This is a genomic window from Streptomyces sp. NPDC005485, from assembly GCF_040606085.1.
GTDB lineage: Bacteria > Actinomycetota > Actinomycetes > Streptomycetales > Streptomycetaceae > Streptomyces.
Genome location: NZ_JBEXDZ010000071.1, coordinates 1 through 43632 on the forward strand (window position 1 = coordinate 1; position 43632 = coordinate 43632).

The following is a 43632-nucleotide window of genomic DNA, read 5'->3' on the forward strand; positions in this document are numbered from 1 at the left end:
TGCGCCTGGGACAGCGGCGCACCGCGGACCTTCGTCATGTCCGGGCACCGGGCGGCTGCCCGCGGACCCCGCCGTACCGGGAGACCGGGATACCGGACGGCCGCCCACCGAACGGACCACAGGTCCACTCCACTGACGCATCGCAGGCGGCACCACTGCCGCCACGAAACTCCTTCGGCCCCTCACTGACATGCGAAATCACCTGCCTCTGGGCATGATTGACGGATCGTCGGAGAGCCGGTACCACTGACGCACGTTCGGCTCCCGCACGCCCCGCCGCGCACGACCGCCCCAGGAGGCTGCATTGCGACGCTCTGCCACCGACCCCCACGCCCCCGCCGGGCACAGACGCGCGCGCAGGACCGCGGGCGCCGTCGCCTCCGCGACCCTGCTGCTGCCGCTGCTCGGCGCGGCTCCGTACGCCAGTACGCAGGAGGCGTCCTCCACCGGACTGCAGGGTGCCTTCGCGTCCGCGGCCGCCGACTACCACGTACCGCAGAGCGTGCTCCTCGGCGTCTCCTATCTGCAGTCCCGCTGGGACACGCACGACGGAGCACCGAGCGTCACCGGCGGCTACGGTCCGATGCACCTCACCGACGCACGCACCGCACTCGCCGACACCGCGGCCCTGCACCACAGCGAGGGAACGGAGGACGCCCGCGGCGACTCCTCGCGTGCGGCCCTGCTGCCGGAGACGAAGGTGCCGGAGAGCGCCGAACTCCCGGCCCGGCTCAAGACATTGACCAAGGCGGCCGAACTGACCGGCCTGTCCGCCGAGCAGCTGCGCAGCGACGCGGCGGCCAACGTGGAGGGCGGCGCCGCCCTGCTCGCGGCCGCGCAGAAGGACCTCGGCGAGCCGCTGAGCGACGACCCGGCCGACTGGTACGGGGCGGTGGCGCGCTTCTCCGGTGCGGACGACAGCGCGACCGCGGCGACGTATGCCAACGATGTCTACGACGTGATCCGCGACGGTGAACAGCGCACCACGGACACCGGGCAGCAGGTGGCGCTCGCCGCCCGCCCCGGGCTGGCTCCCGACACGGCGCAGCTGCGGCGCGCGGGGCTGCGTACGGTGTCCGCGGACGGCACGGAGTGCCCGGCGACGGTGTCGTGCGAGTGGATCCCCGCGCCCTACGAGGAGTTCGGCGACGGCGACTACGGAAACCACGACCTCGGGGACCGGCCCGCGTCGCAGTCCATCAAGTACATCGTCATCCACGACACCGAGGGCAGATGGGAGGGGGTCCTCAACCTGATCAAGGACCCGACCTATGTGTCGTGGAACTACACCCTGCGTTCGACCGACGGTCACATCGCCCAGCACGTGAAGGCCAAGGACGTGGCCTGGCACGCGGGCAACTGGTACGTCAACGCCAAGTCGATCGGCCTGGAGCACGAGGGGTTCCTCGCCGCGCCGGACGCCTGGTACACGGAGGAGATGTACCGGGCCTCGGCGCGCCTGGTGACGTACCTCTCCAAGAAGTACGCCATTCCGCTGGACCGGCAGCACATCCTTGGACACGACAACGTGCCCGGCCCCACGACGTCCACGATTCCGGGCATGCACACCGACCCGGGCCCGTACTGGGACTGGCAGCACTACTTCACGCTGCTGGGGCACCCCTTCCACGGCACGGCCAAGGGCAAGGGCCACGGCAAGGGCGGCGGCCTGGTGACCGTGCTGCCGGACTTCGCCGAGAACCAGCCGGTGTACACGGGCTGCGTCACCAAGGACGTGCCCTGCGCCGCCCACGGATCCAGTGAGGTGCGGCTGTACAGCCTGCCGGACGAGACCTCACCGCTGATCAAGGACATCGGGCTGCGGCCCTCGGGCGCCGACTCCACGATCGACGTCAACGACGTGGGCTCGCGGGTCTCCACCGGTCAGCGCTACGCCGTCGCCGGCACTGACGGCGACTGGACGGCGATCTGGTACCTGGGCCAGAAGGCCTGGTTCAAGAACCCGAAGGAGCAGCCGACCGCGGTGAGCTCGTTCGGCCTGGTCGTCACGCCCAAGCCCGGCCTCACCGAGGTCCCCGTGTACGGGCGCGCCTACCCGGAGAAGGAGGCCTACCCGGCGGGCGTGCCCGTCCAGGCGGTCTCGCCGCTGCCCTACAAGCTGCTCGCGGGGCAGAAGTACGCGGCCGGGGACAAGGTGGCGGGCGAGTACTTCTACGCGCCGACCTTCGACACGGCCCCGCACCGGGTGGTGATCGGCAAGGACATGTACTACGAGATCCAGTTCGGTCACCGGGTGGAGTTCGTACGGGCGGCGGACGTGGACCTGGTTCCCTCGACGTCGTAAGAGCCTTACCCGCAAAGACAGTTGGGGCCGGGTCCACTGGTGGCGGACCCGGCCCCCGGTCGTGTGCGGGCGTGTGTCACTCGGGCCAGTCGAGCTGGTGCTCGGGGACGCCGAACGTCAGGCCCATCTCGCGGGCCTGCGCGCGGCCCGCCCCGTCACCTCGCGGAAACCGCAGGACCCGGCCGGGGAACACCACGAACGTCTCCTCGGCGGTGCGCAGATCGACGTACCAGCCGGGCTGGTCCAGGGCGCCCGAGAGCATCTCGGCGACCTCCTCGACCAGGGACTTCGCCACGCTGAACTCGATCACCGTCCAGGTGTCCGGCTGCCCCGGTCCTGCGTTGTCCAGGCGGAACCGGTGGATCTCCCTGACCTCGATGCGCAGGTCCTTGAGATGGGTGCCGACCTTCAGACTCTCCGCGATGAGGCAGCCGTCGACCATCAGGTCTCCCTACGAGGGCGGGCGTGGGCGGCGGGCTCAGCCCTGCTGGAACAGCTCCGCGGGCAGTGGCTTCAGCAGCGCGTACAGGTCGTCCGTGATGGGGCGGTCCCAGGCTGCGATCGTCACCAGCACGTTGTCACTGCGGTCGAACTGGACGCAGGAGATGCGGGTTTCGGAGAGCTTGAGGCGGCGCACGATCAGGAGGTTGTCGCCCTGCATCACCGGCATGTCCTCGGTGCCCACGACGGTCACCTCCTCGTCGTTCTCCAGCGCGAGCAGCAGCTGCGCCACCTCGAAGGGGACCTCGCCTTCGGGGACGTCGCGGGCCGGGGAGCCCTCCGGCAGATTGCCGATGATCATCGCCGGGCCGCGGCCGCCGAACAGGTCGTAGCGCAGGAAGACGCCCTGGCAGCTGCCGTCGGGGGCGGGCAGCAAGCCCGCACCGAGGTTGCCCGGCCAGTCGCCCGGGTCCATGGCCAGGACATCGAAGTCGGGCCCGGCGGGAGTGGCGCTGCGGCGGCGGAGGAAGGACATGCCGCAATGGTACGTGCACGGGCGCGAACCGGGTTCCGGGGGCGCTTCGCGCCGACCCTTACGGAGACGACTGTTCGCCCAGCGCGGCCCCGAGTCCCGTACGGTCCGTGCCGACCTTCCGGAAGACCGCAGACAGCAGACGGACGACGGCCGCCTCGTCGCTGTGCAGCTCCTCGGCGATCTGCGCCGTGGTACGGCCCCGGACGGTGAGTCCGGCGGCCGTGCGTTCGCGGGCGGTGAGGGTGTCCGTCTCGGTGCTGTGCAGACGGCGCGGCCGCAGACCGGAGGCGGCGAGTTCGTCACGGGCGTCCTCGACCAGCCCGTCGGCCCCGCACTGCACAGCCGCGTCCAGTCCTCTGTACAGGTGTTCGGCGGCTTCCCTGGAACGGCCGGCGCGGCGCAGTTCGGTGCCGAGGGCGACCAGAGCGCAGGCCAGTTCGTACGCGGCCGGGGAGCGCTCCAGGTGGCTGACGGACTCCTCGAGAAGCTTGAGGCGGGTCGAGCCGGAGGAGACCTCGGCAGCGGCCCGCAGTGCCTGGCCGATGGCCGACGGGGCGCCGAACTGGCGGGCACGACTGACCGCGTCGAGGGCGGTGGCGACGGCGCGTTCGGGGGTGTCGTGACGCTCGGCGCGCGCGAGGTGGAGCTGCCAGGGGCACCAGGCGGGGTTGCGCATCCCGCGTGGGTCGAGGCGGCGCCCGGCCGCCGCCAGCTCGGCGGCGGCGTCCTTGGTGAGGCCGCAGGCGAGCAGCAGCTCGCCGTGCACCGCCTGGGCGTCGGGGAAGACCACGGCCGCCGGGAAGGGCGCTCCGAACGCGTACTCCTCGGCGATCTGCGCGGCCTCGGTGATCCGGCCCCGGGCGATGAGGACCTCGATGAGGACGCCCACCGCGTACCAGAGGGCGGGAACGCCGCGTCCGACGCGTTCGGCGAGCCTGAGGCCCGCGCGCACGAAGTCCTCGGCCTCGGCGAGACGACCGCGGCGGAATCGTACGTACCCGAGCAGCGTGTAACCGAAGGAGAGGTGCGCCCCGTGCCAGCCCTGGCGCTCGAAGTCGGCGATCCCGGCGGCGAACAGTTCCTCGGTGCGGCCGGGCCGGTCCGCGTACATGAAGGTGAGGGCGACCAGGACGGGCACCTCGAAGCCGCGGTCGGCCTCGGCCCAGCCGAGTCCGCCGGCGAGGGCGCGTTCGGCGTGGCCGAGCGCGATGTGGGCGGGTTCGCCCCGCAGGGTGGCGTCCCAGGCGCGCAGCCCGATGATGTAGCGCTCGGTGAGGTCGCGGCCGGTGAGCCGGTCGGCGAGCCGGGCCAGGCGGCGGGAGCGGGCGGGCGAGTCCGGTTCGTCGGCGCGGAAGGCGTCCCACATGAACTGCTCGGACTGCATGCGCAGGCGCACTCGCGCGTCGCCGGTGACGGGGATCTCGCGGGCCAGGGTGTCGGATGCCTCGCCGAGCCGGTCGCTGTGGGCGAGCACCTGGGAGAGCCGGTAGACGATGTGCTGACGCAACTCCGGGTCGGGGATGGGCTCTTCGAGGGCGGCCCGCAGATGGTTGACCGTGGTCGCCGGTTCGGTGAGCAGGGAGGCGCAGCCCAGTTCGTACAGCACCCCGGCTCGCTGCTCGATCGGCGGTGGTTCGCGCAGGGCACGGGCGAGGTAGCGGCGGGCGGCGTCGGGGGCTCCGGCGCGCAGGGTCTCGCCGGCGGCGGCGCGCAGTTGCTGCACGACCCAGTTGTCGCCGTCGGGGTGGGTTTCCAGCAGGTGGCGGGCGGCGGCGGACGGGCCGAGCCCGGCGTCGATGAGGCACCAGGCGGCCTGGCCGTGCAGGGCGACGCGGACACCGGCGGGGATGGCACGGTAGACGGCGGTGGCGATCAGCGGATGGACGAATTCGAGAGTCTCGGCGCCGGTGAGGATCCGGGCGCCGCGCAGGGCGTCCGCCGCGTCGGCGGCCTCTTCGGAGCCGAGGCCCGCGACTGCGGCTGCGAGGGGCGGCGGGATCTCCGTGCCGAGGACCGCGCAGGCCCAGGCGAAGCGGACGGTCGAGGTGCCCAGGCGTTCCAGCCGTGCGATCAGTCCGCTGCCCTTGACGGCTGCCGCCAGGTCGCGCAGGAGGTGGGCGCCGGCCTCGGTCGGGCTGAGGCCGCGGTCTCGGACCTTCGCGGTGAGTTCCACCGCCTCGAACGGGTTGCCCGCCGTGACCGCCCAGCATTCGCGGCAGAACGCGTCGTCGGCCTGTGTGCCCAGTGACTCCCGCACCAGGCGGGCCACGGCGGCGGCGCTGAGCGGTTCCAGGTCGAGGGGGCGCTGGCCGGCGCGTCCGGGTAGCCGCCTCAACGCCTCGGCGTGGTCGGGGAGTTCGTCGGGCCGGTAGCCGACCACGAGCAGCAGCGGGAGTTCCTCGGCGCGGGGCGCGAACGCGGAGAGCCAGCTCAGCGACTCGGGGTCGGCCCAGTGCGCGTCGTCGAGGACGAGGACCATCGGGGCGCGTTGCACCGCGAGGTGGGTGAGCACCCAGTCGAGCCCGTCGCGCAGGCCCTGCTGGTCGGGCGGTGCGCCCTCGGCCGCGGCGCACAGACCGAGGGCGGGGCCGACGATGGCGTACCAACTGCCCAGCCGTGCCCGGAGTTCGGTCTCCGAGACCCCGGCGAGCTGGGGCTGCAGGAGCTGGCGGGCGACGTGGAATGCGACGCCCTGTTCCTGGTCGCCGCCACGGGCGGACAGCACGGTGCAACCCTTGAGGGCGGCGCGCCGCCGTACCTCGGCGAGGAGCGTCGTCTTGCCTATTCCGGCACGTCCCGCGAAGGCGAGGAGCGCGCCGCGGGGGCGCTCCGGTGATTCGGCGCCGTCCCTGCGCAGACCGGTGAGCTCACCCAACGCCTCGTCGACGGCGGCGAGTTCACTTTCACGCTCGAAGAGAGTCCGTCGGCTCCGCACGATGCGCTGTCCCATCCAGCACCCCCTGTCACGGCCGGGCGACCGGCGCGGGGAGCAGGTGCGCACCGTGACCTACAGGCACCTCAGCGTACGCCTTCGGGGGTGCGGGGGCGCCTGGAAGGCGCACTTCGCCTTCTCGGCGAAGCCGTGGTGACACTGCCGGAATCCGGTCGGACACGGGGAGTTCAGGCTTGGTGGCCGGCCGGGAGAACTGATGCACGCGATGCCGAAGGTGCGGGCGCGGATGGCCGTCCCAGGAACGCCGCGATAGTGGCGGCGAACCGATCGGCGTCGTCGAGCCACGGGAAGTGTCCGGCGCCGGGCTGGACCACGAGTTCGGCGTTCGGGAACAGCTCGGCGAACTCGGCCACCGCCGGCGGAGGGGCGCCCGGATCGACCTGCCCGGCGACCAGGAGCACCGGTTGCGTGAAGCGGGAGAGCGCCGCGCGCGTGGCGTCCGCGGCGAATGCGCCTTCGGCTCCGAAGGCCGCCACGACCTCCGGGTTCGCCCGCTCGTCCTCGGCGGCCTTGTGTGCCTGAGCCGCCTCGTCCCAGCGGCCGTAGGAGAACGGCGCGATGGCCTTCACATTCTCGGGGGTCACCTGGCCGGCCCCCATCGCCTCCAGCGCCGCGAACGCCGCCGGGAACCACGGCTCATCCCGGCGGGGCCGCACCGTCTCGCGCCGGAGTTCGCCGCTGATCGTGATGCCGACGGCCCTGACGCTCGGCGTGATCAGCGCGAGCCTGCCGACGCGCTGCGGATGACGGCCGGCGTACTGCACGGCGATATTCGCCCCGGCGCTGTGTGCGAGCAGATCCATGCGCGTCAGGCCGAGGTGCTCGCGCAGTGCCTCCACGTCGTCGACGAGCCGGTCGCACCGGCAGGAGGTGAGGTCCTCCGGCACCGCCGACCGCCCGGTCCCCCGGATGTCCAGCCTGATCAGCCGCCGTCGCGCGGACAGGCCTCCCAGGTCGCCCAGGTAATCGGAGGCCGTCGGACCCCCGGGCAGACAGACGAGCACGGGGCCCTGTCCGGACACGTGGTAGGCGAGCTCTGTGCCGTCGTACGAGGTGAAGAATTCCATGGCGGACAGCGTGGGCGCCGGCCAGGGGCCACGGCTATCGTTCAGCCACAGCTACACGATGGGACGGCACGGATGGCGGTCGAGATCAGGTTCACCGCGGCGTCGATCGCCAGGGTGCGGTTCGCCCTCTCCCCGCTGGGCGAGACCGTGCTGGCCCTGCGGATCCTGCTGGGCACCGGCGGGCATGCGGTGCACCAGCCGTGGGTGCGCAGGGCGCGGCCGCTGCCGGCCGACGACCCCGAGCTGCCGCTGCTGCGGGCACTGATCGCCGGGCCGATGCCGTCGTTCCTGTTCCCGGTGCCACAGGAGCGGCTGCCCTCGATGGCGGCGGAGCTGGACGTTCTCCGGGCAACCGAAGAGACTTTCTTCCGGCAGGAGTACGGCGCCGTCCTGGGCGTACCGGTCGAGGACACCCCTGATCCGGCGACGGTACTGCCCCGGCTCGCCGAGGCCCTGCACCGCTGCCACGAGTTGCTGATCGCTCCGCACTGGGGCCGGATGCGCGCCGTACTGGAGGCCGACGTCGGCAGGCGGGCACTCACCTTGGTGGACGGCGGGGTTCAGGCGCTGTTCGACGAGTTGCACCGGGATATCGCCTGGGACGACGGCCAGTTGGTGGTGCACGGTCGGCGCACGCCGCATGCCGTCTGCACGGTGGACACCGGCGGGCACGGCCTGGTCCTGCTGCCCAGCGTCTTCAACTGGCCGAACGTCGGCGTCGACAAGTCCCCGATCGCAGCCGCGTCGATCCGCTACCCGGCGGTGGGCGTCGGCCTGCTCTGGGAGCAGCCGGCGCCGGTGCAGTCCGGACTGGCCCCGGTGCTGGGCCACACCCGGACGGCGCTGCTCGCGGCCCTGGCCGAACCCCTGAGCACAGCGGCCCTGGCCGACCGCCTGGGCGTCACCCCGAGCGCGGTCTCCCAACACCTGGGAGCCTTGCGCGGCGCGGACCTGGTGTCGACCCGACGCAAGGGCCGCACAGCCCTGCACCTGCGCACGGAACGAGCTACGCACTTGTTCGACACCCCATCCCCGTAAGGCTGTTCGGCACGGCGGCCGGTTCCCCGGCAGCCCCGCGCGACGCCGGCAGTACAAGCGGTTTTCGCCGACACATCCTGCCCGCCGAAGCCGAACCGCGCACCGGGGCCGGGTGCCGGTCGGGGCTACGGAAGGGCGCCGTGGGCCAGTCGGGCGGGGTGGAGGAGTGCGTCGATGGTGTGGTTGTCGAGCAGGCCGCGACGGGCGTCGTCGTCGGGAAGCATCCCGGTCGGCACGGCCGCCGCGCGATCCGCCGCCTCCCGGCCGGGCTGCCAGTACGGATCCGTCGGAATGAGCGTCAGGTAGTTGTCACTCATCGCGGGCCTTCGCTAGACGGCCTTTTTGTGGCGCTCATGATGGCGGGCAACCCTGGCGCGGTTACCGCAGGACGGCCGGCACCACTCCTGACGTGGATGTTCCTTGATGAAGTACCGCACACAGCGCGGCCCGTGACAGGCGCGCAGCCGCTGCCGGTCGGGGCTCGCGAGGAAGGCGATCGCGGCGCGGGCGAGGGTGGCGGTGAGCGGGGCCTCGATGGACACCGCCTTCTGCCGTACGGCGGGGCCGGCGCCGTCGCGCCAGGTGAGGACGGGCACCGTCGGGGCCAGGGCAGCGGCCGCATTCAGGCGCTCCAGCGCCTCGTCGGTCGGCATCAGGCGGCCCGCGTCGGCCGGGCTGGGCTCGCCGGGGCGTACGGCGCGGGCGAACAGGGCACGTACGGCGGTGCGCAGGTCAGCGACCTCGGCGAGCACGCCCTCGTCGGCGGCGGACCCGTCGGACACCGGCAGCGCGTCGCGGTGCTGGTGAACCCAGGCGGTCAGCCCGGCGCCGTCGGCCAGGTCATCGGCGACTCCGCCGTGGCCGTCGTGGCGGATGGTCAGAGCGAGGTCCAGCGTGAGCCGTGCGTCCGTGCCGAGAAGGTCCTCCATGACGCTAACGATAAGACGAGCGCTATCCATTAGCGCCGGGAAGGAGTCCGGCAGGGCCGGGGTGGGCCGCCGGGCGAGGGGACGGTATGCGCTGCGCGCTCGCTCCGGTCCTGGATGCCGGGCGCGCAGCCCCTGTCATTCCTGGTCGACAGCGGGCGGCACCACGGCCACCGGGCTCGCCGCGTGCAGCAGCACGGCCTGGGTGACCGAGCCCAGCATGCGCGCGGGCGCCAGCAGCCGCCGTCGATGGCGGCCCACGACGACGAGATCGGCGCCCTTGGACGCGGCCACGAGGTGTCCGGCCGCATCCCCCGCGGCCACGCTCAGATCGATGTGGACGTCTGGGTACCGTGCGCGGAGCGAGGCGGCGAAGCCGTCGGCGAGTGTGCGCGTCTCGCTCTCGACGGCGTCCTGGTCGAAGTCGGCCACCGCGAAGCCGCCGGGCGCTGCCCAGGTCTGCACCGGCCACGGGTAGGCGGCGACCACGTGGAGGCGGGCGCCGCGGCGGGCGGCCTCGCCGAAGGCGAAGTCGAGCGTGGTCTCGTCAGGGCAGTCGACGCGCAGGCCGGCCACCACACGCGGCCCGGGTTCGACGGCGGGCGCGTCGTGCACCTCGCGCCCCGGTCGCGGTACGACGACCACGGGGCACTCGGCGTCGCGCGCGGCGGCCATGCTGTTGGAGCCGAGCAGCAGACTGGCGAAGCCCCCGCGACCGCGGGAGCCGAGCACCATCAGCTGGGCGGTGGTACCGAGTTCGGGCAGCAGGGCGCCCGGCGCGCCATCAAGACCGAGGTACTCCATCTCCGGCCGGTCGGCCCGGCCCTCCAGGTACGTGCGCACCTCGTCGAGGACCGGGTCGTCCACCGGATCGGGTGGCCCGGCGACCAGGACGTCGGGCTGCGCCCAGACCGCGTACTGCCGCACATGGACCACGCGCAGCGGTGTCCGGCGCGTCCTGGCTGCCGTGACGGCCCATTCGAGCGCGCGCAGACTGTCGTTCGAACCGTCCACGGCCGCGACGACCGGCAGGGTGCTCATCGAATCCTCGCCTCCGGTACACACTTCGGTCTTCCTGGGACCAGCCTGACGCAGGCGGCGGCCCCAGGACGGGCCCGAAGGTCATGTGTCCGGAAAAAGGGAGGATTCACCTCCGGTCAACATCTCAGGTGAGATCGAACTCGCCCTCGCGTGCCCCCGACACGAACGCGCCCCACTCCGCGGGTGTGAAGATCAGGGAAGGGCTCTCGGGGCGGCCGCTGTTGCGCATCGCGATGAACCCCTCGACAAAGGCGATCTGGACATCTCCCCGTCCTCGGCTGCTGGATTGCCAATCAGCGGTGCTCAGATCCAGCTCAGGCTTGTCCCAGCCCGCCAGTGGGTGCTCCTGGATGGTGCTCTCGGCCACGTCCGTGCTCCTCCCGGTTCGTCGTCCGCCGCCAGCCTAGCGACCGGTCACGGCGGCGGACAGGCCACGTGAGGGGGACGGTTTCAGGAGGTGGGCGGCTCGGCGCCGACCAGCCACATCGAGAAGAACTGGGACCCGCCGCCGTAGGCATGCCCGAGCACCCGTCGAGCCCCTTCCACCTGGTGTTCTCCCGCCTGGCCGCGCACCTGAAGTGCCGCTTCGGCGAACCGGATCATGCCGGAGGCGCCGATCGGATTGGTGGAGAGAACGCCGCCGGACATGTTGACGGGGAGGTCTCCGTCGAGTTCCGTGACGCCGGACTCGGTGAGTTTCCATCCCTCGCCCGGTTCGGCGAAGCCCAGGTTCTCCAGCCACATGGGCTCGTACCAGGAGAACGGCACGTACATCTCCACGGCGTCGATGTCGCGCCGCGGGTCCGCGATGCCCGCCTGCCGGTACACGTCGGCCGCGCAGTCCTTGCCCGCCTGCGGCGACACGAAGTCCTTGCCCGCGAAGAGCGTGGGTTCGCTGCGCATCGCCCCGCCGTGCATCCACGCGGGCGGCCGGGGCGAACGGGCCGCGCCCGCACGGTCGGTGAGGATCATCGCGACGGCGCCGTCCGAGGACGGGCAGGTCTCCGAGTAGCGGATCGGGTCCCACAGCATGGGCGAGGCCTGGACCTTCTCCAGGGTGATGTCGTGCTCGTGCAGATGCGCGTACGGGTTCTTCAGCGCGTTGCGCCGGTCCTTGTACGCCACCAGGGAGCCGACCGTGTCGGGGGCGCCGCTGCGCCGCATGTACGCGCGGACGTGCGGGGCGAAGAAGCCGCCGGCCCCGGCCAGCAGCGGCTGCTGGAAGGGGATCGGCAGGGACAGGCCCCACATGGCGTTGGACTCGGACTGCTTCTCGTAGGCCAGGGTCAGGACGGTGCCATGGACGCGGCCGGCGATGAGGTTGGTGGCGACGAGCGTGGTGGAGCCGCCGACCGAGCCCGCGGTGTGCACCCGCAGCATCGGCTTGCCCACCGCGCCGAGTGCGTCGGCGAGATACAGCTCGGGCATCATGACGCCCTCGAAGAAGTCGGGCGCCTTGCCGATGACGACCGCGTCGATGTCCGACCAGCTCAACTCGGCGTCCTGAAGCGCCCGTTGGGCCGCTTCGCGGACCAGTCCCGCCTGGGAGACGTCCCGGCGGGCCGCGACGTGCTTGGTCTGGCCGATGCCGACGACGGCCACGGGCTCCTTGCTCATCGGGCATCCCCTTCGAGTACGGCGACCAGGTTCTGTTGCAGACAGGGCCCGGAGGTGGCGTGGGCGAGTGCGCGGTCGGACTGCCCGCGGTGGATGCGGGCGGCGGCCTCGCCGATGCGGATGAGCCCGGCCGCCATGACCGGGTTGGCGGCGAGGGCGCCTCCGGAGGGGTTCACGTCCACGTCGTCGCCGAGCCGCAGCGCCTTGCGCAGAACCACTTCCTGGGAGGTGAACGGCGCGTGCAACTCGGCGGTGTCCACGGGCCGTTCGAAGGCGCCGGCCTTCTCGGCGGCCAGGCGGGTGGACGGCGAGTCGGTGAGGTCCCGCACCCCGAGACCGTGTGCTTCGATGCGGTGGTCGAGGCCGCGGATCCAGGCCGGCCGTTCGCACAGGTCACGGGCCCGCTCCCCGGCCGCGAGGATCACCGCGGCGGCTCCGTCACCGATGGGCGGGCAGTCTCCGGTGCGCAGGGGACGGACGACATAGTCGCCCTGAGGCACCGAACCGCGCAGCTGTGCGCGGGAGTTGGACGATGCCGCCGTACGGCTGCGGGAGGCCACGCCGGCGAGCGCGGGCTCGTCGGCCTCCCCCGCGTCGATGAGCGCCTGCGCCTGGAGTGCGGCCAGCGCGACGGAGTCGGGCCACAGGGGGGCCACGTAGTACGGGTCGAGCTGCCGGGTCAGGACGTCCCGCACGGAGCCGGGCGAGGACTTCCCGTAGGCGTACACGAGGGCGGTGTCGGCGTCCCCCGTGAGCAGTTTCGTCCACGCCTCGTACAGTGCCCAGGCGCCGTCCATCTCCACGTGCGACTCGGAGATCGGCGGCCAGGCGCCCACCCCGTCGAGCGCCATGGTGAAGGAGAAGGCGCGGCCCGCGAGATAGTCGCTGGAGCCGGAGCAGGTGAAGCCGATGTCGCTGGTCTTCATGCCCGTCCGGTCGAGGACGTCGTGCAGGACCGGCATGAGCATCTCCACCTCGGAGAACTCGTCGCTGGTGCGCCGGTGCCCGGTCTGCCCGAATGCGACGACGGCGATGTCCCTGACGGGCCGCATCTAGACCAGCTCCTTGTACACGTCGTAGTCCGCGTCGGGTTCACCGGTGGGCCGGTAGTGGTCGGGATGGCGGCCGTCCGCCGTCCACACGGGCTCCACGCGCAGACCCATGCGCACCTGGTCGTAGGGGATGCCGCCGATACGGCCGTGCAGGGCGAGGTCGGCGCCGTCGAGAGCGATGTGCGCGTAGACGTACGGCACTTCGATGTCGAGGTTCTTCGCCTTGATGTTGACGATGCAGTACGTGGTCACCGTGCCCCGCGGGCCCACTTCGACTGCTTCGAATGTGGCGACACCACATGTGGGACACGCGCCCCTCGGCGGGACGTACACCTTGCGGCAGGACGGGCAGCGTTCGCCGACGGTGCGCCGCTCGGAGAGGGCTTCCATGTAGGCGGACTGGGCGCGGCCGGGCGAGTAGACGTAGTCGAGGCGGGCGGGGGCGACGATGCCGGTCACGAGATCCTCGAAACGGCCGTCGTGACCGCTGGGTTCCGCCCTGCCTTCGTACGGCTCGAAGCAGGCGATGTCCGTGATGGCGCCGGTGCGCTCCTCGGCCCACCGGATGCGGACGCGCATGCCGGTGCGGACGGCGTCGGGGCCGGGTGCGTCGAGGGCGTGCAGCAGGGCGGTGTCGGCGCCGTCGAGTTTGACAAGGACCCAGGCGAAGGGGGTGTCGAGGGGCTGGGCGCGGCGGGGGGCGTGGTTCCAGGCCCAGGTGGTGACGGTGCCGGTGGGGGCGACCTCGACGAGATCGCGGATCTCCTCGGCGGTGACGGGGTCGTACTCGACGGGCGGGACGAGCGTGCGCCCGTCACCTGTCTTCACACCGAGTACGACACGCTCGCGCAGGCCGGTGAGGAAGGCACTCTGGACGGGGCCGAGGGAGCGGGTGAAGGGGAATTCGACGACGAGGGGGGCTTTGAGGACTTCGGGCACGGTGACTCCTCGATGGGGGCGGCTCAGGCGCGTTTGTAGGCGGCCGGACGCTTCTCCGCGAAGGCGCGTGCGCCCTCCTTGGCGTCGGCGGTGTCGAAGATCGGCCAGCCGCGCTTGAGTTCTGCGGCGAGTCCGTCGGTCTCCGTCATCTCGGCGGTCTCGTACACGGACGCCTTGACGGCCTCGACGGCGAGCGGGCCGCAGGCGTTGATCTGCTCGGCGATCGCGAGGGCCTTCTCCCGCGCCGTGCCGTCCGGTACGACGTGTCCGATCAGGCCGATGGCGGCGGCCTCCTGGGCCGTGTACGGGCGTCCGGTGAGCAGCATTTCGAGGGCGTGCGTGCGCGGGATCTGGCGCTGGAGGCGGACGGTGGAGCCGCCGATCGGGAACAGGCCGCGCCTGACCTCGAAGAGTCCGAAGGTGGCGGACTCGCCCGCGACCCGGATGTCGGTGCCCTGGAGGATCTCCGTGCCGCCCGCCACGCAGTGGCCCTCGACGGCGGCGATCACTGGTTTGCGGGGGCGGTGATGGCGCAGCATCGCCTTCCAGTGCAGGTCCGGGTCGGCTTTCATCCGGTCCCGGTACCCCTGGCCCTCCATCCCCTGTCCCGCCAGGGCCTTGAGGTCCATTCCGGCGCAGAAGGCGCTGCCCGCCCCGGTGAGCACGATCGAGCGGATCGTGTCGTCCTCGTCGGCCTCGATCCAGCCGTCGTACAGGCCGACCAGCATCGGCAGCGAGAGCGCGTTCCTGGCCTCGGGCCTGTTGAGCGTGAGTACCAGTGTGGCGCCTTCGCGCTGCACGGTGAGGTGTTCGGTGCCACCCATTGCCGTCCTCCCGTCGGTCAGGATCTCCGGAACGAGAACAGGTTGCAGGAGGCGCGAGGACAGGACAAGGGGTTTCTGACAGGTAGTCAGATTTCTTCTGCGCGGACCCTTCCCAGTTGCGCCCCCCTTTGCTCTGATGACCGTCGAAGCGATGGACGCCAGGGCAGCCCACGAGCAATGAACGGCCAGGAGGAGCGGTGGAGTACAACCTTGCCGACCTGTTCGAGTCGGTCGTCGACGTGGTCCCGGACCGCGAGGCACTCGTGTACATCGACCACCCCGGCACGGGCGCGGAGCGCCGGCTGACCTACGCGCAGCTGGACGCGGCGGCCAACCGCGTCGCCCACCACCTCATCGACACCGGCATCCGGCCCGGCGAGCACCTCGGGCTCCACCTCTACAACGGCATCGAGTACCTGCAGACCGTGCTCGCGTGCCTCAAGGCCCGGATCGTCCCCGTCAACGTCAACTACCGCTACGTGGAAGAGGAGTTGGTCTACCTCTACCAGGACGCGGACCTGGCGGCCCTGGTCTTCGACACGGAGTTCACCGAGCGGGTCGCGGCGACGCTGCCGCGAGCACCGAAACTGCGGCACCTGGTCCGGGTGGGGAACCCCGCGCCCGGTTCGCCCGCGCTGCCCGCCGTCGCCTTCGCCGACGCCGAGAGCGGCGGATCCGCCGGGCGGGGCTTCGGGCCGCGGTCGCCCGACGACCAGTTCATCATCTACACCGGCGGCACCACCGGCATGCCCAAGGGAGTGATGTGGCGCCAGGAGGACCTGTTCTTCTCGGGCCTCGGTGGTGGCGCGCCCACGGGTGAGCCGGTCACGAAGCCGGAGGAGCTGGCCGAACGCGTCGCGGCCGGTGGCGCGGGAATCACCTTCTTCCCCGCTCCCCCGCTCATGCACGGCACGTCGACGCTGACCGCGTTCATCGGCTTCAACTTCGGCCAACGCATCGTCATCCACCGCAAGTTCGTGCCCGAGGAAGTCCTGCGGACCATCGAGAAGGAGCAGGTCACCAGCATGTCGCTGGTCGGCGACGCGATGCTGCGGCCGCTCATCGACGCGCTGAACGGGCCCATGAAGGGGGCCGACTGCTCCTCGATGTTCAGCGTCTCCTCGTCGGGCGCGATCATGTCGGAGACGGTGCGCGAGCAGTTCCAGGCGCTCGTCCCGAACGTGATGCTGCTGAACAACTTCGGCTCCTCGGAGTCCGGCTTCAACGGCACGGCGACCGCCGACTCGGGGCCCGATCGGGGCTTCCGGATCCGCGTCAACTCCCGTACGCAGGTGGTGGATCCGGCCACGTACGAACCGGTCGCACCCGGCGAGATCGGACGTGTCGCGCAGTGCGGCCACGTGCCCCTCGGCTACTACAACGACCCGAAGAAGACCGCCGAGACCTTCTTCCGGAAGGGCGACGAGCGGTGGGTGCTGCTCGGCGACATGGCCACCGTCGACGAAGAGGGCATCGTCACCGTTCTCGGCCGCGGCTCCCAGTGCATCAACACCGGCGGCGAGAAGGTCTACCCCGAAGAGGTCGAGCAGGCCTTGAAGTCACATCCCGACGTGTACGACGCCCTGGTCGCCGGGGTCCCGGACGAGACGTGGGGCAACCACGTGGCGGCGGTGGTGCAGCTGCGCGAAGGTTCAGGTCCCCCGTCTTTGGCGGACATCCAGACTCACTGCCGTACCCACCTCGCGGGCTACAAGATCCCGCGCCAGCTGGTCATCACGGACACCATCCAACGCTCACCGAGCGGCAAGGCGGACTACCGCTGGGCCCGCGCGGTGGCGGCGGAGGCGAACGGCTGAGCGCCGAGCCCGGCCGCCTCGGTCCGGGTGACCGGCGCCGTCCGGTCCGCCTGGTAGTAGAACACGCGCCCGAGGGCGGGAGGCGTTCGTGTTCGCCCACAGCGGGATCACTTGCCGAGCGCCCGCGCGGCCGGAAGCGTACGGGCATGGTCTTCTCCGTGGCGCACCTCAGTGATCCGCATCTGACGACGGGACTTCCGGCCGGGGAGCGGCTGACCCGGTTCTCCCGGGCTCTGGGCAGCATCCTGGCCCTTGATCCCCGGCCCACCTGCGTGGTCGTCACCGGTGATCTGGTCGACCGGGGTCATGCCGACGAGTACGCGACGCTGCGGGAGCTGATCGCACGCTTCCCTGTGCCGCTGCACCTGGTGCCCGGCAACCACGACGATCCCGACACCCTGCTGAACGTCTTCGGCGGCGGCCCACATGTGGGCGGCACCCATGTCTTCCCGTATGCGGTGGAGTATCCCGACGCCACCCTCGTCGTCCTCAGTTCCAAGGTGCAGGGATCCCCGTCGGGACGCCTGGGCGCCGAGCAGCTGGAGCGGCTCGACGAGATCCTGTCCGCTCGCGCCGACGTGCCCGCCTTCGTATGTGTGCACCATCCGCCGGTCGACATCGGCATTCCGTATCTCGACGGCATGCGCATGGAGGATGCCGAAGCGTTCGGCAAGGTGATCGGACGGCATCCGCATGTCGTGCGGGTACTGGCGGGCCATGTGCACCGGGCGGTCACCGCGGAGTTCGCCGGCAGCACGGTGGTGACGGCGCCGAGCACTCACCTGCAGAGCAACTTCAACGTGCGCGCCGACGGGCCGGTGGGGTACGTCGACGAGCCCACGGCCTTCCTGCTGCATCTGCGGACGGACACCGGGTGTGTGACGCACAGTGTCGCGGTCAGCCATGCGGGGGCGCTGACCATGGGGTTCTGACCGGCGAGGTGGCCGTCAGGGGTCGGAGTCGGAGTCTCGTTCGTGGGATGGGGGAGCTATGGGCCCCATCAGGCGCGGTCGGGGGAGGTGCGGGCTCGGGGGCGGATGGGCCTCGGCATGCTTGAGGTACTGCCGGGTCGTATGGGCGACGACGGCGGGGAGCAGGTCCGTGAAGGCCTTCAGAGTCGGTACGCCGGTGACCGCCGCCCGGAAGTCGGTGCGCCGTTGGCGGTCGAGGATCGACGGCAGGGTGCGTTCCAGGTCGTCCGAGAGCCTGTGACCCTCCTCGCCCTGCCCCTGCAGGTCGGCCCGGTCCCACGGAACGATCGCGGTGACCCACGGACTCGCCGCCGCATCGAACGCCTTGAGCCTGCGCCGGCGTTCGTCGTCGGTGAGCGCCCAGCGGTCGACAAGGAGAATGCCCGGACGGCTCGGTGCCGCCTTGCCCGGGTCCTCCCCCCACATGCCCTCTCCGGCATCGTCGTCGAAGGAGGACACCGTGATCCGGTAGTCCAGCGAGCGGATCAGGTCCTCGGCGAGGGAGACCAGTGGACGCCTCGACTCCAAAGGGTAGGGATTCCAGTCCCGCGCGTCCTCACCGTACGGGCGCACATCCCGACGCTCCGGAATACTGTCCCGCGTGGGTGCGGCCACCGTCAGATGGATGTGGCGGGGTCCCTCGCCGCGGGGCTTGAAGGCACTCGGCGTGGAAGAGTAGGACCGCGGCTGGGCCGGCGGCAACGGCGACTCGTGGGCGACCTGCACGATGCGCTGGGCCAGCCCGAGCACGATCTCCTCGTACTCGTCGCGCAGCCGGTTGAGCTTGATCAGACCGTAGATCCCGTTGGCCGCGTAACGGTCCCCGAACGCGGCGGAGTCCATGTGGATGTGCCGTACGGAGTCCGGGAGTTGGGTGTAGTCCATGTGCGTCCACAGCGCGGGGACGATGGCGGTGGCCGGTGCGGTCCCGGTGGCCCTCGCTCGCACCACACGCTCGTTGAACGCGAACCACTCCCGCCCGCAGCTCTCACTGGTGAAGTAGCGCGGGGAGAGCAGCGGCACGAACACCCGGCAGGTGGCCAGGTATTCGCTGCGCTTCTCCGACCAGCCCTCCCCCGGCCGTAGGTCCCGGTCCATGAAGCCGGCCGGGGCCCCGGCCGGGAGGTCCGTCAGAGCCATGATGTGGTCGCACAGGTCCCTGTAGAGCAGGTGCACCCAGTGATCGGGGTCTGCGCCGCCCGACCCCCAGGCCGGTGTGTGAGCGTAACTCAGGAAGAAATAGGGTCGGTTGTCCGCCCCTGCCCCGTGTACCGGAGCAAGTCGTGGAAGGTATTCCGGTTCCGCCACTGACGTGGCCTGCTCGAGCTCTTCCTCCGTCTCCCCCGTATCCCCGTACGGCTCGGACGGCGGGAGCGACGCGCCGACGAACTCCTCCTCCGGCTCCTGCCTCGCACTGTCGTCCGCGAGGCCGTCCTCGGAGAGCCCGAGCAGTTCCAGCGTCCGCTGCGACGCCTCCCCGAACGGCTGGAGTTCCGCGGGGAGTTCCGTCCCTCCCGGGTCCCGCGCCACTGCGAGCAGGTCTCCACCGCCACCCATCCGGGACGCCACGTACGTGCTCAACGTTTGGTACAGGCGCCATATCTCATGATCCGCGAGCTCTTTCCTGAGCCGTAGCTGCACGTCCTGCGGCAGGCTCAGCTCGACCGTCTCGTCCTCCTCGGTGTGCAGCAGGAACAGCCCGCTGGTGAGCAGTTCGGCCAGATCGGCCGCCTCCGCTTCGGGCACGAGCTCCTTGCGGATGAGGTGGAGCAGGCGCATGCTCAGCCGGTCGAAGGCGGAGCACAGCACGGCCAGGCGTGTCGCGGAACGCGAGGCCGTCTGCAGGAATCCCTCCGCGGCAGCGGTCGCCGAGCGGAGTGGCGGCGGCCTCTCCGTCCGTCCCTCGCGCGGGACCAGGACCGCCCCGCAGCCCTCCGGAGCGGTCCGCATCAGGGTGCGTGACCAGCGGTCCACCACCTGTGGGGACATCGACAGGACAGAGACGGGCAGCCAGTGGCCGGCCGAGGCGAAGTCAGCGCGGTCCGGCAGCAAAAGCGGTGCGTCGAAGACCAGATGGGAGGCGGACGCGCCCGGCGTACCCGTCGAGACCCGGACCGTCGGCAGATCGAGACCCGTCCTGCGCCACAGCTTCTGCGGCAGCGGGTTGAGCAGGGCGACCGGCGTGGACTGCGACCAGCTGCGCACTCGGCTCCAGATCTCCGGTTCCCGCCAGCCCGCGGCCGCACAGTCGGACACGACCACCACCAGCCGACGCCCGTCGGACGAGCGCAACTGGTCCGGTCCCATCAACCGGCCCAAGCCGTCGCGGAGTTCGGGACCGCCGCCCTTGAACCGCAGCTCGCGCACACGCAGTGAACGGAACGCGCCCAGCCAGTTCAGCGCGGCCGTGAAGTCGGCGATCGTCTCCCGCCACACCCCCATCGCCGGGGAGCGGTCCACCACCAGCACGAGGTCGAACCAGCGTTCCGGGGCGGGCCCGAACACCGGAATCAGTTCGCCGCTGCGCCCGTACGCCTCCACGGTGGCATCGACGTCCAGGACTGTTCTGCGGCCCTGCGGCCACGGCCGCTTCCAGGGTCGCAGCGCACGGGTCACCTCCAGGCGCCGGGGCAGGCCGCCGGCCCGAGGCGCGTCCACCGCGTCACCCCGGATCTGCTCCCGCGCGCCGGGCAGCCGCTCGTGCACGTCGCGTCCCGGAGCGACGGGCTCCCTTTCCTCGGGCGCAACGACGCTCTCCGTACCTGCCGGCTCCGGCACCGAAGTCGGCCTGGGCTCCGGTGACACCGCTCCCGCGGGCTGCTGCGGCCCGGGCACGGCGGATCCCCGGCCCGCGCCGTCGGCCATCCGGGACGCGAGCCAGAGGACATCGGCGAGCGCCGGGCCGTCCAGCTCCGGCGCGGCGGCGGCCAAGGCCGCCACCGCCCGGGCCAGCGGACCCGACGTCCGGGAAGGCCCTTCAGGCACGGGACAACTCGCGCAGGACCAGATTCATGACCTCCTGGGTCTCCTCTCCGCCCGGGGCGCTGCCGCCGGTCAGCAGGTGCACCGCGTTCAGCAGCTGGTCGATGGCGAGGGTCTGGCCCTCCGCGACCCGTGCGACGAATTCCGTGACGAGCGCGTAGACCTGCGGGGAGCTCCCCGCGTCCCCGTCGATCCCCAGGTGGGCGTCGACGATCCGGAGCAGTGTCTCGGCGGTCGGCAACGGCATGACGTAACGGATACAGCGCCGCAGAAAGGCGGGAGGAAAGTCGCGTTCGCCATTGCTGGTCATCACGATGAACGGGAAGGCGCCGCACTGCACGCGTCCGCGCTCCACCCAGCTGCGCTCGGCACTCCCCCATTCGCGTACCAGGACCTCGGTCTCCCGGTAGCGGGCGAGTTCGGGAATCTCGAACTCGCCCCGTTCCAGTACGTCGAGCAGATCGCTCGGCAGGTCCAGGTCGCCCTTGTCGATCTCGTCGATGAGCAGCGCACGGGGGCGAGGGCCAGGAAGCAGTGCGGTCCCGAGCGGCCCCAACTGCAGGAAGGGGGTGATGTCGTCGCTGCCGCCGGGGCCGTCCAGCCGCTGCGCATGGATGCGGCCGAGCGCGTCGTAGCGGTACAGCGCGTCCGTCAGCGTGCTGCGCGAGGTGATGTGCCAGCGCAACACCTCACCGAGCTTGAGCTCCGCGGCGACCTGCTCGATCACCGTGGACTTTCCGGATCCTGCCGGGCCGGTGATCAGGAGCGGCCTGCGCAGCGCCAGTGCCGCGTTGACCGCGCCGACCAGACCGGACGGCGGCTGGAACTGCCGGTGCACGGCCTGCCGAGGGAAGGTCCGCCACGGGGGTGGCTCGCCGAGGTCGACGTCGCGTGGCGTGCCGTCCCCGACGTAGAAGGGCTGCCAGGTCATGCGGAGTTCTCCCTCTTGGTAGTGAACTGCCCGAACCAGTCGCAGAAGTCGAGCCACTCGGTGTCGTGCCACACCGTGCGCCACTGGGCCAGATGCTCCCGGCCTTCGAGCCCCTCCTGTGCGTTCTGCCCCCAACTGCAGCGATACGCCTCACAGAACTCCGCGGGCAGGAGATGCCAGTACTTGTCGAGGCTGTCCTGGAATCTGCCCGGAACGCAGTCGTCGACGCCCGGCCAGAGCACAATCGGGGCGTACTCCAGAAGTGCTTCCATCACCCGCTCGAACTGCGGCGGCCGATGGTTCAGAGCAAGCGCCCGCGGGTACACCCCGTTCCCGAGCCGTTTCCGCAGTTTTTCGAGCTCTCCGGTGTCCTGCTCGCCGAGCCAGTCCACGGGCGCGCCGCCGGGGTTGCAGGCGTCCATCGCCTCCAGTTTTTCCCTGGCCCGTACGTTGATCCGCCACAGATGGTCCGGCGGGCACAGCCGCTCGCTCCAGCGCAGTACGACATCATGCTCGGCGCCCAGGGGTTCCCTGACGTCGGCCTCCTCGGGGCGCCAGCGCAGCAGCAGGGCGGCGGGGGCGGCGATCTCCACCCGCCGCAGCCGGGCGCCGATCTCCTTCGCCTTGGGGGTCGCCCATTTCAGTACGTCGGTGAGCCGCTGCTCGACAGCTGCGGGGTCGGGCCTGCACTCGAAATCGCGGTCGGCGTAGGCCTTTCCCCGGTCCAGCAGCCATGCTTCGAGGACGGAGGGCCACAGGTCACCGGCTGCGACGCGCAGGATGATGATGAGGCGCACCCGGGTTCTGACATCCTTGTTCGCCAGTTTCGCGAACTCGTCGACGAGTTCGACCTCGGCGCCCACGGTGCGCGCCCAGGCCCTGAGCTCCGGCCGGTTCTCGTCGAACCCGTCCTCGACGGCCAGCGCGGCGACGAACGCCGCCAGCGAGGTCGTGCGTGTCCCGTCGCCGCGCGGTGCCCTGAGCCGCAGAAACTCCACGGCGTCCCGTCGCAGCGTGCTGCCGGAGGTGTCCGGCAGCCGGGTCGCCGATCGTCCGGCGGCCCACCACAGGGCACGCTGCAGCCGCTCGGACCCCAGCGGCTCACGCCCGGGCCAGGAAGCGAGCAGGTCGATGGTGCACAGGCCGTCCATCACCCCCTTGATGACGCGCAACGCCCATGCCAGAGCGATGGCGTTGTCCGACGAGCGCTCCCGCAGCAGGCGGCGCAACGTCTCCAGCGAGTCGGGTCCGGTCATCGGCTCCATCAGAAGCTCGGAGCATCCGAGCGGAGCCACGGCCAGTTCCAGTTCCTCGGTCGCGACGGGCCCGAGCACCGATCCGCCGCGCAGACGGTGGCTCGCGTTCCGCGAGAGCCACGGCCGCTCCCCCTGCCGGGCCCCGTCGTACTCCACCCGCCGCGCGTCCTGCCCCGGAGCCTTGAGCCGTACGGCGTCCAGGACCGCGTCGGCGCGCAGGAACTCACCCCCGTCGCCGACACCCCCCGTGAGCACCTGGACGAGGCCCCGGGAGAACGCGAGACGGTAGGCGGTCTGGGCCGCGCCGACCGACATCAGCAGGGAGAGCCGGGCCGCGCCCTGACGCACCCCGCCGTCCAGCGCGCGGAGGTCGGGCACCGCTCCGCCGGCGTGACAGGTGTCGACGACGGCGAACACTCCGGGCAGACCCGGTGTCTCCAGGACCTGGGTCAGCAGCTCGCCCACGTTCACGGCGGTGGCGATCTCGTCGGGGCGGGAGTTGCCCGCCATCAGGTAGAGGGTGGAGTTGCGGCCGGGGGTGATGCCGTGCCCGATCAGCACGAGGACCAGTACGGCTCCGTCCTGCCCGGCCCGTTCGGCCGCGCCCCGGATCGCGGCTTCGATCCGCGCCTGGTCGACCGCTTCGCCGTACAACAGCGAAGGTGTGGCCTCGAAGCCTTCCGCGCACCCGCCTCGCCACTGGTCGGTGAGCAGTTTGTGCAGCGCCCCGGACACCTCTTCCAGCTCGTCGAGCAGCCCCAACTCCGGGCACTGCGGGGCGATGACGAGCACGTGGCGGCCCCGGGCCGGGGTTGTCATGGCTGCGTGGCATTCTCGATCGCCTCGACGAGGCGGCCCGCCACGGCTGGTTGTGCCAGGTATTTGACGGCGGGGTGCACCCACGCTCCGTTCGAGTCGACGCGGTCACTGACGGGCAGGACCGCCTCGCCGTTGGGCCGGACGGCCTTCTCCAGCAGGGGCGCCCCGACGATGAGGTCGTCGCGATCCCAGAAGTTGAGCCATCTGGCGACCGGCCGGGGAACCGCCACGGGCTGGGGCCTCATCCGGGCGCGCACCGCCGTGCGCAGGCCGATCGGCGAGCCGAGCGTCACCAGCAGGGGGATCTGACCCTCGTACGACTGCAGCGTCTCCAGCGCGACAACGGTGCCGAGTGAGTGCGCGACGACAAGCGTGGGGCCCGCGGGGTCGAGGGCCTCCTCGACGCGGCCGCGGATGCGTACGTCCAGGGACAGTCCCTCCTCGTCGGGCTCGCCGCGGCGCAGATAGCGGGCCACCTGGCGCAGCTGGCCGACCATCAGGCCCGCGCTGGCCCAGCGTCCGAAGGTCCGCAGCCCGGGCAGCGCCAGCAGCGTGTTGGCGGCGGTGAGCACCTGCCGTGCACCGGAGCCGGCGCCTTGGGAGCCGCCTTCGGGGGAGAGTTGAGCCCGGGCGTGGTGCAGGGTTGCGGCGTCGTCGTGCGGTGTGGGGTCGGCCAGCCGCTCGTCGATGGACTCCAGCAGCAGCGCGGCGACGGTGTCGTCCTCATCCGTCGCTTCCGGCGCGTCTCCCTGCGCCTGCGGTGGACCGAACAGATCCCCGTAGTAGGCGAATCGCGCGTCCGCGGCCCAGCCCTGCACGAGGTCGAGGACCCGGCGGGAGTGGCCGGCGCGACGGGCCCCATCCGCCAACGCCCGTTGCCAGACGTCGAGTTCGGCGGCCGGATCCCGCAGGCCGCCGATGCCGTGGACGAACACCAGCCGAGGCTTCATGATCCCCCCGCAAGCCCCCGCCCGGGTCCTCCGGGCACGCTGTTCAGATTAGCAACTCCGGTGCTGACAGCACCCCTTGTGGAACAGGATCCGAAGCGTCCGCAGGACAGCCCGTGGCACTCCGCGGGAAAATTCCTGGCAGATCGAGAAGAGGAGCGTTACGATCACGGCGATGAAGACTCCTTCTGCCAGCAGATTGGGGGCCCCGTCCGCTCAAGGTGAGTGCTGATGCTCACTGACACCGCGAATCGGGACTCCCGTATTTCCCTGTGGCTGCGCGTGCGCGAGTTCGCCGTGCCGCCCTCGATGATCGAGACCGCTACCGCCCGCCGTTGTGCCGGCGACTGGGCGGGAGCGTGTGCCGCCGCAGGCATCGACGTCGATCTGGACCTGCGTTCCGTGGCGCGCGCTCGTGGCCAAGGCCTCGCGTCCCAGCTCCGGGCCGATCTCCGCCATCTGGCGCCCGACCTGCTGCGCTGGCACATGCCGAGGATCGCTCCCGACGGGCTGCTGCGCCCTGGCCTGACCCTCGCCCTGGCGCGCTACGACACAGGCGGTCGGCGTGGCGCGGGTCCGGTGCACCTCGTGGCCCGCACTCCCCCGGCCTGGGCCGATGCCGGCCAGCGCATCAGCCTCGCGCTGTGGGACGGATCCCGCTCCGAGGCCGGTGCACACCGCCATCCGCATCCCCACCCCAACCGGCGGTTCCGGCTCGACCTGCACCGCCATCTGTGGGACGCGCGCAAGGCCGGTGAGCTGCGGACACGGTCGGGGGCCGACCGGCTGCCCGCCGACGGCCCCGCTGTGCCGGACCCGGATCCACTGTGGCCGGGGCCTCAGGAGCGCCCCTGTGCCGTCGACCGATGGGCGGCCGAAGCGGGGATCGTGCTGGGCGCCGAGGGCCGGTCCAGCGGCACGGTCACCGTGCGGCTCGGTGGCCGGCGTCGGCTGGCCCTGGACCTGGTCCCGGACGGCGACGGTGTGGGGCCACCCGTGCTGCGGATCTCGACGGCATCCACCGGTGGCGCCGGCGCGGCGCTACCGGTCCTGCCCGACGCGGCGACCTGGGTGCCACCCGACCTCGAACTGATCCGCTCCTGCCTGATCGACGCCGATCGGCTGCACCCGTTGGTCGCCTCGGCTCTCGTACCAGGTCATACGCCGACCGCGTCGACCCGGCACCCGGAACCGGCACGGCAGCCACATCTCGTGGAATGCCGGGGAGCCCGGCACCGCATCGGCCTGGTCGACGGCGTCCTGGCACCCCTGGACCACGAACCGGCCGAGATCAGGCGGGAGGAACTGCTCGCCGCGCTGACGGGTACTCCGCTGCCCTGCCTCCAGGCCATCGATGCGGCGCACCGCCGGCCGGACTGTCTCGCCGGTGTCCGCGAACGCCTGGACCACGGCGACACCGCCGGCGCACTGGCCGTCGTCGAGGGCCTGCTCGGTCCCGAAGCGGTGCTGCGCAGCGGCGCGCTGCAGGACGAACTGCAGTGGGCCGCGGAGCGACGCATCACCTACGGACTGTTCAGGGCGGGGCTGGTCGGCCCCGGGCCCCGATCCGGCCGCAACCTCGACGGTCCGTCCCGCCCCCACAACCACCGTTCGCACCCTCGGCACACCACCGGTCGCTGACCCGGAACGGTCCACCGTCTCGCACGCCCCTCTCCCATGCGCCCCTCCCACGCGCTCGCCCGTTCGTTCACGCATTCATCCATGCATTCATCCATGCATTCGCTCGCTCATTTGCTCGCTCATTCGTCACGAATCCAAAGGTGATCTGACTTGCTCAAGCACGCCCCGCTCCCTCAAACCAGCCCCCTTTCCTTCCCCCCTCAGGCCTCCCAACTCGACGTCGCCGGCGAGTTGCTGTCCCTGCTGCGCGACGCCACCACCGAACCGCGTCCCGACATCCAGCTGGAAGCCCTGACCCTCACCGTGGCCGCCGACCTGCCCGTGCTGCTGTGGGGTGAGCCGGGGATCGGCAAGACCGCGGCCCTGACCCAGCTCGCCGCGTCCCTTGACCTCCCGCTGACCACGGTGATCGCCAGCGTGCACGAACCGTCCGACTTCTCCGGCCTGCCCATCGTCGGAGACGACCCCGCCGAACAGGGTGTCCCCATGGCTCCGCCGGACTGGGCCGTGCGACTGGTGCGCGCCGGGCGGGGCCTGCTGTTCCTCGACGAACTCTCCACCGCGCCACCGGCCGTGCAGGCCGCCCTGCTCCGGCTCGTGCTCGAAAGGCGCATCGGCGCACTCCAACTGCCGCCCGGCGTACGGATCGTGGCCGCCGCCAACCCCCGTTCCTCGGCGGCCGACGGCTGGGAGCTGAGCCCGCCGCTGGCCAACCGGTTCGTCCATCTCCAGTGGACCCACGACCACGAGGTCGTCGTACGCGGCCTGGGCGGGACCTGGCCCCGGGCCACGCTGCCGCGGCTCGACCCGGAGAAGTTGCCGGAGGCCGTGGACTTCGCCCGCCGCGCGGTGTGCGGGCTGCTCTCCGCCCGCCCCGGCCTCGTACACCGGCTGCCGAACAGCGAAACGCGTCGGGGCGGCCCGTGGCCGTCCCCGCGCAGCTGGCAGATGACGCTGTCCCTCATCGCCTTCGCGACCGCGGCCGGATCCTCCCGGGAAGTGCTGTCCCTCCTGGTCAGGGGAACGGTGGGGGACGGCCCGGGGCTGGAGTTGCTGGCCAGTCTCGACCGGATGGACCTCCCGGACCCCGAGACGCTCCTCGCCGACCCGGCCGGTGCCGAACTCCCCGAGCGCGGGGACCTCCGCCAGGCCGTGCTCGACGGTGTGGTGGACGCCGTCCGCAAGCGCCCGGAGAAGTCCCGCTGGGACGCGGCGTGGACACTCCTGGTCCGGGCGGTCGAGACCGGCGCCCCGGACCTCGTGGTCGTCCCCGCGACCACCCTCGCCACGCTCCGCCGCGAGGACTGGGATGTTCCGGCGACCATCGAGCGGCTCGCCGGAGTGGTGTCCCTGTCCCGGCGGGCCGACCGCGTCGCGGACCGGTCCGCGGCACTGACCGCCAAGGCAGGCCGATGACCGAGGACGCACTGGAGGCACTCGACCTCGACAAGCTGTTCGCCGCCAGGCTGCACGCCGCTCGGGCCCGGCCCTACCTGGCGACGGCCCTGTTCGCCCTCCACACGGTCGCATCGCGGCAGGTACCGACGATGGCCGTCGACCGGCACTGGCGGTGCTACGTCTCGCCCTCGTTCGTGGACCGCATGCCGGTGGAGGAACTGGCCGGGGTGTGGGTGCACGAGGTGTCGCACCTGCTGCGCGACCACCACGGCCGCAGCGACCGGGTCGCGCGCGAACGCGGGCTCACAGGGCCTGGGGACCGGCTGCGGATGAACATCGCCGCGGACTGCGAGATCAACGACGACGCGTTCGGCGAGGGACTGGTCCGGCCCGAAGGCGCTGTCGAGCCGGGGTCGTTGGGGCTGTCCGCGGGCGAGCTCATGGAGGACTACCTCCGCCAGTTCCGGCTCGGAGTGCACACGCAGGACCTGGCGTGGCTGGACTGCGGCAGCGGCGCCGACGGACTGGACCGGGAGTGGGAGCTGGGGCCGGACGGCGCGTACGGGCTCAGCGCACAGGAACGGGACGCGGTGCGGTTCCGGGTGGCGCAGGGCATCACCGCCCGTCCGGGCAACACCCCGCAGCAATGGAAGCGGTGGGCGGAGGAGGCGTTCCACCCGCCGCAGCCCTGGCGGGAGTTGCTCGGCGCCGCCGTCCGCTCGGCGACCGGCTCAGGAACCGGCGAGGACTACACCTACGGCCGTCCGTCGCGCCGCTCGGCCGGGCTGCCCGGCGTCGTACTGCCCAGCCTGCGGCGCAGACCGCCTCGCGTCTGCGTGGTCATCGACACCTCCGGATCGGTCAGCGACGCCGAACTGGGCAGCGCGCTCCTGGAGGTTGCCGCCATCTCCCGTGCCGTGGGCGGCCGCCGCGACCTGATCACCGTACTGCCGTGCGACGCGGCGGCACGGATCGTGCACCCCCTGTGCCGCGGCGAGGGCATCCCGCTGATGGGCGGTGGGGGTACGGATCTGCGCACGGGCTTCGCCAAGGCCCTGCGCACCGGCGCCCCACCGGACGTCATCGTGGTCCTCACCGACGGGCAGACCCGATGGCCCGCATCTCCCCCGCCGTGCCGGACGGTGGTGGGCCTCTTCCCCCGGCCGAACAGGTACCGGCCGCAGGACGAGGACGACCCCGACTACGCACCTGACTCACCGCCCGCGTGGGCGCGGGTGGTGACGATCGGGTGAGCACCGGAACGGCCCGCCTCGATGGTGGCCGTCCCGGAGTCGCGGATGCGGTCCGCGAGCACGGCGATCTCAGCGAGGAGCAGCGGCACTAATGCCGGACGCGGACGACGAGTTTGCCGGTGGCGCGGTCGTGCTCCATGTCGTCGTGGGCCTGTGGCACCTGCTCCAGGCCGTCGTAGACGCGGTCCACGGGGAAGGCCAGCCGGCCGGCCGCGACCGCGTCGAGGATCTCCTGGAAGGCTTCCCGAGGCAGGTCGGCGGCGTCGCCGAAGTAGCCCGCCAGGCGCACGCCCTTCGGCAGGTACTCGTTCGGGGAGAAGTCCCGCACCGTCCACTGGTTGGAGAGGCTGCCGCCGAAGCAGGCCGTGCCGTGCACCCGCACCGCGCGCAGAGTGTCGGGCAGGGTCGGCGTGCCGACAAGATCAAGGGCGGCGTCGACGCCGTCCGGGTACAACTCGCGCACGGCGGGCGCGACCTCACCGGTGTCGAGCAGAGGATGGTCGACACCGTGCTCCTTCAGTGAGGCGAGGCGGCCGGCCTGCCGGGTGGTGGACAGCACCGTGGCACCGCGCCACGTGGCCAGCGCGGCGGCTGCCAGGCCCACCGAGGAGGTGCCGCCGCGGATCAGCACGGACTGACCGGGCTTCAGGTCCAGGCCGATGGTGAGCGAGCCGTGGGCGGTCTGCACCATCTCAGGCAGAGCACCGAGCACCTCCCAGGGCAGATCGGTGTCGACGGGGATGACCTGGGACAGCGGCACCGACGTGTATTCGGCATAGCCGCCGTCGTACGTGCGCCCCATGTCCCCCATCATCGCGACGACCTTCTGCCCGGGAGCCAGCCCGCTGCCGGCCGGGGCCGCGTCGACAGTGCCGGCGGCCTCGATACCCGGCACCCGGGGAAAACTGACGCCCACGCTCACACCCAGCCGAAGCTTCAGCTCCGAGCGGTTGAGGCCGAACGCCTCGACGCGGATGCGCACCCAGCCGTCCCTTTCGGGCGGGAGCGGGAGCGTGGTCAGTCTCAGGTTGTCCACGGGGCCGGGGGCGGAGAGCCGTACGGCACGCATGGTGGTGGGCGAGGACGTCATGGGCCCGCCTTCTTCCCGGGTAGGGGTCGGAGAGTCGGTCAGCGGTGGTCAACATGCGGCCGCCGCGGTTTCATTCCCGAGTCGCCCCGGGTTTCCTCCTGTTGAGATTCACCGTCGTCCGCCGGCCGCCCTGGCCCTGTATTCGAAATGGACCGCATATCCAGTTGGGCGCGCCGGCGCATAATCGCCCAGATCTCTGGAAACATAACCCAGGAGAGAGCCGTTGAGTGGCACTCGGGAGAGTAGTGGTTGTGGGCCGCGCAATGCAGGCTGCGGCGTCAACTCTCCAGGTGAAGGAGAGCACATGGGGATCGGTAATCAACTCAGAGAGTGGGCGGAACGCAACGTCGGTGCCGCCGAGAGCGATGACGCGGTCGTCGTCAAAACCACGCGGTATCTACGGCTGTCAATGATCGTGCTGGTGATCGGCCTCGCCGCAGCGATCCTCACCGAGTACTCGAAGTCTCACCTGAAGGGCGGCGGCAGTGGGCACTGCTGGCAGCCTTCGATCAGCGCGTACTACTACACACCTGTGCAGTTGGTCTTCGTCGGTGCCCTGGTCGCGATCGGCATCACTCTCATCGTGCTGAAGGGCAGCACCGAACTCGAGGACGTCTTCCTGAACTTCGCGGGAATCCTCGCGCCGGTGGTCGCCTTCGTTCCGACGCCGAATGTCGGTGAGTGCGGGTCGGTCCTCACCGACACCGCCAACCGGGGTGTCAACATCAGCAACAACGTCACCGCGCTGCTCATCATGGCCGGTGTCGCGCTCGCGGTCCTGGCCCTGCTGAAGTGGTTGGACCAACCGGCGACCAGTCCTCCGGGATTGAAGGCGCCCAAGGATGAGGCGTTGGCGCACCGGATCGCCATGCTTGGCTATGTCGCGGTGGGGGCTCTCTACATCGCAGCACTGGCCCTCTTCCTGCTCAACCGCCCATTGTTCAACGCCAAAGCGCACTGGGGTGCCGCGATCACGATGTTCGCGTTCATCATCCTTGCGGTGATCAACAATGCAATCAACTTCTATTTCACACGGAAGCAAGTTGAGGCAGAGCAGGCGGCAAACAGTACGGCCGACGGCTCCAAGGCCGCAAAACCACTCAACCGCTACGCGGTGATCGCGGCCTTGATGGTCGCCACACCGTTCGCGGTGGTGCCCTGGGCCGGCGACTACAAAGCGATCTGGCTTGAGGCAATTCTGATCACACTGTTCACGGCCTTCTGGGTGATTCAGACCCAGGAGCTGTGGAATCACGGACTGCGCACTCCGGAAGGCGTCCTCGCCACTCTTCAAGAGCCGCAAGGAGCCCCACGAAACGACATCCCCGGGCCGGATCACGCACCTTGATCGGTCACACAGAGCGCCGTATTTGGCGGCGGTCAGGACTTCCGTACGTACTCCGCCGGTTCTGCGTCCGCCGCCATGCTGTACAGCAGCAGATGGCCGTCGCGGCCGACCGTGAGAAAGACCGAGTCGGGCTGGCGGCAGCCCTTGCCCGACTGAGCGGTGTACATCGCCGGACTGAGCGCCAGCACCGGGGACACCGCGCCGATGACGAAGGTGCTGTCGCAGTACTGCTCCGTGCCGTCATCCATGCCCGCCGTGACCGACATCCGCACCAGACGGCCACCGATCGGACCCTGAGCGATCCGGATCAACTCCTTCTCCCGATATGTCTCGTTGGCCGGCACCCAGGTGCCGACGTACTGGTCCGGCACCGCGTCCCGGCCCCCGGCCGACCGGTAGAAATCGGCCGTCAGGCCCCCGGACTTCCACACCAGTACGTCCCGCGACCGCACCTTGAGGGTCTGCTCGGAGAGCGGCGTGCAGCTTCCCTGCGGCACCCTCGCGGTCACCTGGCCCTTGCCGACGACCAGTGTGTCGGCGTCCGCGGAGAGCAGCTTGCTGCGCCCTGTGCACTGCGCGTCGCCGTCGGTGTCGATGTACGCGGCGGCCTTGTCGCCCGTCCTGCCCGGTGAGATCTCCAGCCGCAGCACCCGTTTCGGCAGGTCGGAATCGCCCTCGACCACGCCTTCCCAGGCGCCGACGAACTCGTCCGGGACGCCCGGCTCGGCGCTCGGCGACGCCGAGTTCGAGACCGCCGCGGGTGCGCCGCCCGTCGCGGGGTCCTTCTCACCGTCGTCATGCAGCGCCAGCACCGTACCCGTGGCCACCGCGGCGAGCGCCACCGCTGTGGCGAGGGCCGGCCACCGCCGCCGCGTGGACCGCGTCGGCGTCGGCGAGCCCTGAGGCGGTGTCTCCGCGGTGAGCATCCGGGCGGCGACTCGGCCGAGTTCGGCCAGCAACTCCGCAGGCAGCCAAGGGCCGTCCGTGTCGGTGCCGGTATGGACAGCGAGCTGCTCGGCCGTGGGCCGCCGCTGCGGGTCCTTGGCGAGACAGGCGGCAATCAGACCGGTGAGCGTCTGTGGTACCCCGGTGAGGTCCGGCTCCTCCTCGGCGATACGGAACATCAGCGCGTGCAGCCCCAGTTCGGGGGAACCGAAAGGCAGCCGCCCCGTCGCCGCGTACACCAGCACGGAGCCGAGGCTGAACATGTCCGCGGCCGGCGTCACCCGTTGTCCGCGCACCTGCTCCGGCGACATGAAACCGGGCGAGCCGAGCACGACCCCGGTGGACGTACGCAGACTGCCCGCCACGGTGTCCAGCGCCCGGGCGATACCGAAGTCGATGATGCGCGGCCCGTCGACGGTCAGCAGGATGTTCGACGGTTTGAGGTCACGGTGCACCAGGCCCGCACCGTGGATGGCGCGCAGCGCACGGGCGAGCCGCCCGGCCAAGGCATGCACTGTGGCCTCGGGCAGTGGCCCGTAGCCCGACTCGACGACCTGCTGCAGTGAAGGTCCAGGCACGTACTCGGTGGCCACCCAGGGGGCTACGGCCTCGGTGTCGGCGCCCAGCACCGGCGCCGTCCACTCACCGCCCACCCGGTGCAGCGCGGCGACCTCCTGACGGAACCGGGCCCGGAACTCGGGGACTTCGGCCAACTCGGCCTTGACCACCTTCACCGCGGCGGCCCGCCCGCCCGCGGAACGTCCCAGGAAGACCTGGCCCATACCGCCGACGCCCAGCCTGCCGATCAGCGTGAAGTCCCCCATCCGCCGTGGATCCCCCGGCTCCAGGACCTGCATCCGTGCCCCGCTCTCCCCGTGTGCATCAGCTCGACCTGCGCGGCGGCGACATTACCGGTTCGAACAGAGGTGGCAGTACATGCAGTCGTACCATCTCCTCCATGACGATCGACGTCCTCGCCGAAGACCTCCAACCAGGCGACCTGCTTGAGCTCTCGACCGAGTTCGGTACCCAAATCCTGCGGCTGACCGCTGTGGAACGGCGCACCCACGGCATCAAGTTCATGGGGCGCAACCACCACGGCACCCTCTACTCCAGCGGCATGAAGTACGGCCAGCCGGCGCGGTGCGTTCGGCAGTAGACCTTCCCCATGTCAAGCCGTGTGCTTATGGAGCACGCTGAGGTAGAAGCGGTCATGATGGGGTACGTGGGCGTCGCGACCAGGCGTGCCGAACACCGCGCAGACGTTCGCGGGTTGGGTGAGGATGCTGGATTGCTCTCCGAACGTGAGACGGTCGTTGACGTCGTGGCGGCAACCGGCGTCATCAAGGCCGGAGACCAGGTCTTCTCGGAGTACCGCGGACGGGTAGGACTCGGAGTCCGGCAGGACCAGGGGCGGCAACTTGGCCGTCGAGCCCGGACTCAGACTGATCCAGATTCCGCTCACGAGGCGTTGGGTGATGACCAGCTCCAGGCCGTTCCAGGCATAGGGGTAGCCGTCGATGTCCGGGATCATCCGGATGGCGGGGTGCGGGCGCCCTGGGCCCAGGAGGTCCTCGGCCTCGGTGAGAGGCATACCGCAGTGAAGGGGGCCGATACGGCCGGTCCGGGCGAAGTCGACGAGCACGTCCATCAAGGTCACGACGGTGACTCTGGCATCTCCTCGGGCCGGCCCACACCTGGATAATGCTCAAGGGGTCGGTTGTCCTTCGCCGCAAACGGTCCGCGTCCCGGGTCCGGCCAGGAAGTGTTCGATCCGCGGCCTGAGGCAACAGGCGTCAAACCAGTTCGGGTTGCGGTTCCGGCTGCTGCGCGGGTGCGCTCTTCGGTCGGCGCGGTTCGGCGGTCCGCAGGTAGCCGCTGACCACTGATGCCATCGCCAGAATGAGAAGTGGTCCGAACACCCAGGGGTGTTGGGCCATGCGCATCGGCAGATAGCGGTATGCCAGCAGGAGTGCGGCGAAGACCGTTGTCCCGTAGGCGACCAACTGGATTTGCGGCCGGTCCCAGCCCCGGTCGAGCGCACGCAGCGCTGCCTCGATCGTGAAGGCGAACACCACGCCGGCGATGATGTCCGCGCCGTAGTGGTAGCCGAATCCCAGTGTTGCGCCGAGCGTGGCGATCAGCCAGAAGGTGCCCCCGTAACGCAGAATCCGTGGGGCCCTGCGGGAGTGGATGAAGATCGCGGTAGCCCACGCCGTGTGCAGGCTGGGCATGCAGTTGCGGGGGGTGATCTCGTCGAACGGCATCGGGTGCGGGGTGTGGATCGGCGGGGGTGTGTGCGGCCACAGGTCGGCCAGTGCCCAGTGCCCGCCCCCGGTATCGAAGGCGCCGGCGCCGTAGACGAAGATCGGCCCGACCACCGGGAAGATCATGTAGATGGCCGGCCCGAGGAGGCCGATCACCAGAAATGTGCGCACCAGATGATGGCCCGGAAAGCGACGCTCGACGGCCACGTTGCGCAGCTGGTACAGCGCGACGATGACCGCGGCCACCCCGATCTGGATGTAGACGTAGTCGAGAACATGGGCGCCGATCGGGCCGGTGGCCGCGATGATCCGGCCTGCCAGCCACGACGGGTTGCCCAGCGCGTGATCGGCGGTTGCCACGTACTGGTCGAGCACCATCGGGCGGGTCTTCGAGGTGATGAGCAGCCAGATATCACCGATCTTGCGGCCGGTCACCAACAGCAGGCCCAGTCCGACGCCCTTCAGCAACAGGACGCGTTCTGGGCCGGTGCGGCGCGTGACGGCGATGACCGCGCAACCCAGAATCACCCACAACGCGCCATTGCCGAAGTTCATCCTGGCGTCGAGCGCCCACCGCACCAGGAAGAAGACGAGGTCGATGCCGATCGCGGCACCAGCCGCGATGCACCGTTGCCGCCAGGTGAGCACCACCATCATCAATGCCATGCCGGCGTACAGCAGTGGTCCCGACTTCGGGGCGAAGATCACCTCTCGCGTTTGGTTGGTGATCGGCCCCGGCACGCCGTAGCGACGCGCGGCGATCTCCAGTGCGATGAGGAATCCGAGGGCCGCCACACTCACCGCGGTCCACAGGATCACCCGTGGCTGGCGCCACATGGCGACCACCGTTGTGCGGTTTATTCGCGCAAACGCCCGCGATGCTATAGGTATCAATTCTTTCGACCGATTTATTGGATTGTTGGGCGACCGTTCATGAGTGCGATCATGTTAGCCGAGCGGAGCGGTGGGTTTCACTGTCCGGGAGGTCGCGAAAACCGGCCGGCCGGGCCGACCGCTGTGACCGACACCGGAGCCTTCCCTCGCCTTTGGGTCTGCCCTCCGCCGACCCGGTTCCATGGCCACCGTGGACGGTTCGAGGCCCGTCGTCAACTGCCCGCGGGGCATGCCTCGGAGCAGATCATGTACGGATATGCCGGGTCTATTGTCATCCCCTCCACCCGCGCGCATGCTGTGTCGCACCGCCTCGCCCTACGGGGCGACCGGGGGCTGGGGCAGGGGCAGGGAAGCAGGCGTACGGCGGCCTGAACGCGCCGTCTGCACAGGACGCGCAGTCGGCCGTACGCGATTCGCCACAAGACGCGATGGAACGCGCAGTCAGTCGTACCCGCACGCGCCATGGGGCGTGGCCTCCCGCCATGAGCAAGGACCGGGCACCAACCGACGTGGAGTGGAAAACGCAAGGGGGAGATCGTGGCGGCTGACAGGCACTTACCCGTGCACGGGGGAATCGTCGTGGCACCGGATCCGGCCGAGCCTGGCGCTGCGGCGCCCGAAACGGGTCGCATCGTCCAGCAGTTCGGCCGCGTCGGCATCCTGGAGGCGGCGCCCGGCCAGAGCGACCCGGGCGGCAAAGGCGTGGTGCGCGCCAGCGCCGCCGACCTCACCGAGGCCGACCTGACAGGGCTGTCGGAGGCCGAACACCTGGCAGTCGAGGCGCTGCGGATACGGGAGTCGGCGGCCTTCCGGACCGCGAAACAACAACGTTCCCGGGACGGTGAGTCCTGGGACCTGGGCGACTGTGTCGGAGGGATCGCCCCGACGGAGGCCGGACTTACGGCGGCCGCCGTGTCGGGGCCCACCAGCGCTCGACTCGAAGGCAGCGTCGCGCTGGGAATCGTCTTCGTGAGCGGACCGGGCGAACTGGCCATCTCCGCGGCCGAGAAGACCAAGATCCTCGCGGAGATCCAGGAAGGGATCGGCTGGTACGTCTCCGTCGCACCGGCCACCGTCAGCCTGTTCTTCGCGATGAGCCCCGAGACCGTCGACCTCGACCTGCCCAAGGCCGACCTCGACCTGGACGATCGGGAGAAGTACTGGCTGGACCCCGCCCTGAAATACCTCCAGACACAGACGGTCCTGGAGTACGTGAACGGCCTGCGCACCACGCATGCCACGGAATGGGCCTACTGCGCCTTCTTCACCAAGTACCCGCTCAGGCATCCCGGGTACGCCATGCTGGGCGGCCCCTATCTGGTGATGGACACCTCGGGGAGCACCTGGGGACCGGACAACATCGACCGCGTCTTCGCCCATGAGACCGGGCACATCTTCGGCTGCCCCGACGAGTACGAGAGTGCTCCGTGCGCCTGCGGCCAGCTGTTCGGGCGGTTCAAGGTGCCGAACGGGAACTGCGAGACACGCGCGGTGGGGCGCGGCACCCCGTGCGTCATGAAGGCGAACACCTTCCAACTCTGCGACTACACCCCGAGCCATCTGGGCTGGTCGGTCCAGGGTCCGCTGCTCAACCACAACAGCCTCCAGGTGGCCGACATCGCCAATGCCGGCCGGGGCGACGGGACGACGGCCCTGCAGTGGCCGTACGCCGCCGGCAGCAACCAACGATTCCATCTGCAGGCCGTCGGCCACGGTGAACTCCGCGTGACAGCGGACCACTCCGGAAAGGCACTGACCGTCTCGGGCGGGTCCACGCTGGAGGGCGCGGACGTCGTGCAGTGGGTCTGGGGCAACCGGGATCACCAGCGCTTCACCCTGGAGGACATCGGCGGGGGTGTGTACGCACTCAAGGCCAAGCACTCCGGCATGGTGCTCGACGTCGCCGCCCCGTATGGCAGGCAAGGCAGCAAGCTGGTCCAGTCGACCTACACCGGACAGGCCCACCAGCAGTGGACGTACCGGGGCCAATGGATCATGGCGCTGCACTCCGGCAAGGTCATGGACGTGCGCGGCGGCAGCGTGAACGACGGGACGCCGATCATCCAGTTCTCGCCGGGTGTGGGGGACAACCAGTTGTTCCTGGTGGAAGAGCTGGAGGGCGGCTACGTGCGGCTGGTGGCCGCGCACTGCGGCAAGGTGCTCGACGTGACGGGCGGTTCACAGGCCAACGGGGCCGAACTCATCCTGTGGCCGTGGGGCGGCGGTGACAACCAGAGGTTCAAGATCGTTCCCGTTTCGGACGACCACGTACGTATCGTCGCCAAGCACTCCGGCAAGGTACTTGATGTCCGGGGCTCGTCGGTCGACGACGGTGTCCCGGTCGTCCAGTGGGACTGGAACCTGGGCGCCAACCAGCGCTGGAAGCTGCTGTGAGCCGAGTCCGCCGGGCCGTTCTAGGCCCGGCGGTTCCCGCCAGGCCGTCCTGAAGGTGATCGAGAACGCAGGAAGTGCCTCTGCGCTGGAACGACAGGACGTGCTGAGCGTCCTGTACGTGGCAGCGGAAGAGGCACTTCCCGGGTGAACAACAGTTGCGGCGGGTCACGTCCGCGTATCCGCATCGCGGGCAGCGGTCGTGGGGGCGATCAACTGTTTGGTGTTGTCCGGTCAGAAGCTACGGACAGCGCTTCTCCGTGTGGTCGGTCAAGGCAGGATCTCGATGTACCCGTCGGTTCCGTGCACGCGGATCCGCTGGCCGTCCCGGATCAGCCGGGTGGCCTGCTCCACTCCTACGACGGCAGGCAAGCCGTACTCCCGGGCGATCACCGCGCCATGGGTCATCAGGCCGCCCACCTCGGTCACCAGCCCCGCGACCGCGACGAACAGTGGCGACCAGCTGGGGTCCGTGAAGGTCGTGACCAGGATGTCGCCCGCTTCGAGATCGGCGTCAGCCATGTCGAGGATGACGCGGGCCCTTCCCTCGATGGTCCCGGCGGATACCGGCAGGCCGACCAGGGCGCCGGCCGGCACGTCGTCGCGCCGGTACGCCCCGGTGAGCGCTTCGCCGTCCGAAGTGAGGACCCGGGGCGGTGTGAGCGCCTGGTACGTCCGGAACGCGTCCTTGCGCCGCTGGATGAGCCCGCCGTCCAACTGGTTCGAGCGCACGACGTCGTGGAGTTCCTGGAACGTGAGGTAGAAGATGTCCTCCTTCTCAGGAAGCACCCCTGCCTGCACGAGGCGTTCGGCCTCCCCCAGCAGGGCCTGCTTGTAGACGAAGTAGCGGCTGATGATGCCGTACTTCGGGTACTCCCGGTACCCGATCAAGGTTCGGACCTGGTCGATCATCCGCTTGGTCTCGTCGGCCTTCCGGTCCCCGTCCGGCAGGGCCCGCAGGCGTGACAGCACGTCCTGCTCCTTCTGCTGCGCCTTCTGCCGCCCCTGCTCGAAGCGCCGCTCGGCGGCGCCCGGCTCGAAGTTCCTGACGTTGTCGAGGATCACGGGCACGAGCGTGGTGGGACGCTCGCTCCAACGGGGCCTCGTGATGTCGATCTCGCCGACGCAGCGCATGCCGTACCGGTCGAGGTAGGCCTCGATGGCATCGCGCGCTTCGGTCCCGCCCGCGAACTTCGCCAGCTCGTCCAGGAAGCCCTCGTCATCGACGCGCTGCAGGAACTCCACCACCTCCGGATGGGCTCGGATCACGTCGGCGACGTCGAGGAGCGCCAGTCCCATCTCCGAGGTGACGTTGTCGGGGGCGGACAGGGTGAGCGTGTCAGCCGCGTTCTTCTCGCCCAGCCACTCCTGCAGCTTGTCGTTGAGCCACCACGTGGCTTCCATCCCCGCCATGATCGCCTGAATGCTCAGCGGATCGCTGAGCACCCGCTTGTGCTCCTCGAAGGCCTCCAGCAGGAAGTCGAACAGGGCAGGTCCGGTCTTCGTCCGGATGTCGCGCTCGAGGGCGGCGATGGACGTCCGGCTGCGCTCGATCAGCTCGGGAACACTCGCCGGATCGGGCTCGGTCGGAGCAGACTCACGGCGAGCCGGCGGCCCGCCGGGAGCCGCGTCCGGGAGCGACGGGACGAAATCGCCGCCGTCGAGGACGGTCTCCAGAGCGTCCCTGACCAGCGGATCACCTTTCCCTATGAGGTCCAGGAGGCCGGCGCGGCTCGCGGGCGAGGCCAGGCGGCTGGTGACGTCGACGAACAGCCTCCCTCCGGCCTCGTGCATCGCCACCATGGCCGTCAGCTGCCACATCGAGAACCCCAGCGGCTTCATGGCGTCGGTCATCATCTGCTGATGGCCCACGGAGACGTAGACGTGATTCTCCTGATCGCCTGCCTCGGGGATGGGGTACAGCGTCGTGATCGGCCGGCTCTGAACGATCTGGAAGCCATCGTCGACCAGGCACCATTCGATGTCCTGTGGGCATCCGAAGTGCTCTTCGATCCGCCGCCCGAGCTGTACGAGCCGCAGGGCCTGCGCATCCGTCAGCGCCGGCTCCTCCTGCCGCTGCGAGTCGATCGCCACTTGCTGCGTGCCGCCCGCGGGCAGGGCGTGAATGGCACGCTGTTTCGCGGCGATCGTCTTGGCGACGACTTCGCCGTCTCGCACCTTGAGGACGTCCGGATTGACCAGGCCGGAGACCAGGGCCTCGCCGAGGCCGAAGCCGGCGTCCACGGTGGCGACCTTCCGATTGCCCGTCACCGGGTCGGCCGTGAACAGGATGCCCGACGCATGCGGGAAGACCATCTGCTGCACGACCACGGCCATGTGGACCGTACGGTGGTCGATGCCGTTCCTCCGGCGGTACGTCACGGCCCGCTCGGTGAACAGCGAGGCCCAGCACCGGCTGATGTGCTGGAGGATCGCCGCCTGCCCCACGACGTTAAGGTACGTGTCCTGCTGGCCCGCGAAGGAGGCCGTGGGCAGGTCCTCTGCCGTCGCGCTGGACCGGACGGCGTAGGCGGCTTGCTCACCGTGCCGGGCGAGCGCGCCGGTGATCGCCGCCACGAGATCGCCCGGGATGGCGGCCTCTTCGATGATCCGGCGAATCTGCGCGCTGAGCGTGCGGATCGCCTCCTGGTCGTCCGGGTTCACGCGCGACAGCTGATCGAGCCGATCGTCGATCGACGGCACCTGCGCCATGACCCGTTGGAAGGCAGCCGTCGTCACGCAAAAACCGGCCGGCACACGGACGCCGTCGATCCGCGACAGCCCACCCAGGTGCGCGCCCTTTCCGCCGACGACCGCGAGCTGCGTCCGGTCAACATCTTGAAGACCCACCACGTACGGCTCACTCATCGCGACACCTCCGTGGCAGCCGCGCTCAGTTGCCCCGCACCGGCCGTTCGGATCACCGACGCCTCCCGTCCTGTCGAACCCCTTGTCAGACACATCCTCGTCGCCGGTTGCCTTCCCATCGAGGAGCCGGCCGGCGCGCTCTCCCGCGCGCCCGTCCCGAACGCACGCATGCGCGCTGCCGGTCCCACCACTGGTTCGACGTCACCGCGTCCCTCGTACGTCGACAACAACACAAGCACCTCGTGCCCTCATTTCCGCAGGTTGTGGCATCGGCCGACGATTGTGCGCCCTGACCCGGGCCTTGCGGCAAGCCCCCCAGCGCGCTATAAGTTGAACAGGGTAAGGAGAGCTCTCTCCTTACCCTTGCCTTTTGCCGTCCAAGGGACTGACAACCTTCCGGCTACCGAGGTCGGCGCGAAACGCCGCGTCCTTGAGGGCACAAAGTATCCCGGTCCGTCCGGGACTTGAGCCTGCGTCCGCCGGGACCTGGACCTCATGACGCTCACTTGCTGCGCACGGGAGAGTCAACGGACGCCGGCCGACGGCAGCCGCACCGATGCGCGTGGCGACTGCCGAAGCGGGCCGCTTCACGGGTTACGGCAGCAGGAGACGCTCTGCGTCTCCCCCAGCGCCGTGGCCGCGAGGCGGGCCCGTGGGCCGGCGGCCGGCCCAGGACCAAGGACACAAGGAGAAGCTCTCATGGCAGTGGCCAATGCGGTGGAACTGTCCGGATACATTACGGCGATGGCGGCGTCGGCTCGGGTCGCACAGGCGGTCCTGTCGGCAGGCACGGATCCGATGACGGTGCGTGAGTTCAAGTTCAAGGTGAACATCAGCGCCGACTTCAACATCAACAGCCAGACGGATGTCGGGCTCAACATCTGGGTTCTGTCGATCAAGGAGAAGCTGACGGTCGACTACAAGAGCCACTGGGGCCTGGAAGTCGACTGCACCATCGTCCCGACCTTCGAAACGGTCTGATCGGGGGCCTGTTGTGGCTTCAGAGTTCCTTCCGCTCGATCAGGTGATCGAGATCGTGCACAGTGCGGTGCTGTCAGCCGGCGGACGTCTCGATCAACGGCCGGGCAGCACTCCGTTCGTGCTCGGGGAATGCAGTGCTGCGCTGTCCCTGGAGCTGCGCGCCGACGGGCGGCGGGCTTTGGCTCGCTTCCCTTCCATCGAGGAGAAGGTTCCCCCCGAGTACGTGTCGCAGATCAGGCTCACCTTCCGAGCCGGTCTGCGCCTCGAAGACGGCTGACGGAAGCAGAAAGCGGGCATGACGGTGCAGATACTCCTGGTGGGACTGCGCGGGCCAGGCGGATTCCTGCGCGCCGACAGCGTTCCCCTGAGTGACAGCGACGCTCAGCAGCAGCTGACGGCTGTGGCAGAGGCCAAGAAGGCCGGTCCCGACACGATGTTGCAACTTCCGTGGCTGGTCGTCGCATCGGGTGATGTCGTCTTCGGGCGCCTGGTCCCGATGGGTGGCCCCTGACGGCACAAGCAGTGCATGGTGCCCGGCTGTTGAGGCCGGGCACCATCATGGAACCGTGGAGCCGCGCAGGTGCCGACGCCCTCGATCGACCGTGTCGCCGACGGGGAGTCACACCGGGGCCGGCAGGTCCATGAGCGCAAGTTGGGCCGGGTCGACCACGGCGGTGATCTCGGTGATGAGGCCGTCGGCGACGGTGAAGGCGAGGAGGGACAGCGGGGTGCCGTCTTCCCTCCAGGAGACCACGCCGGGGCGGCCGTTGACGGTCGCCGCATGCCCTCGTGCCGAGCTGCCGGCCAAGCGCGCGCGGGTGGCGACTTCGGTGGCACCGAGCGTGACGAACCGGCCGTTCGGAGCGTGGACGGTGAACTTCACCTCGGGATGGAGAACCTGCAGCAGCTGCTCGAACCGGCCGTCGCGTGCCGCGGCCAGGAAGGCCTGGACCACCTCGCGTTGGTGCCGTCCGGCGCTTGCCGGCTGCTGGGCGGCTTGTAGCTTCCTGCGGGCACGGCTGGCGAGCATTTTCGTCGCGTCTGCGGATTTGCCGATGATGGGGCCGATCTCGCCAAAGGGCACGGCGAACACGTCGTGCAGCACGAACGCCAGTCGTTCGTCAGGGCGCAGCGAGTCGAGGACCGTGAGGAGCGCGAGGCCAAGGGAGTCCCCGAGCGTCACAAGGTCTTCGGGAGCAGGGGCGTCGTCGAGCGTCACGGTGAATTCGGGCAGCCGATCCTCGAAGGAGACTTCTGGGCGCGTCCGGCCCGAGCGCAGCACATCGAGGCTGATGCGCCCGACCACGGTCGTCAGCCAGCCGCCGAGGTTGTCGATGGTGTCGGTGTCCTGGCGGGAGAGACGCAACCACGCCTCCTGGACCACGTCTTCCGCGTCGGCATGAGATCCGAGCATGCGGTAGGCGACGGCGCGGAGCCGGTCGCGGTGGGACTCGAAGGCATCGGCGATCGGGGCCGCGGGATGCGAACCGGGCATGTTGTTACCTCTCTGGAAGCTGCTCCGTCATAGGGATGACGCGCACAGGCGCCGCAACGTAACCCGATGAAGGAGAGCACTCCCCCATGGAAAACCGGCTCAAGAACAAGAACACGAACAACCCCGACGTATGGACCGGGCTCCAGCACCTCCATAAGGCGATCGCCGCCGGGGGCGTCGACCCGAAGCTGCTCGCGCTGGTCCACCTGCGAGCCAGCCAGATCAACGGCTGCTCGGCGTGCGTCCACGCCAGTGCCGCGGGGGGAAAGAAGGCCGGTGACACCGACGAGCGGCTGCACAACGTGGCGGCATGGCGCGAGGCGCCGTTCTACACCGATGCGGAGCGCGCGGCACTGGCGCTGGCCGAGGCCGCCACCCGGTTGCAGGATGGCGCGCTGGGCGTCACCGACGAGATCTGGGAAGAGGTCAACGCCCATTTCACCGAGGAACAGATCGGCGCGATCAACCTGGAGATCGCACTGACCAACTTCTTCAACCGGATCAACCGCACCATCAAGGAACCGGCCGGCAAGACCTGGGGCTGAGCCCGGCGCGGTAGCCATCGTCGGGGCCCCGGTCACGGCGTTTCCGTGACCGGGG

General features: G+C 70.3%; 36 protein-coding genes. 14 read left to right on the forward strand and 22 right to left on the reverse strand.

The features are described from left to right. Window positions 1-304 precede the first annotated feature (304 nt). Entirely contained in the window at window positions 305-2305 is a 2001-nt protein-coding gene (locus tag ABZS97_RS23445; RefSeq protein ID WP_356140270.1) for a peptidoglycan recognition family protein, read from the forward strand. A gap of 76 nt (window positions 2306-2381) precedes the next feature. Here the strand turns inward: ABZS97_RS23445 and ABZS97_RS23450 are convergent, their stop codons facing one another. From ABZS97_RS23450 to ABZS97_RS23465, 4 genes are all read right to left on the reverse strand, one after another. Further along, complete coding sequence (locus tag ABZS97_RS23450) at window positions 2382-2747, reverse strand: hypothetical protein (RefSeq protein WP_356140271.1); 366 nt, start codon at window positions 2745-2747, stop codon at window positions 2382-2384. A gap of 36 nt (window positions 2748-2783) precedes the next feature. Beyond that, window positions 2784-3281: a hypothetical protein gene (locus tag ABZS97_RS23455; protein WP_356140272.1), complete on the reverse strand. Its 498-nt coding sequence runs from the start codon at window positions 3279-3281 to the stop codon at window positions 2784-2786. A gap of 58 nt (window positions 3282-3339) precedes the next feature. Further along, complete coding sequence (locus tag ABZS97_RS23460) at window positions 3340-6231, reverse strand: AAA family ATPase (protein ID WP_356140273.1); 2892 nt, start codon at window positions 6229-6231, stop codon at window positions 3340-3342. A 170-nt stretch (window positions 6232-6401) separates the two neighbouring features. After that, window positions 6402-7301 carry an alpha/beta hydrolase gene (locus ABZS97_RS23465; protein ID WP_356140274.1) on the reverse strand — a complete coding sequence of 300 codons (900 nt, stop codon included), beginning with the start codon at window positions 7299-7301 and terminating at the stop codon, window positions 6402-6404. A gap of 72 nt (window positions 7302-7373) precedes the next feature. Between ABZS97_RS23465 and ABZS97_RS23470 the strand changes: the two genes are divergently transcribed. Further along, a complete protein-coding gene (locus tag ABZS97_RS23470) occupies window positions 7374-8339 on the forward strand; it encodes a DUF5937 family protein (protein ID WP_356140275.1) in 966 nt (321 codons plus the stop codon). 125 nt (window positions 8340-8464) lie between these two features. Here ABZS97_RS23470 and ABZS97_RS23475 read toward each other — a convergent pair whose 3' ends face one another. From ABZS97_RS23475 to ABZS97_RS23510, 8 genes are all read right to left on the reverse strand, one after another. Further along, window positions 8465-8656, reverse strand: coding sequence for a hypothetical protein (locus ABZS97_RS23475; protein WP_356140276.1), 192 nt, complete (start codon window positions 8654-8656; stop codon window positions 8465-8467). A 12-nt stretch (window positions 8657-8668) separates the two neighbouring features. Further along, entirely contained in the window at window positions 8669-9268 is a 600-nt protein-coding gene (locus ABZS97_RS23480) for a CGNR zinc finger domain-containing protein (RefSeq protein ID WP_356140277.1), read from the reverse strand. Window positions 9269-9403: 135 nt separating this feature from the next. Continuing rightward, window positions 9404-10306: a universal stress protein gene (locus ABZS97_RS23485; protein ID WP_356140278.1), complete on the reverse strand. Its 903-nt coding sequence runs from the start codon at window positions 10304-10306 to the stop codon at window positions 9404-9406. Window positions 10307-10430: 124 nt separating this feature from the next. After that, on the reverse strand, window positions 10431-10673 hold the full coding sequence (locus tag ABZS97_RS23490) for a DUF397 domain-containing protein (RefSeq protein WP_356140279.1): 243 nt from the start codon (window positions 10671-10673) through the stop codon (window positions 10431-10433). Window positions 10674-10756: 83 nt separating this feature from the next. Then, on the reverse strand, window positions 10757-11923 hold the full coding sequence (locus tag ABZS97_RS23495; protein WP_356140280.1) for a thiolase domain-containing protein: 1167 nt from the start codon (window positions 11921-11923) through the stop codon (window positions 10757-10759). After that, window positions 11920-12975: a thiolase domain-containing protein gene (locus ABZS97_RS23500; protein ID WP_356140281.1), complete on the reverse strand. Its 1056-nt coding sequence runs from the start codon at window positions 12973-12975 to the stop codon at window positions 11920-11922. The genes ABZS97_RS23495 and ABZS97_RS23500 overlap by 4 nt, the downstream gene beginning before the upstream one ends. After that, window positions 12976-13914: an OB-fold domain-containing protein gene (locus ABZS97_RS23505; RefSeq protein WP_356140282.1), complete on the reverse strand. Its 939-nt coding sequence runs from the start codon at window positions 13912-13914 to the stop codon at window positions 12976-12978. Window positions 13915-13937: 23 nt separating this feature from the next. Continuing rightward, complete coding sequence (locus tag ABZS97_RS23510; protein WP_356140283.1) at window positions 13938-14738, reverse strand: crotonase/enoyl-CoA hydratase family protein; 801 nt, start codon at window positions 14736-14738, stop codon at window positions 13938-13940. Window positions 14739-14935: 197 nt separating this feature from the next. On the opposite strand from ABZS97_RS23510, the gene ABZS97_RS23515 reads away from it, so the two are divergent. Then, on the forward strand, window positions 14936-16555 hold the full coding sequence (locus ABZS97_RS23515; protein ID WP_356140284.1) for an acyl-CoA synthetase: 1620 nt from the start codon (window positions 14936-14938) through the stop codon (window positions 16553-16555). Window positions 16556-16701: 146 nt separating this feature from the next. Continuing rightward, window positions 16702-17487, forward strand: a complete 786-nt coding sequence (locus ABZS97_RS23520) for a phosphodiesterase (protein ID WP_356140285.1) — start codon at window positions 16702-16704, stop codon at window positions 17485-17487. A 15-nt stretch (window positions 17488-17502) separates the two neighbouring features. Here the strand turns inward: ABZS97_RS23520 and ABZS97_RS23525 are convergent, their stop codons facing one another. The 4 genes from ABZS97_RS23525 to ABZS97_RS23540 are packed head-to-tail and all read right to left on the reverse strand — an operon-like array spanning window position 17503 to window position 24464. Next, complete coding sequence (locus tag ABZS97_RS23525; protein ID WP_356140286.1) at window positions 17503-20457, reverse strand: TIR-like protein FxsC; 2955 nt, start codon at window positions 20455-20457, stop codon at window positions 17503-17505. 46 nt (window positions 20458-20503) lie between these two features. Then, window positions 20504-21439 carry a MoxR family ATPase gene (locus ABZS97_RS23530; RefSeq protein WP_356140287.1) on the reverse strand — a complete coding sequence of 312 codons (936 nt, stop codon included), beginning with the start codon at window positions 21437-21439 and terminating at the stop codon, window positions 20504-20506. Further along, window positions 21436-23514, reverse strand: coding sequence for a hypothetical protein (locus ABZS97_RS23535; RefSeq protein ID WP_356140288.1), 2079 nt, complete (start codon window positions 23512-23514; stop codon window positions 21436-21438). The genes ABZS97_RS23530 and ABZS97_RS23535 overlap by 4 nt, the downstream gene beginning before the upstream one ends. Next, the gene (locus ABZS97_RS23540; protein WP_356140289.1) at window positions 23511-24464 is read right to left on the reverse strand and encodes an alpha/beta hydrolase; all 954 of its coding nucleotides are present in this window, start codon (window positions 24462-24464) and stop codon (window positions 23511-23513) included. Before ABZS97_RS23540 ends, ABZS97_RS23535 begins: the two co-directional genes overlap by 4 nt. 228 nt (window positions 24465-24692) lie before the next feature. Between ABZS97_RS23540 and ABZS97_RS23545 the strand changes: the two genes are divergently transcribed. The 3 genes from ABZS97_RS23545 to ABZS97_RS23555 all read left to right on the forward strand — a co-directional run bounded on the left by ABZS97_RS23545 (window position 24693) and on the right by ABZS97_RS23555 (window position 28753). Further along, window positions 24693-26102 carry a hypothetical protein gene (locus ABZS97_RS23545; RefSeq protein WP_356140290.1) on the forward strand — a complete coding sequence of 470 codons (1410 nt, stop codon included), beginning with the start codon at window positions 24693-24695 and terminating at the stop codon, window positions 26100-26102. Between the two features lie 150 nt (window positions 26103-26252). After that, window positions 26253-27518 carry a MoxR family ATPase gene (locus tag ABZS97_RS23550; protein ID WP_356140291.1) on the forward strand — a complete coding sequence of 422 codons (1266 nt, stop codon included), beginning with the start codon at window positions 26253-26255 and terminating at the stop codon, window positions 27516-27518. After that, window positions 27515-28753: a VWA-like domain-containing protein gene (locus ABZS97_RS23555; protein ID WP_356140292.1), complete on the forward strand. Its 1239-nt coding sequence runs from the start codon at window positions 27515-27517 to the stop codon at window positions 28751-28753. The genes ABZS97_RS23550 and ABZS97_RS23555 overlap by 4 nt, the downstream gene beginning before the upstream one ends. 88 nt (window positions 28754-28841) lie before the next feature. Here ABZS97_RS23555 and ABZS97_RS23560 read toward each other — a convergent pair whose 3' ends face one another. Beyond that, complete coding sequence (locus ABZS97_RS23560; RefSeq protein ID WP_356140293.1) at window positions 28842-29843, reverse strand: zinc-binding dehydrogenase; 1002 nt, start codon at window positions 29841-29843, stop codon at window positions 28842-28844. A 304-nt stretch (window positions 29844-30147) separates the two neighbouring features. On the opposite strand from ABZS97_RS23560, the gene ABZS97_RS23565 reads away from it, so the two are divergent. After that, window positions 30148-31191: a hypothetical protein gene (locus ABZS97_RS23565; protein ID WP_356140294.1), complete on the forward strand. Its 1044-nt coding sequence runs from the start codon at window positions 30148-30150 to the stop codon at window positions 31189-31191. A gap of 32 nt (window positions 31192-31223) precedes the next feature. On the opposite strand, the gene ABZS97_RS23570 is transcribed toward ABZS97_RS23565, so the two are convergent. Then, window positions 31224-32993 (reverse strand): serine/threonine-protein kinase, encoded by a 1770-nt coding sequence (locus tag ABZS97_RS23570; RefSeq protein WP_356140295.1) that lies wholly within the window; start codon window positions 32991-32993, stop codon window positions 31224-31226. A gap of 101 nt (window positions 32994-33094) precedes the next feature. On the opposite strand from ABZS97_RS23570, the gene ABZS97_RS23575 reads away from it, so the two are divergent. Then, window positions 33095-33295: a hypothetical protein gene (locus ABZS97_RS23575; protein ID WP_356140296.1), complete on the forward strand. Its 201-nt coding sequence runs from the start codon at window positions 33095-33097 to the stop codon at window positions 33293-33295. Between the two features lie 12 nt (window positions 33296-33307). Here ABZS97_RS23575 and ABZS97_RS23580 read toward each other — a convergent pair whose 3' ends face one another. Beyond that, entirely contained in the window at window positions 33308-33787 is a 480-nt protein-coding gene (locus ABZS97_RS23580) for a hypothetical protein (RefSeq protein ID WP_356140305.1), read from the reverse strand. Window positions 33788-33932: 145 nt separating this feature from the next. Continuing rightward, complete coding sequence (locus tag ABZS97_RS23585; protein WP_356140297.1) at window positions 33933-35240, reverse strand: phosphatase PAP2 family protein; 1308 nt, start codon at window positions 35238-35240, stop codon at window positions 33933-33935. Window positions 35241-35876: 636 nt separating this feature from the next. Between ABZS97_RS23585 and ABZS97_RS23590 the strand changes: the two genes are divergently transcribed. Next, complete coding sequence (locus ABZS97_RS23590; protein WP_356140298.1) at window positions 35877-37691, forward strand: RICIN domain-containing protein; 1815 nt, start codon at window positions 35877-35879, stop codon at window positions 37689-37691. A 267-nt stretch (window positions 37692-37958) separates the two neighbouring features. On the opposite strand, the gene rph is transcribed toward ABZS97_RS23590, so the two are convergent. Then, window positions 37959-40556 (reverse strand): rifamycin-inactivating phosphotransferase, encoded by a 2598-nt coding sequence (rph, locus tag ABZS97_RS23595; protein ID WP_356140299.1) that lies wholly within the window; start codon window positions 40554-40556, stop codon window positions 37959-37961. 699 nt (window positions 40557-41255) lie between these two features. On the opposite strand from rph, the gene ABZS97_RS23600 reads away from it, so the two are divergent. The 3 genes from ABZS97_RS23600 to ABZS97_RS23610 are packed head-to-tail and all read left to right on the forward strand — an operon-like array spanning window position 41256 to window position 42048. Continuing rightward, window positions 41256-41537 carry a hypothetical protein gene (locus ABZS97_RS23600; protein WP_356140300.1) on the forward strand — a complete coding sequence of 94 codons (282 nt, stop codon included), beginning with the start codon at window positions 41256-41258 and terminating at the stop codon, window positions 41535-41537. A gap of 43 nt (window positions 41538-41580) precedes the next feature. Then, window positions 41581-41814 (forward strand): hypothetical protein, encoded by a 234-nt coding sequence (locus tag ABZS97_RS23605; protein WP_356140301.1) that lies wholly within the window; start codon window positions 41581-41583, stop codon window positions 41812-41814. Window positions 41815-41832: 18 nt separating this feature from the next. After that, window positions 41833-42048 (forward strand): hypothetical protein, encoded by a 216-nt coding sequence (locus ABZS97_RS23610; protein ID WP_356140302.1) that lies wholly within the window; start codon window positions 41833-41835, stop codon window positions 42046-42048. Window positions 42049-42156: 108 nt separating this feature from the next. On the opposite strand, the gene ABZS97_RS23615 is transcribed toward ABZS97_RS23610, so the two are convergent. Next, window positions 42157-43032 carry a sigma-70 family RNA polymerase sigma factor gene (locus ABZS97_RS23615; protein WP_356140303.1) on the reverse strand — a complete coding sequence of 292 codons (876 nt, stop codon included), beginning with the start codon at window positions 43030-43032 and terminating at the stop codon, window positions 42157-42159. Window positions 43033-43118: 86 nt separating this feature from the next. On the opposite strand from ABZS97_RS23615, the gene ABZS97_RS23620 reads away from it, so the two are divergent. Next, the gene (locus ABZS97_RS23620; protein ID WP_356140304.1) at window positions 43119-43577 is read left to right on the forward strand and encodes a carboxymuconolactone decarboxylase family protein; all 459 of its coding nucleotides are present in this window, start codon (window positions 43119-43121) and stop codon (window positions 43575-43577) included. Window positions 43578-43632: the final 55 nt, after the last annotated feature.

Coding starts and splice junctions, on each gene's coding strand:
- ABZS97_RS23450 (WP_356140271.1), bottom strand. CDS start 2,747: ATGGTCGACGGCTGCCTCATCGCGGAGAGTCTGAAGGTCGGCACCCAT.
- ABZS97_RS23455 (WP_356140272.1), bottom strand. CDS start 3,281: ATGTCCTTCCTCCGCCGCCGCAGCGCCACTCCCGCCGGGCCCGACTTC.
- ABZS97_RS23460 (WP_356140273.1), bottom strand. CDS start 6,231: ATGGGACAGCGCATCGTGCGGAGCCGACGGACTCTCTTCGAGCGTGAA.
- ABZS97_RS23465 (WP_356140274.1), bottom strand. CDS start 7,301: ATGGAATTCTTCACCTCGTACGACGGCACAGAGCTCGCCTACCACGTG.
- ABZS97_RS23470 (WP_356140275.1), top strand. CDS start 7,374: ATGGCGGTCGAGATCAGGTTCACCGCGGCGTCGATCGCCAGGGTGCGG.
- ABZS97_RS23475 (WP_356140276.1), bottom strand. CDS start 8,656: ATGAGTGACAACTACCTGACGCTCATTCCGACGGATCCGTACTGGCAG.
- ABZS97_RS23480 (WP_356140277.1), bottom strand. CDS start 9,268: ATGGAGGACCTTCTCGGCACGGACGCACGGCTCACGCTGGACCTCGCT.
- ABZS97_RS23485 (WP_356140278.1), bottom strand. CDS start 10,306: ATGAGCACCCTGCCGGTCGTCGCGGCCGTGGACGGTTCGAACGACAGT.
- ABZS97_RS23495 (WP_356140280.1), bottom strand. CDS start 11,923: ATGAGCAAGGAGCCCGTGGCCGTCGTCGGCATCGGCCAGACCAAGCAC.
- ABZS97_RS23500 (WP_356140281.1), bottom strand. CDS start 12,975: ATGCGGCCCGTCAGGGACATCGCCGTCGTCGCATTCGGGCAGACCGGG.
- ABZS97_RS23510 (WP_356140283.1), bottom strand. CDS start 14,738: ATGGGTGGCACCGAACACCTCACCGTGCAGCGCGAAGGCGCCACACTG.
- ABZS97_RS23520 (WP_356140285.1), top strand. CDS start 16,702: ATGGTCTTCTCCGTGGCGCACCTCAGTGATCCGCATCTGACGACGGGA.
- ABZS97_RS23530 (WP_356140287.1), bottom strand. CDS start 21,439: ATGACCTGGCAGCCCTTCTACGTCGGGGACGGCACGCCACGCGACGTC.
- ABZS97_RS23535 (WP_356140288.1), bottom strand. CDS start 23,514: ATGACAACCCCGGCCCGGGGCCGCCACGTGCTCGTCATCGCCCCGCAG.
- ABZS97_RS23540 (WP_356140289.1), bottom strand. CDS start 24,464: ATGAAGCCTCGGCTGGTGTTCGTCCACGGCATCGGCGGCCTGCGGGAT.
- ABZS97_RS23545 (WP_356140290.1), top strand. CDS start 24,693: ATGCTCACTGACACCGCGAATCGGGACTCCCGTATTTCCCTGTGGCTG.
- ABZS97_RS23555 (WP_356140292.1), top strand. CDS start 27,515: ATGACCGAGGACGCACTGGAGGCACTCGACCTCGACAAGCTGTTCGCC.
- ABZS97_RS23560 (WP_356140293.1), bottom strand. CDS start 29,843: ATGACGTCCTCGCCCACCACCATGCGTGCCGTACGGCTCTCCGCCCCC.
- ABZS97_RS23565 (WP_356140294.1), top strand. CDS start 30,148: ATGGGGATCGGTAATCAACTCAGAGAGTGGGCGGAACGCAACGTCGGT.
- ABZS97_RS23570 (WP_356140295.1), bottom strand. CDS start 32,993: ATGCAGGTCCTGGAGCCGGGGGATCCACGGCGGATGGGGGACTTCACG.
- ABZS97_RS23575 (WP_356140296.1), top strand. CDS start 33,095: ATGACGATCGACGTCCTCGCCGAAGACCTCCAACCAGGCGACCTGCTT.
- ABZS97_RS23580 (WP_356140305.1), bottom strand. CDS start 33,787: ATGGACGTGCTCGTCGACTTCGCCCGGACCGGCCGTATCGGCCCCCTT.
- ABZS97_RS23585 (WP_356140297.1), bottom strand. CDS start 35,240: ATGTGGCGCCAGCCACGGGTGATCCTGTGGACCGCGGTGAGTGTGGCG.
- rph (WP_356140299.1), bottom strand. CDS start 40,556: ATGAGTGAGCCGTACGTGGTGGGTCTTCAAGATGTTGACCGGACGCAG.
- ABZS97_RS23600 (WP_356140300.1), top strand. CDS start 41,256: ATGGCAGTGGCCAATGCGGTGGAACTGTCCGGATACATTACGGCGATG.
- ABZS97_RS23610 (WP_356140302.1), top strand. CDS start 41,833: ATGACGGTGCAGATACTCCTGGTGGGACTGCGCGGGCCAGGCGGATTC.
- ABZS97_RS23615 (WP_356140303.1), bottom strand. CDS start 43,032: ATGCCCGGTTCGCATCCCGCGGCCCCGATCGCCGATGCCTTCGAGTCC.
- ABZS97_RS23620 (WP_356140304.1), top strand. CDS start 43,119: ATGGAAAACCGGCTCAAGAACAAGAACACGAACAACCCCGACGTATGG.